General features: G+C 71.0%; 36 protein-coding genes (1 of these 36 running past the window's edge). 24 read left to right on the top strand and 12 right to left on the bottom strand.

Annotation, left to right across the window (positions count from 1 at the left end):
* The 4 genes from ACH4YL_RS30780 to ACH4YL_RS30795 all read right to left on the bottom strand — a co-directional run.
* Nucleotides 1-4,461 (bottom strand): beta-ketoacyl synthase N-terminal-like domain-containing protein (locus ACH4YL_RS30780; protein WP_398510739.1); only part of this gene is annotated, 4,461 nt, incomplete at its 3' end.
* A 352-nt stretch (nt 4,462-4,813) separates the two neighbouring features.
* Nucleotides 4,814-5,080, bottom strand: coding sequence for an acyl carrier protein (locus ACH4YL_RS30785; RefSeq protein ID WP_398510740.1), 267 nt, complete (start codon nt 5,078-5,080; stop codon nt 4,814-4,816).
* 322 nt (nt 5,081-5,402) lie between these two features.
* Nucleotides 5,403-7,427 carry a BTAD domain-containing putative transcriptional regulator gene (locus ACH4YL_RS30790; RefSeq protein ID WP_398510741.1) on the bottom strand — a complete coding sequence of 675 codons (2,025 nt, stop codon included), beginning with the start codon at nt 7,425-7,427 and terminating at the stop codon, nt 5,403-5,405.
* A gap of 274 nt (nt 7,428-7,701) precedes the next feature.
* Complete coding sequence (locus ACH4YL_RS30795) at nt 7,702-9,252, bottom strand: MFS transporter (protein ID WP_398510742.1); 1,551 nt, start codon at nt 9,250-9,252, stop codon at nt 7,702-7,704.
* A gap of 196 nt (nt 9,253-9,448) precedes the next feature.
* Here ACH4YL_RS30795 and ACH4YL_RS30800 point away from each other — a divergent pair, with 196 nt between their 5' ends.
* The 3 genes from ACH4YL_RS30800 to ACH4YL_RS30810 all read left to right on the top strand — a co-directional run bounded on the left by ACH4YL_RS30800 (nt 9,449) and on the right by ACH4YL_RS30810 (nt 11,818).
* Entirely contained in the window at nt 9,449-10,147 is a 699-nt protein-coding gene (locus tag ACH4YL_RS30800; protein WP_398510743.1) for a TetR/AcrR family transcriptional regulator, read from the top strand.
* 109 nt (nt 10,148-10,256) lie between these two features.
* A complete protein-coding gene (locus ACH4YL_RS30805; protein ID WP_398510744.1) occupies nt 10,257-10,664 on the top strand; it encodes a YciI family protein in 408 nt (135 codons plus the stop codon).
* A gap of 8 nt (nt 10,665-10,672) precedes the next feature.
* Entirely contained in the window at nt 10,673-11,818 is a 1,146-nt protein-coding gene (locus tag ACH4YL_RS30810; RefSeq protein ID WP_398510795.1) for an RNA polymerase sigma factor, read from the top strand.
* A 95-nt stretch (nt 11,819-11,913) separates the two neighbouring features.
* Here ACH4YL_RS30810 and ACH4YL_RS30815 read toward each other — a convergent pair whose 3' ends face one another.
* On the bottom strand, nt 11,914-17,031 hold the full coding sequence (locus tag ACH4YL_RS30815) for a type I polyketide synthase (protein ID WP_398510796.1): 5,118 nt from the start codon (nt 17,029-17,031) through the stop codon (nt 11,914-11,916).
* A gap of 161 nt (nt 17,032-17,192) precedes the next feature.
* A complete protein-coding gene (locus ACH4YL_RS30820; RefSeq protein ID WP_398510745.1) occupies nt 17,193-18,503 on the bottom strand; it encodes a phenylacetate--CoA ligase family protein in 1,311 nt (436 codons plus the stop codon).
* 274 nt (nt 18,504-18,777) lie between these two features.
* Here ACH4YL_RS30820 and ACH4YL_RS30825 point away from each other — a divergent pair, with 274 nt between their 5' ends.
* The 14 genes from ACH4YL_RS30825 to ACH4YL_RS30890 all read left to right on the top strand — a co-directional run bounded on the left by ACH4YL_RS30825 (nt 18,778) and on the right by ACH4YL_RS30890 (nt 40,321).
* Nucleotides 18,778-19,851, top strand: coding sequence for a ketoacyl-ACP synthase III family protein (locus tag ACH4YL_RS30825; RefSeq protein ID WP_398510746.1), 1,074 nt, complete (start codon nt 18,778-18,780; stop codon nt 19,849-19,851).
* Nucleotides 19,851-21,470, top strand: coding sequence for a (2,3-dihydroxybenzoyl)adenylate synthase (locus tag ACH4YL_RS30830; RefSeq protein ID WP_398510747.1), 1,620 nt, complete (start codon nt 19,851-19,853; stop codon nt 21,468-21,470). Before ACH4YL_RS30825 ends, ACH4YL_RS30830 begins: the two co-directional genes overlap by 1 nt.
* A gap of 1 nt (nt 21,471) precedes the next feature.
* Nucleotides 21,472-21,756 carry a phosphopantetheine-binding protein gene (locus ACH4YL_RS30835; RefSeq protein WP_398510748.1) on the top strand — a complete coding sequence of 95 codons (285 nt, stop codon included), beginning with the start codon at nt 21,472-21,474 and terminating at the stop codon, nt 21,754-21,756.
* Nucleotides 21,756-23,240: an amidohydrolase family protein gene (locus tag ACH4YL_RS30840; protein WP_398510749.1), complete on the top strand. Its 1,485-nt coding sequence runs from the start codon at nt 21,756-21,758 to the stop codon at nt 23,238-23,240. Before ACH4YL_RS30835 ends, ACH4YL_RS30840 begins: the two co-directional genes overlap by 1 nt.
* Nucleotides 23,237-24,022 carry a 2,3-dihydro-2,3-dihydroxybenzoate dehydrogenase gene (locus tag ACH4YL_RS30845; protein ID WP_398510750.1) on the top strand — a complete coding sequence of 262 codons (786 nt, stop codon included), beginning with the start codon at nt 23,237-23,239 and terminating at the stop codon, nt 24,020-24,022. Before ACH4YL_RS30840 ends, ACH4YL_RS30845 begins: the two co-directional genes overlap by 4 nt.
* A gap of 80 nt (nt 24,023-24,102) precedes the next feature.
* Nucleotides 24,103-24,771, top strand: coding sequence for an isochorismatase family protein (locus ACH4YL_RS30850; protein WP_398510751.1), 669 nt, complete (start codon nt 24,103-24,105; stop codon nt 24,769-24,771).
* The gene (locus ACH4YL_RS30855; RefSeq protein ID WP_398510752.1) at nt 24,768-26,648 is read left to right on the top strand and encodes an anthranilate synthase family protein; all 1,881 of its coding nucleotides are present in this window, start codon (nt 24,768-24,770) and stop codon (nt 26,646-26,648) included. The genes ACH4YL_RS30850 and ACH4YL_RS30855 overlap by 4 nt, the downstream gene beginning before the upstream one ends.
* A 5-nt stretch (nt 26,649-26,653) precedes the next feature.
* A complete protein-coding gene (locus ACH4YL_RS30860; protein WP_398510797.1) occupies nt 26,654-28,021 on the top strand; it encodes a 3-deoxy-7-phosphoheptulonate synthase class II in 1,368 nt (455 codons plus the stop codon).
* Between the two features lie 5 nt (nt 28,022-28,026).
* Complete coding sequence (locus ACH4YL_RS30865) at nt 28,027-28,776, top strand: 4'-phosphopantetheinyl transferase family protein (RefSeq protein WP_398510753.1); 750 nt, start codon at nt 28,027-28,029, stop codon at nt 28,774-28,776.
* 20 nt (nt 28,777-28,796) lie between these two features.
* Complete coding sequence (locus tag ACH4YL_RS30870) at nt 28,797-30,104, top strand: acyltransferase domain-containing protein (RefSeq protein WP_398510754.1); 1,308 nt, start codon at nt 28,797-28,799, stop codon at nt 30,102-30,104.
* The gene (locus ACH4YL_RS30875) at nt 30,101-33,889 is read left to right on the top strand and encodes an SDR family oxidoreductase (RefSeq protein ID WP_398510755.1); all 3,789 of its coding nucleotides are present in this window, start codon (nt 30,101-30,103) and stop codon (nt 33,887-33,889) included. Before ACH4YL_RS30870 ends, ACH4YL_RS30875 begins: the two co-directional genes overlap by 4 nt.
* Complete coding sequence (locus ACH4YL_RS30880) at nt 33,886-36,537, top strand: KR domain-containing protein (protein WP_398510756.1); 2,652 nt, start codon at nt 33,886-33,888, stop codon at nt 36,535-36,537. The genes ACH4YL_RS30875 and ACH4YL_RS30880 overlap by 4 nt, the downstream gene beginning before the upstream one ends.
* Complete coding sequence (locus ACH4YL_RS30885; RefSeq protein WP_398510757.1) at nt 36,534-37,919, top strand: cytochrome P450; 1,386 nt, start codon at nt 36,534-36,536, stop codon at nt 37,917-37,919. The genes ACH4YL_RS30880 and ACH4YL_RS30885 overlap by 4 nt, the downstream gene beginning before the upstream one ends.
* On the top strand, nt 37,916-40,321 hold the full coding sequence (locus ACH4YL_RS30890) for an SDR family NAD(P)-dependent oxidoreductase (protein ID WP_398510758.1): 2,406 nt from the start codon (nt 37,916-37,918) through the stop codon (nt 40,319-40,321). The genes ACH4YL_RS30885 and ACH4YL_RS30890 overlap by 4 nt, the downstream gene beginning before the upstream one ends.
* 55 nt (nt 40,322-40,376) lie before the next feature.
* Here the strand turns inward: ACH4YL_RS30890 and ACH4YL_RS30895 are convergent, their stop codons facing one another.
* The gene (locus ACH4YL_RS30895; protein WP_398510759.1) at nt 40,377-40,979 is read right to left on the bottom strand and encodes a TetR/AcrR family transcriptional regulator; all 603 of its coding nucleotides are present in this window, start codon (nt 40,977-40,979) and stop codon (nt 40,377-40,379) included.
* A 261-nt stretch (nt 40,980-41,240) separates the two neighbouring features.
* Here ACH4YL_RS30895 and ACH4YL_RS30900 point away from each other — a divergent pair, with 261 nt between their 5' ends.
* The 4 genes from ACH4YL_RS30900 to ACH4YL_RS30915 all read left to right on the top strand — a co-directional run bounded on the left by ACH4YL_RS30900 (nt 41,241) and on the right by ACH4YL_RS30915 (nt 50,541).
* Nucleotides 41,241-43,436 carry an MMPL family transporter gene (locus ACH4YL_RS30900; protein WP_398510760.1) on the top strand — a complete coding sequence of 732 codons (2,196 nt, stop codon included), beginning with the start codon at nt 41,241-41,243 and terminating at the stop codon, nt 43,434-43,436.
* A gap of 197 nt (nt 43,437-43,633) precedes the next feature.
* Nucleotides 43,634-45,427, top strand: coding sequence for an ABC transporter ATP-binding protein (locus tag ACH4YL_RS30905; RefSeq protein ID WP_398510761.1), 1,794 nt, complete (start codon nt 43,634-43,636; stop codon nt 45,425-45,427).
* Nucleotides 45,427-47,163 (top strand): ABC transporter ATP-binding protein, encoded by a 1,737-nt coding sequence (locus ACH4YL_RS30910; RefSeq protein WP_398510762.1) that lies wholly within the window; start codon nt 45,427-45,429, stop codon nt 47,161-47,163. The genes ACH4YL_RS30905 and ACH4YL_RS30910 overlap by 1 nt, the downstream gene beginning before the upstream one ends.
* Before the next feature lie 501 nt (nt 47,164-47,664).
* The gene (locus ACH4YL_RS30915) at nt 47,665-50,541 is read left to right on the top strand and encodes a LuxR C-terminal-related transcriptional regulator (protein WP_398510763.1); all 2,877 of its coding nucleotides are present in this window, start codon (nt 47,665-47,667) and stop codon (nt 50,539-50,541) included.
* Nucleotides 50,542-50,620: 79 nt separating this feature from the next.
* Here the strand turns inward: ACH4YL_RS30915 and ACH4YL_RS30920 are convergent, their stop codons facing one another.
* The 4 genes from ACH4YL_RS30920 to ACH4YL_RS30935 all read right to left on the bottom strand — a co-directional run bounded on the left by ACH4YL_RS30920 (nt 50,621) and on the right by ACH4YL_RS30935 (nt 54,669).
* A complete protein-coding gene (locus ACH4YL_RS30920) occupies nt 50,621-51,802 on the bottom strand; it encodes a thioester reductase domain-containing protein (RefSeq protein WP_398510764.1) in 1,182 nt (393 codons plus the stop codon).
* A gap of 52 nt (nt 51,803-51,854) precedes the next feature.
* Nucleotides 51,855-53,099 carry an aspartate aminotransferase family protein gene (locus ACH4YL_RS30925; protein ID WP_398510765.1) on the bottom strand — a complete coding sequence of 415 codons (1,245 nt, stop codon included), beginning with the start codon at nt 53,097-53,099 and terminating at the stop codon, nt 51,855-51,857.
* Between the two features lie 24 nt (nt 53,100-53,123).
* A complete protein-coding gene (locus tag ACH4YL_RS30930; RefSeq protein WP_398510766.1) occupies nt 53,124-53,543 on the bottom strand; it encodes a type II toxin-antitoxin system RatA family toxin in 420 nt (139 codons plus the stop codon).
* 169 nt (nt 53,544-53,712) lie between these two features.
* The gene (locus ACH4YL_RS30935; RefSeq protein WP_398510767.1) at nt 53,713-54,669 is read right to left on the bottom strand and encodes a BTAD domain-containing putative transcriptional regulator; all 957 of its coding nucleotides are present in this window, start codon (nt 54,667-54,669) and stop codon (nt 53,713-53,715) included.
* A 279-nt stretch (nt 54,670-54,948) separates the two neighbouring features.
* On the opposite strand from ACH4YL_RS30935, the gene solA reads away from it, so the two are divergent.
* From solA to ACH4YL_RS30950, 3 genes are read left to right on the top strand one after another with little or no spacing between them, the layout of a single operon-like run.
* Nucleotides 54,949-56,091, top strand: a complete 1,143-nt coding sequence (gene solA / locus ACH4YL_RS30940) for an N-methyl-L-tryptophan oxidase (protein WP_398510768.1) — start codon at nt 54,949-54,951, stop codon at nt 56,089-56,091.
* A gap of 54 nt (nt 56,092-56,145) precedes the next feature.
* A complete protein-coding gene (locus tag ACH4YL_RS30945; protein WP_398510769.1) occupies nt 56,146-56,475 on the top strand; it encodes an antibiotic biosynthesis monooxygenase family protein in 330 nt (109 codons plus the stop codon).
* Nucleotides 56,476-56,530: 55 nt separating this feature from the next.
* Nucleotides 56,531-57,016: a GNAT family N-acetyltransferase gene (locus tag ACH4YL_RS30950; protein WP_398510770.1), complete on the top strand. Its 486-nt coding sequence runs from the start codon at nt 56,531-56,533 to the stop codon at nt 57,014-57,016.
* 21 nt (nt 57,017-57,037) lie between these two features.
* Here the strand turns inward: ACH4YL_RS30950 and ACH4YL_RS30955 are convergent, their stop codons facing one another.
* Nucleotides 57,038-57,671, bottom strand: the final stretch of a protein-coding gene (locus ACH4YL_RS30955; RefSeq protein WP_398510771.1) for an MFS transporter. Its footprint extends 1,430 nt past the window's final position; 634 of the gene's 2,064 nt are visible here — the last part of the coding sequence; its start codon lies beyond the right edge, outside the window; its stop codon occupies nt 57,038-57,040.

The raw sequence follows: 57,671 nt of genomic DNA on the forward strand, positions 1-57,671 counted from the left end.
GAGCTCGGCAAGCTGCTCCGGACCGGCCGAACCGACCTCACCGAACCGCTCCTGAAGCACACCCATGATCTCGACACGCTTGATCGAGTCGATACCCAGATCAGCCTCGATGTCCATGTCCAGCTCAAGCATGTCCGCCGGGTAACCGGTCTTCTCACCGACCACTTCGAGCAGCGCGGACTCGACGCTCGCGGCGTCCAGGCCGGTGGCGGCAGCGGCCGCGGGAGCCGGAGCCGTGGCCGTCGCGTTCGCCGTCATGAAGTCGACGATGTGACGCAGGGTGCGCAGCTCGGCAAGCTGCTCCGGACCGGCCGAACCGACCTCACCGAACCGCTCCTGAAGCACACCCATGATCTCGACACGCTTGATCGAGTCGATACCCAGGTCGGCCTCGATGTCCATGTCCAGCTCAAGCATGTCCGCGGGATAGCCGGTCTTCTCACCGACCACCTCGAGGAGGGCGGCTTCAACACCGGCCGCGTCCAGGCCGGTTGAAGCCGGAGCAGCCTGGGAGGCTGCCGGGGCTGTGCTGTTGGCCGTCATGAAGTCGACGATGTGACGCAGCGTGCGCAGCTCCGCGAGCTGCTCCGGACCGGCCGAGACACCGCCGTCGAAGCGCTCCTGGAGTACGCCCATGATCTCGACGCGCTTGATGGAGTCGATGCCCAGGTCGGCCTCGATGTCCATGTCCAGCTCGAGCATGTCCGCCGGGTAGCCGGTCTTCTCACCGACGACGTCCAGCAGCGCGGACTCGACGGTCGCCGCGTCCAGGCCGGCGGGGGCGGCAGGAGCCGGAGCCGGGGCGGGCTTGGGGGCGGGCGCGGGAGCCAGGGCCTGCGGTGCGGCGGGCGCGGCGATCTGCGCGGGCGCAGCGGCCGGGGCCGCCGCGATGGCAGCCGGGACCTGGGCCGGAGCCACCGGCTGCGGGGCCGTGGCGAGCGCCTGCGGCGCGACCGCAGGGGCGGCGGCCGGGCGGGCCTGCACGGGAGCGGGCGCGGTGCCCAGTTCCAGTCCGGCCAGGTCCCGCAGGATCTCGTTCGCCCTCAGGTGGCTGCGGCCGATGTCCAGGCCGTGCTCCTTGACGGCGTTGACCCCGGCCAGCACCTGACCGAGCTGGTTCTGGTCCGCGGCGCGCTCCAACAGACCGGTGAGCCGCTCGGCGCTCTGCAGCTGGCCGTTGAGGTAGTCGTCGTGCAGGGCGAGATGGTCGGCCACAAGATCGGCCAGGCGATCACTTTCCACGTGGTCTGTCTCCATGACGGTGGGAGCGGGGGCGGTTGCGACGACCTCCGCGGGTGCGGTTGCGGTGGCGAGAGCGGTCCCGGCACGACCGGGGCTCCGCCCCGGACCCCGGTCTGCTGGGGCTGCCGCCCCGCCGGCCGGAGTTGTCGTGCCCGACGCGGACGGGGATCCCGCAGGCAGCGCAGCGGCAGCGGGCGACGCGCCGTGCGCGGAACCCGCGGGCTGCCCAGCCGCCACGGTGGCGTGCGAAGCCGCGGCAGGCGCGGCGGACGCCGCATACGCGGGTGCGCCCGTGGCGGAAGCCGCAAGCGCGGGCACAGGCGAACCCGGCACAGGCGCACCCGGCACCGCGCGTCCTCCCGCCGTCGGAACGGCGATCCGGTACCCGTTCTCGATCGCGTCCCGGTACGCCGCCTTCCGTTCCGGCGACACGTAGTTGATGCCGTTCAGCAGGATCGACATGCCCTTGGTCGGCTCGTTCTTCGCCGGGGCCGCCACATAGCGGTCCGCCGTCGCCAGCGGCAGGCCCAGCACCGCGAGCTGCGCGAGTGCCTGCTTGAGCGCGACGTCCGCGTCCTTGCCGGGGCCGGCGTCGAGGTTGACCACCGTGTGGTCGCGGTCGCCGAGGATGCGGCGTACCAGCTGGGTCAGGACGCTCTTGGGGCCGAACTCCACGAAGACCCGGAACCCGGCCGCGTACATCTCCTCCACGCGGGCCGCGAAGTCGACGGGGTTGATCAGCTGCTCGGCCAGCACCTTGCGGTTGGCGGCGATGTCGTCGCCGTAGACCGCGTCCTTGGTGTTGGCGTAGACGGTGCCGTTCGGGCGGCGTACCTCGAAGCGCTCCACGTCGCCGCGGAACGCGTCGACCGCGTGGCCGACGAACGGCGTGTGGAACGCGGCCGACACCGGCAGGCGGCTGGCGCGCAGGCCCCCGGCCTTCGCCGCGGCAACCAGGCGCTCGACCTCGTCCGTGCCACCGCCGACGACGATCTGGTCGGCCGCGTTGCGGTTGCAGACCACCAGTCCGGGCCGGTCGGCGAGCAGTTCGGCGACCCGCTCCTCCGGGGCGGAGACCGCGGCCATCGCACCGGCGTCGAAGCCGGCCTCCGGCGGCGGGGCCATCGCCTTGCCGCGGGCGCGGGCCAGCGCGAAGAAGGCGTCGTCGTCGAGCGCGCCCGCGGCCCACAGCGCGGTCAGCTCGCCGAAGCTGTGGCCGAGGAATCCCTCGGCGGCGAAGCCGAGTTCGGTCAGATAGCGGAACTGGCCGGCCGACAGCGCGCCGATCGCGGGCTGTGCGTACGCGGTCGCCTGGAGCGCGGTCTCCTGCGCGGAGCGCGCGGTGGCGCCGAACAGCGGCGGCGGGAAGGCGATACGGGACAGCGGCTCGGCGCCGTCGAAGTGGACGTTGGCCCGGTCGAAGGCGGCGCGCAGCGGCGGCAGGGCCATGACGGCGCTCTGGCCGGGGTTGACGTACTGGCTGCCCTGGCCGGCGAAGAGCGCGGCGACCTTGCCGGCCTGCGCGGCGCTGCGGCGGAAGTGGACGCCCTTCGGGTGGGACCAGGAGTCCGCGTCGGGCCTGGCGCGCAGTTCGCCGAGCGCGAGTTCGCGCAGGGTGGCCAGTTCGGCCTCGGTGCGGGCGACCAGCGCGACGCGGGCGTGGCCCTCGGGGGCCGGGCCGCCGGTCGCGGGCGCGCCGCCGGCGAGTGCGGAGGTGAGCGCGGCGGTGTCGGGCGCGTGCCACAGGTGGACCGCGGCGACCGGGTAGGAGACCTGGAGGTCGTCGCCGTCGCCGTGCTCCTCGAGCACCATGTGGAAGTTGGTGCCGCCGAAGCCGAAGGAGGAGATGGCGGCGCGGCGCTTGGGACGCTCGGGGTCGCGGATCCAGGGCCTGGCTTCGGTGTTGACGTAGAACGGGCCGGCGTCGAAGTCGATGGCCGGGTTGGGCTCGTCCACATTGATGGTGGGCGGCAGCACCTTGTGGTGCAGCGCGAGCGCCAGCTTGATCATGCCGGCCGCGCCCGCGGCCGCCTTGGTGTGGCCGATCTGCGACTTCACACTGCCGACGGCGGCGTACTGACGGCCTTCGTTGCCGTCGGAGACCACGGCGGAGAGCGCGCTCAGCTCGGTGGCGTCGCCGACGGCGGTGCCGGTGCCGTGCGCCTCGAAGAGCTCGACGCTCGCGGGCGAGCAGTCGGCGTCCTCGTACGCGCGGCGCAGCGCGACCATCTGCCCTTCCTTGCGCGGGGCGTAGATGGACTTGAAGCGGCCGTCGCTGGAGGTGCCCATGCCGCGCAGGACCGCGTAGATCTGGTTGCCGTCGCGCTCGGCGTCGGCGAGGCGGCGCAGCGCGAGCATGCCGATGCCCTCGCCGATCAGCGTGCCGTCGGCGTCCTTGTCGAACGGCCGGATGCGGCCGGACTTGGACAGCGCCGGCGTCTTGCTGAAGCAGAGGTACATGAAGATGGTGTTCTCGGCGTCGCAGCCGCCCACCAGCATCGTGTCGGAGCGGCCTTCGAGCAGCTCGCTGGCGGCGGTGCGGACCGCGCCGAGGGAGCTGGCGCAGGCGGCGTCGATCGTCATGTTGATGCCGCCGAGGTCGAGCCGGTTGGCGACCCGTCCGGCGACCACGTTGCCGAGCATGCCGGGGAAGGAGTTCTCCTCCCAGGGCGCGTACGCGAGGCGGAACTTGGCGACGATCTCCTCGGCGTCCCGGTCGGTCAGACCGCAGCTGCGGACGACCTCCTTGAGCACTCCGCTCTGGAGGCGCGCGGTGAGCGGCTGGGTGAGCTGGTTGGCGCCGGTGATGCCGAGGACGACGCCGGTGCGGGAGGCGTCGTACCACGACTGACCAGCCTGGTCGGCGCCGGCGTCCTTGAGCAGATCGCGCGCGACGACCAGGCTCAGGAGCTGGAGTACGTCCGTGACTTCGAGGGTGTTCGGCGGGAGGCCGAACTCCAGCGGGTTGAACGGCACGTCGGGTATGAAGCCGCCGCGCTTGGAGTACGTCTTGTCGGGCACCGACGGGTCGGGGTCGAAGTGCTCGTCGACGTCCCAGTGGTCGGAAGGCACATCGTCGATGCAGTCGGCGGCCGAGACGACGTTCGCCCAGAAGTCCCGCAGATTGCTGGACTTGGGGTAGAGCGCGGAGAGGCCGACGATGGCGATGGGGTCCCGGGCGAGCCGACGGTCGAGGTCGGATTCCTGCGAAGAGTTCACGGCAAGTCTCTCTGGATCTGGGCGAACAGGGCTTCGGTCTCGGCGCTCCGGGCTCGTCGGCCCGGCGGGCCGGGCCGGTCGGCGCGCGCCGCCCTGGGGCGGCGGACCAGATCGGCGAACTCCGCTGCGTCGGTTGGCGTCGAGCAGTGGGTCGCCAGGTGCGGTGTGCGCGGCTGGTGCGGTGTGCGCGGCTGGTGCGGTGTGCGCGGCAAGGCCTCAGGGCGGATGCCGCCGGGCCTGGTGTCAGCCCTCGGGCCAGGTCCTGGGATCAGGTCCTGGGGGCCGGGGCCGCCCGGGGCCTTGCCGGGCACCGGCGGCTGCGGCCGGCCCGCTGCGCCTGCGGCGCGAGGGGCTACGCCGCGGCGGTGCGCTTCTCGCACTCTTCGGCGATGTGTGCCGCGAGAGCCTCGATGGTCGGGTGGTACCACAGCGCCGTCGTACCGAGCTCGAAGCCGAGCCAGCTCTCCATCTCACCGGCGATGATCAGCGCCGCGGTGCTGTCGAGGTCGAGCTCGTCGAAGTACTGGTCCGGCGGGACCTCCGACGGCGCAACGCCCAGGCGCTGCGCGATCTCCTCGATCAACCATTTCTGGGCTTCATCGGCCGTAACGTTCGCCATTCCCCATCCTTTCAAGCGGCTTATTGCACGCCTTCGGGGATACAGGCACTTCCCCGTAAGGCCGCCTCGTGCGGTGGAGGCGTCAGAATGCATCAGCATTGGCCGGAGCCGGCCATTAATCGGGACTTGCCCGCGAGCGCTTTGACCATAGGTCTGCGCTCCAGATCGGGCAACCGAACTTCACTGCCGGAAAGGCCCATTAACGCGTGCGTAATGCCCCGGTCAGCCTGTCCGGCCCTGAATTCCCTTGCTGAGCTGCAACGATTGGGCGGAAGAGAACGGGAAGTGGCGTCCTGTCAGGCTGGCGTAAGGCTGTCAGCGTTCATGTCAGCTGCTGCCAACGGGGGTCTCCCGCATTGCGGGACGCGCTCTTTACGGGCGTCTGCTCGGCATGACGCGGGCCGAGTTCACCGGCTTCGTCGCGGGCGAGTTCCGCGACAAGTGAGTGGATCGAGACATGCGGGCTCGCGGCAAGCCGCGCGACGGCCATGCGCAGTTGCAGCGGATACTGCCCGCACACCGCGGCCAGTTCCTGCGTGGCCTCGGGCTCGGCGGCCGTACGCTCCGCGCCGAGATGGGTCTCGATCAGCGCGTACGCCTCCGAGGCGGAAAGCACGTCGATGGCGAGCGGCATCGCGCCCTCGCGGGTCACCAGGTCCATCAGCGGCGTCCGGCTGGTCACCACGACCAGATTGCCCGGTGTGCCCGGCAGCAGTCCGCGGACCTGTGCCGTGTCCGCGGCGTCGTCGAGCACCAGCAGGAAGTGCCGGCCGGCCAGCAGACTGCGGAACAGCGCGGATGCCTCCTCCTGCGTGTCCGGTATCCATTCGTCCGGCACGCCGAGCGAGCGCAGGAAGCGGGTGAGTACGGTCTGCGGGTGCACCGGCCGGGCGCCGCTGCCCTGCAGGTCGGCGTAGAGCTGGCCGTCCGGGAACTCCTCGTGCCGGTGATGGGCCCAGCGCACGGCCAACGCGGTCTTGCCGATCTCGTGCGGCCCGTGGATGGCCGCGATGCCGACGGAGGGGTGGCCCTTGCGCTGGTGGGCCAACAGGCCGTCGAGCGCGGCGAGTTGATCGTTGCGGCCGATGAAAGGAGTGATGACGGGCGGAAGCTGGGCGGGCGGCGCAAGGCTATGAGGACGGGCCGGGGCAGGCGCAGGCGAAGGCACGCCGTCTGCGGAGGTGCGGTACGAAGGGTCGGCGGCCTGACCGTACGACGGTGATCCGCTCGGCTTCGATCCGTACGGCTGCGATCCCGCCGGCGTCGATCCGTACTGCGATCCGGCCGGCGTCGATCCGTACGACGTGCGCGTGCGCGAACTGGGCTGTTCGGCGGGGTGCGGATCGGGTCGCCCGTCGGCGGTGTCGTTCGTCAGGATCGCCTGGCGGGCCTGCCAGATCTCCTCGCTCGGCTCCACGCCGAGCTCCTTCTTCAACCGCATCCGCAGATCGGTGAAGAGCCGCAGCGCTGCGGCCCGGCGGCCGGAGCCGGCGAGGGCGAGCATGATCCGCGCCTGGAGGGCCTCGTGCAGCGGTTCTTCGTAGGAGGCAATTCTGAGGTGCTCGACGGCGAAGGCGGAGCGGTTCAACCGCAGGGCCAGATCGGCGAATTCGATGGCGACGTCGATATGCCGCTGCGACACGCGGACGACGGCCGGGTGGTGGTGCAGCTGCGGCAGGTCCTGGAGCAGCCGGCCCTGCCAGCCACGCAGCGCCTGACCGAACAGCTCCAGCGCGGCGGCCGGGTCGGACTCCGCGGTCTGCGTGGCACGTGCCCCGCGCTCCTCGAACTGGCGCAGATCCAGGTCGACACCGCTGCTGTTGAACACATAGCCGCCGCGCACGGTGCTGATCCGGCGGCCGCCGCCGTGCCGGCCGTGTCCCGGCTCGACAATCCGGCGAAGCCGGGCGACGTAGGTGTGAACCAATTGCGGATAGGCGGAGGGTGCTTCACCGCTCCACAGCACATCCGCTATCTCTTCATGGCTCACCGTCTGGTCGGGCTGCACGGCAAGCAGGCCGAGCAGTGCGCGCTGTTTCAGCGGCATGGTGACGGGAAGACCGGCGGACAAAACCGTCAACGGCCCCAACAGGCGTATTTCATGGGGAATTCCGGACTGTTCCGATGGCGTGACGACATCAGGTTCGCGGCCCGTACCTGCGGCGGTCTCGTACCCGACAGCTTCGGCCATGCGGGCGAGCGTGTCATGCCGCGGATTCTTCACCTGGCCGCGCTCGATATGCCGGACGGTTCTGACGCTTATGTCGGCCCTTCGAGCCACTTCGTCCTGCGTTAACCCCGCCTTGATGCGAGCGGCTCGCAGACCGGCTCCCTTGGCAATCCTCACCAGTCCCCCACCCTTCAAGCGCAAATGGCCAACGCCAGCCCAAAAAACACCGGCATACGTCCCACTCGAGTCTCACTCTATTGCGATCTGTGCGCGGAAGCGATCATTCCCATTGAGCAATTGCGAATCCCCGACGAACGCTTCGGCCACAAGTGGACACCAAGTGACCAGGAACTGTTGCCGCCACGGGATTTCCGTCAAACCGTCAACCAAAACATGGACCGAATTCCGGGGTCCGCCGAACTGACGATCGACGGATCCCAGGAGGCGCTTCTCAGCCGGCCCGGACCGACGTTTCCGCGGTCGCCGACGGCTTTCCGTCGTACTCCGGAGCCTCGACGTCCGGGTGTTCGGGTGACCGGCGCACCAGCAGCAGGACGAGCACCCCGGCCGCCAGCGCGGCGATGCCGCTGGCCAGGAAGACCTGGTCGAGGCCCGCCGCGTAGGCGTTCTCCACCGCGGTGGTCGCGGCGGCCCGGGACTGCTCGGGCAGCGCTGCGACCACACCCGACGCCTGGCCGCCGGTGACCAGTTCGGCCGCCGTGTCGGAGTCGGCGAACAGCTTGCTGTCGTCCAGCTTGCCCGCGATGACGCCGGACAGGATGGCGCCGACGACCGGGATGCCGACCGCGAAGCCCAGCTGGCGGAAGGTGTTCGCCGCGCCGCCCGCCATACCGGCCCGGCTCGCCGGTGCCGCGGCCAGCGCGGCGGACGCGAGCGTCGGCGACGCGATGCCGACGCCGATACCGGTGACGATCATTCCGGGCAGCAGCGCCGTCCAGCCGGAGTCGCCGGTGACGAGCATCTCCATCACCGTGCCCAGGCCGATCAGCAGCAGACCGATGCCGATCGGCCACTGCGGCGCGACGGAGGACAGGAACCGTCCCGCCAACCCGGCGGCCACGAAGGACATTCCGCTGAGCGGCATCAGGATCAGGCCCGCCTTGACGGGGCTGTAGTCGAGTACGGACTGCGCCCACACGGAGACGAAGACCAGGTTGGCGAAGGCCGCGGCGCTGAAGATCACCGCGCCGGCCATCAGACCGCCGAACGAAGGTGTGCGCAGCAGCGCCAGATCCAGCATCGGATCCCGCTTGTTGCGCTCGACGAGGACGAACGCCACGAGCGCGAGGGCGGATCCGCCGAACAGCATGAGCGTGAGGTTCGATCCCCAGCCGTCCTCGCCCGCGTGGATCAGAGCGAAGATCAGCAGAGTCGACACCAGCGTGAAGCCGATCGTGCCCGGCAGATCGACCCGGCGGTCGGTCCGGGTGGCCGAGCCGGCCAGGTACTTCGCGCCGACGAACAGCGCGACGGCGGCGACCGGCAGGTTGACCAGGAAGATCCAGCGCCAGTTCAGGTGCTCGGTGAGCAGTCCGCCGAGGATCGGACCGGCCGCGGCGGCCGCTCCGTTGACCGCACCCCACAGGCCGAACGCGAGCCCGCGGTCCTTGCCCTGGTAATTGCCCGCCAGCAGAGCGGTGTTGGTGGCGAACATCGCCGCCGCGCCGAGTCCCTGCACACCGCGGGCCGCGATCAGCAGGCCGCTGGAGTCGGCGAGACCGCAGGCCAGCGAGGCGACCGCGAACACGGCCAGGCCGACGAGATAGACCCGCCGCGCGCCGATCAGGTCCGACAGCGAGCCGATGGCCATCAGCAGCGCGGCGAGCACCAGCACATAGATGTCGACCACCCACTGCAGGGCGGAGAACGACGCGTCGAGGGAATCGGTCATCTGGGGAAGCGCGACGCTGACGATCGTCACATCGATCAACAGCATGAAGGTGCCCAGGCAGACCGCCAGCAGTGGCATCCATTTCCGCATGACGCGAAGCCTCTCAGGGTGCGAAGGGAACGGAAGGCAGCCCTGACCAGCACCGCGCGCCGTGGCATCGACGGTGAGCAGGTCGGTACGGGCATCTCTTAGACAGTGACTAATAGGTTAGGCTGACTCTATGCCCTGCGGGTTGCCGGGCGTCAAGTTGCCTTGGTCACACCCCCTCAGCGTTAGGTTTTCCGTCATGTCTGAGTCAGCTCCGCGCCGTCGGTCCCGGGCCTCGGCGGGTCTGCCGCCGATCACGGCGGACAAGATCATTGACGCCGCGGTCGAACTGACCGCGCAGCACGGGCTCGACGGCTGGTCGATCCGGCAGATCTCCACGAAGCTGGATGTGTGGCCGGGCGTGGTGGCCCACCACGTCGGCGACCGCGAGGCAGTGGTCATGGCGGTCACGGACCGCGTCATCGCCCGCATCCCGGTCCCGGACGTCTCGGTCCCCTGGCGCGACTGGTTCAGCGCCCTGATGCTCGAAGGCCGCACGGTCCTGCGCCAGTACCCGGGAGTGGCCCGCCGCCTGGTGGTGGTCGGCCCGAACGTCCCGTCGGCGCTGCCGACCATCGACAAGGGCATCAAGGTGCTCCTGGGCGCCGGCTTCGGCGAACACGCCACGGAGATCTACCGCTACCTGCTCAACAGCGCGTTCATGCTGGTCGCGGTGGAGGACGACCGCGACAGCTACTTCCCGAACGCCCGCGCGGACATGGGCCGCGCGATGGCCCGGTTCGCGGCGGACACTTCACGTCCCGGCCTGGCGGCAGCCGGCGCCCAGGCGGTGGCCCGGAGCGAGGACCCGGAACGGCTGGCGGCGGAGGACCTGGCGTTCTTCAGGCTGACGATGGAACGGTCCCTGGACGGGGCGCAGGCGCTGCTGTCGGCGTGAAGCTCACGTACAAAAAAACTTGGACGACGATGTCGAGAACCCGTGGCCGGCTCCGTCCCCGAGGTGAACGCGACCACAATGGGTCGCACCAGCACCGAGGAGAACCACCATGGCCAAGTACCTGCTGCTCAAGCACTACCGCGGAGCTCCGGCTGCGGTCAACGACGTGCCCATGGACCAGTGGACGCCTGAGGAGATCTCGGCGCACCTGCAGTACATGAACGACTTCGCGGCCCGGCTCGAGAAGACCGGCGAGTTCGTCGACGGTCAGGCCCTCGCCCCCGAGGGGACGTTCGTCCGGTACGACGGCGAAGGCCGCCCGCCGGTCACCGACGGCCCGTTCGCCGAGACCAAGGACCTCATCGCCGGCTGGATGGTGATCGACGTCGACAGCTACGAGCGCGCCGTCGAGCTGGCCGGCGAGCTGTCGGCCGCCCCTGGTGCGGGCGGCAAGCCGATCCACGAGTGGCTGGAGCTGCGCCCGTTCTACGGCGTGTCGCCCACCATCACGGAGTGACCTCTGACGTGAACGAGGTCCTGCTCCGGAGCCTCACGCCGAGCGTGCTCGCCATCCTCGTCCGCCGCGGAGCCGACTTCGCGGCGGCCGAGGACGCCGTGCAGGAAGCGCTGGTCGAGGCGGTCCGCGTCTGGCCGTCCGACCAGCCACGGGACGCAAAGGGCTGGCTCGTCACCGTGGCCTGGCGCAAGTTCCTCGACGCGACCCGCGCGGACACCGCCCGCCGCCGGCGTGAGGACCTCGTCGACGAGGAGCCGGCGCCCGGCCCCGCGCCCGCGGTGGACGACACGCTCCACCTCTACTTCCTGTGCGCGCACCCGGCGCTGACACCGTCGTCCGCGGTCGCGCTCACGCTGCGCGCCATCGGCGGGCTCACCACCCGCCAGATCGCCCAGGCCTACCTGGTGCCGGAGGCGACCATGGCGCAGCGCATCAGCCGGGCGAAACGCACCGTCTCCGGCGTGCGCTTCGACCGGCCCGGCGACGTCGCCACCGTGCTGCGCGTCCTCTACCTGGTCTTCAACGAGGGCTACTCCGGCGACGTCGACCTCGCCGCCGAGGCCATCCGGCTCACCCGGCAACTCGCGGCCGCGATCGATCACCCCGAGGTGGCGGGGCTGCTCGCCCTCATGCTGCTCCACCACGCCCGGCGCGCAGCCCGGACCGCGGCCGACGGCAGCCTGGTGCCACTTGCCGAGCAGGACCGCGGCCGGTGGGACACCAAGTCGATCGCCGAAGGCGTCGAGATCCTCCAGGCGGCCCTCGCCCGCGACCGGCTGGGCGAGTTCCAGGCCCAGGCCGCCATCGCGGCACTCCACGCCGACGCGCCCACCGCCGAGGAGACCGACTGGGTGCAGATCGTCGAGTGGTACGACGAGCTCGCGCGCCTGACCGACAGCCCGGTCGTCCGGCTCAACCGCGCGGTGGCCGTCGGCGAGGCCGACGGACCGCGCGCCGGCCTGGCGGCGCTCTCGGCGCTGGACGACTCCCTGCCCCGCCACACCGCGGTGGCGGCATACCTCCACGAGCGCGACGGCGACCTGGCGACGGCGGCACGGCTGTACGCCGAGGCGGCCCAAAAGGCACCCAACCTCGCCGAGCGCGACCATCTGACGCGCCAGGCCGCCCGGCTCAACGCCGGCCGGCGTCGCTGATCGCCTCCCGCCTGTCAGTCGCCCGCGCCTCAAGCCCCCCGGACCATGTCCAGGGGGCTTGAGGGCTGGGGGCCGAGGGGGGCGGCCCTCAGTTTTCAGGCGGAGGCCCGGGCGGACGACTCCGCGTTGTCGGTGAGGACGCTCGCCAAGTAGCCCGCGATCTCGCTCACCGTCGGGTAGTTCCACAGCAGCGTCGCCGGGAGCGCCACGCCCAGGTCGCGTTCCAGCGCCACCCGGACCGCCGCCGCCAGGAGGGAATCGACGCCGGCCTCCGTGAGCGGGCGGTGGACGCCGACCGCGGAGGGCTGCATGCCGAGGACCGTGGCGACCCGCTGGCGTACGTCGTCGAGCAGGTACGCGGCCAGCTCGTCGCCGGTGAGGCCCACCCAGTCCGGGACTTCGGCCGGCTGGGAGGCGTCGTCACGGGCCAGTTCCGCCAGGAGAGCGGGGCGGGGGCCGGTGTGGCCTCGGAGGAGGCTGAGGACGGAGACCAGGGCGGCCGAGCCGCCCGCCGCGGTCTGGTCGAAGGCGCGCAGGGCCTGGTCCGGAGCGATGTCCGCGGTGCCGCGGGCGGCGAGTTCGACGTCGGTCGCCTCCGCCGCCGTCGCCATGCCCATGCCGCGCCAGCTCGTCCAGGCGATGCTCACCGACTCCTCGTGGCCCGCCGCGCGCCGGTGGGCGGCGAGGGCGTCGAGGAACGCGTTGGCGGCCGCGTACGCGCCCTGGCCCGGCAGACCGAGCAGCGGGCCCGCCGAGGAGAAGAGGACGAAGAAGTCCGTCGACCCGGGCGGGAACAGCTCGTGCAGGACCAGAGCGCCGTCCGCCTTCGGTCGCATGACATCGCGCAGATGGCCCGCGTCAAGACGCTGCATCAGCGCGCTGTGCACGGTGCCCGCCGCGTGCACCACGCCGCGGACCGGCGGGAGTTGGAGCGCTGCGAGCGCCGTCCGGGTCGCCTCGAGGTCGGTGATGTCGACGGCGACCGTACTGACGGTGACTCCGGCCGCCTCCAGACGGCGCAGGGCCTCGATCCGCCGGTCGTCCTCGGACCACTGAGCCCGCGGCGGTACGGCGGTACGGCCGAGCAGCACGATCCGGCGGGCACCGCGCTGGGCGAGGTGTTCGGCGAGTTCCAGACCGAGTACGCCGAGACCGCCGGTGATCAGATACGTACCGTCGGGGCGGCAGGTGAACGGCTCGGCGTCCTCCGCAAGCACGGCCGTGACCAGCCGCGGCACCTGCACCTCGCCGCCCGCGACCGACAACACCGGCTCGGCGGGACGCAGATGCAGCAGGTTCAGCAGCAGCGTGGCGGCCGGCTCCTCGATCGGTCCGGCAGGCAGGTCCACGACGCCGCCCCAGAACTCGGGGTGTTCGCTCGCCGCGACCCGGCCCATGCCCCACAGCGGCGAGCCGCCGAGGTCCTCGATCGCCGTCGCGTCCCGTACGCCGCTGGTGAGGCACCAGAGCAGGGGCTTGCGGCCGGACAGTGCCGAGATCTCACGGACGACACGGGCGAACTCCACAGCGACATCGGCGGCGTCGGCGGCGGACGCGGTCGGGGCGTACAGCACATGGTCCGCCTCGGCCAGTGCGTTCCTGTCCACGCTCACCGTCGCGCCGTGCGCCGCGCACGCCGGAACGAGCGAGCGCGCCAGATCGGTCGGGCCGAGCACCAGCACGGTGCGTTCGGGCAGCGTGGTGTGCGCGGCGGTGTCCACCGGGAACGGCTGCCAGGCGAGCTCGAACCGGCCGCCGGCCGCCTGCTCGTCGCCGGACAGATCGCCGTCTAGTTCGCCGTACGTCAGTCCGCGCAGGCTGCACACGGAATCAGCGCCGCGGATGTCGACATGGACCGTCGTCGGACGCTCGGGGTCGAGGCGTACCTCGATCGTCGCGCTGCGCGGCGGCGGGCCGGAGCGGGTCACCTGGTCGATGTGCGCGGGCATGCGCAGCACCGCCGGCCCGGGGAAGATCACCGACGCCATGGACAGCGCGGCGTCCAGGATCGCCGCCCAGCTGCGGTCGAGGTCGGCGCTCGCGGTGGCGGTCAACGTCCCCTCGCCGCGGCGCAGTTCCTCGATCCGCCACGGATAGCCCATGTCCGCGACACCGAGCTCGGCGAGCCTTTCGACGACGTAGCCGGGGTCCAGCCGCTCCGGCGCGTCGCCGACGGAGACCGGCTCGTACTCCTCACCGCCGCCGACCGTCGCCAGGGTGTGGGTCGCCCACGCCGAGTCGGGCGCGCCCAGCCTGCGGGAGACGAGCCGCAGGCCCGTGTCGTCGCGGACGATCTGCAGCTGGCGGGTCTCCTGCTGGGGCACCACGACCGGCTGGCGCAGGCGCAGATCCGTGAGTACGTCCGTACGGCCCGCGGTGAGGAAGGTGTTCACCAGCACGGCCGCCGGGACGATCTCCGTGCCGAGCACCGGGTGGCGCTGCGGGTAGGGACGGGTGCGCAGGTCGAGCGTCGTCTGCCAGATGCGCAGCCGCGAGCCGTGCACCGAGGTCTCGGTGCCGAGCAGCGTGTCGACCGGCGACTCGGTGAGCCCGCGGGCGTCGACCCAGTGCCGGTCGTGCTGCCAGGCGGTCGTCGGCAGCCCGGCGCGGCGTCCGGCGGGCTGCAGGACCGACCAGTCGACCGGTACGCCGTGGCAGTGGAGCCGGGCCAACGAGGCGAGCAGGGTGGCCCGTTCGGGCTTGTTGCGGCGCAGGGTCGGAGCGACCAGCGCGCCCGGGGTGGCGGAGACGGTCTCGGTGATCGAGTGGCTGACCACCGGGTGCGCGGAGACCTCGAGGAACAGCCGGTGGCCGTCCTCGACGGCCGCCTGGACCGCGTCGTGGAACCGCACCGGGTTGCGCAGGTTCGCGGCCCAGTAGCTCGCGTCCTGGCGGCGGTCGGACCTCGGGTCGTCGAGTGCGGTGAGGTACAGCGGCACCTGCGGGCGGGCGGGGTCGAGGTCGGCGACCGCGACCGCGAGGTCGGCGCTGATCTCGTCCATGTGCGCGCTGTGGAACGCGACGTCGGAGTCGACCCGGCGTACGGTCCAGCCCAGTTCGGCCCACTCCTCGGCGGCTTCGTCGACGGCGGTGATGTCACCGGCGACGACGGTGGAGTTCTGGGCGGCCTTGATGGCGGCGGCCAGTTCGCCGTCGCGGGGACGGGTGCCGATCTGCTCGTGCACCTCGTCGAACGGCCGGTCCACCATGATCATGGCGCCCATGCCGGCGACCTTGCGCAGCAGCGCGGAGCGGCGGCAGATGAGCCGTGCGCCGTCCTCCTCGGACAGCACACCGGCGACGACCGCGGCGGCGATCTCGCCGACGGAGTGGCCGATGACCGCGCCGGGCGTCACGCCATGGCGTCGCCACACCGCGGCGAGACCGATCTGCATGGCGAAGAGCATGGACTGGATGATGTCCACGGAGCCGAGTTCGCCGCTGCTGAGCACTTCGCGTGGGGTGACGCCGAGCTCCTCGGCGTAGATCGGCCCGAGCCGGTCGATGGCGTCGGCGAAGACGGGCTCGTCGACGAGAAGGCCCTGGCCCATGCCGGACCACTGCGCGCCGTGTCCGGAGAACACCCAGACGGGAGCCTTGGCGGGGCCGGATGCCTCGCCGGTGACGACGGCCGGGTGGGCCTCGCCGTCGGCCAGCGCGGTGAGCCCGGCGGTGAGTTCGTCCGCGTCGGCCGCGGCGACGACGGCGCGGGACGCGAGATGGGTCCTGCGGTGCGCGAGGGTGTGCCCGACGTCGGGCAGCGCGTACGCGGGCAGAGCCCCGACGAGCCGCGCGGCCTGCGCGGCGAGCCCGGGCTCGGTGGCGGAGGAGACGGGGAAGAGGAGCGGGGTGACCCCGGCCGCCGTGTTCCGCTCCGCCTCCGTAGGGGCGGGAACCGGGGCCTGTTCGAGCACCACGTGCGAGATCGTTCCGCCGTAGCCGTAGCTCGCCACTCCCGCCAGGCGCGGGCGGTCCGTCCGAGGCCACGGTGTCGGCTCGGTCACCAGGGCGAGGCCGGACTCCGACCACGGGATGTCCTTGCGCGGACCCGACACCGTCAACGTCGGCGGGATCACGCCGTGTTCCATCGCCAGTGCCGTCTTGATCAGGCCCGCGATGCCCGCCGCCGCCTCGCAGTGGCCGATGTTGGTCTTCACCGAGCCGATCAGGCACGGACCCCGGCCGGCCGAGCGCGCGCCGACCGTCTCGGCGAGTGCCGCCGCCTCGATCGGGTCGCCGACCTTTGTGCCGGTGCCGTGCGCCTCGACGTAGTCGACCTCGCCCGGGGCGATGCCGGCCGCCGCGTACGCCTTGCGCAGCAGGTGCGCCTGGGCGGACGAGCTCGGGGCCATGATGCCGTCGGTGCGGCCGTCCTGGTGGACGGCGCTGCCGCGGACGAGCGCGATGATGCGGTCGCCGTCGCGCTCCGCGTCGGCGAGGCGCTTGAGGACGACGATGCCGCAGCCCTCCCCGCGGCCATAGCCGTTGGCCGCCTCGTCGAACGCCTTCGAGCGGCCGTCCGGCGAGATCGCGCCCGCGATGTCGAGCACGGTCGTCAGTCCCGGGCCGGCCATCAGCATGATGCCGCCCGCCAGCGCGGCCGGGACCTCGCCGCGCTGCAGGCTGGCGCACGCCTGGTGCAGGGCCACCAGCGACGACGAGCACGCGGTGTCGACCGCGACGCTCGGTCCGCGCAGATCGAGCGTGTACGAGATCCGGTTGGGCACTCCGCACAGCGAGGAGCCGATGCCGGTCCAGGCCTCGACTCCGGGGAGGTCTTCGAGGAGCCGGCGGCCGTAGTCGTCGGTGCCGACGCCGACGAAGACGCCGGTGTCGCTGCCCGCGAGCGTGGACGCGGGGATGCCTGCGTGCTCCAGCGCCTCCCAGGCCACTTCGAGCGCCATCCGCTGCTGCGGGTCGAGCTGCCGCGCCTCGGTGGCGGAGATGCCGAAGAAGGAGGCGTCGAATCCGCCGATGTCGTCGAGGAACGAGCCGTTCGAGATCACCCGCGACAGCACCGCCGCGTTCTCCCGGGACTGCGCGCGCTGCGGCGCCCACCGGTCCTCGGGTATCGGTCCTGCCGTCTGGACCTCGCCCATCAGCAGCTCAAACAGCGCCTGCGGCGAGTCGACGCCGCCGGGGAAGCGGCAGCCGATGCCGACGATCGCGATCGGGTCCTCGGGGCTCGGCGGGAGGGGGGACAACGCACTCACCATGGGGTCACCGCTTACGGGTCGGGCGTCGTCCGCTCCGGACGACGTCGGGACAAGAAGAAGTTGGCTGCCGGCAGGCCGCGCGGCATCGGCAGGGGCCGGACCGTCAGGCTGCGGGGACTCGGCAGGCTGCGGACCGTCGGAGGGCGACTGGACGCGGCTCATGCGTACATGACCGCCTTGTCCCAGTCCTCGCCCTCGCCGAACAGATAGCGGGCCTTGAGGATGTCGCGCTGCGCGGTGAGCGCCTGCTGCGGCACCAGCGTGCCCAGCGGCAGTCCGGTGATCCGGTGCGGTACGCCCAGCTCACGGTCGATCGCCTCGGCCAGCTCCTTGACGGCCTGCTCGCGGGTCTCGTCCGGCGCCTCGAACTCCACGCGCAGCACGTCCGGTTGGGCCATGGCCCGCCAGAACATCACCTCGTAGCCGCCGGGCAGGCCGAACACCAGCTCCTCCAGGCGCGCCTGGTTGACCGTCGCCGAGCCCACCGTGTAGTCGGTGCCGGACCGGCCGAGAACGCGGACTGTCGGCAGCGGCCAGCCGCACGCGCACGGAGCGTCGGACACCTCGACCTCGTCGGCGAGGTTGTAGCGCAGCAGCGGCATCGCCTCGCGGTAGAGCGGGGTCACCACCAGCTGGCCCCGGCCGGAGGCGGAGAGTTCACCGGTCTGAGGGTTCCAGACCTCGAAGATCGCGCGGTCGGCCCACAGGTGCAGTGCGCCGTCCGGGCACTGGCCCGCGATGGTGCCGGTCTCGGTGGAGCCGTACTCCTCGACGACCGGGATGCCGCCCCAGATCTCGCTGAGCCGGCGGCGGCGCACCTCGGTCAGCGGCTCGGCCGCGGTGAACATCGCGCGCAGGGCCGGGAAGTCCTGGTCCGGGCGGAGTCCGGCGGCCTTGGCCGCGGCGGCGAGCATCATGATCTCGGTCGGGTTGCACCAGGTCAGCGTCACGTCGAGGGTCTTCAGCACGCGGACCATACGAGGCAGCGGGGTGGCGAGCGAACGGGCGTCGCCGGGCACGATGGTGGCGCCGCGCAGCCGGCCCGCGGCCTGGGCGAGATGACCGGTGATCACCAGTCCGTACGGCGTGCGCACCAAGAAGGTGTCCGACGGGTTGATGCCGACCCACTTGCGGGCGTAGCGCTCGGCGAGGTCGGTCCAGTCGTCGTCGGTGTAGTACGACGCGGTCGGGTCGCCGGCCGTGCCGCTGGACTCGTGGTAGGTGGCCAGCTGTTCGCGGTCCACGGCGAGCATCCCGAACGGGTAGGCGTCGCGCAGGTCCTGCTTGGTGGTCAGCTCGATGCCGTCGAAGTCCTCCGCGCCGCGCGGCACGCTCCGGCCGTCGTAGCGGGCGGTGTAGAACGGCGAGCGCATCGCCTGCGCGATCACCCGTGGCAGCTCCGCACGCTGAAGCACCGCGAGTTCGGCGGGACTTGACCAGTCGCCCACTTCGGGACGCGACCTCGACATCGGATCTCCCTCGTCTGTGCCCGGGCCGCGGGCGGTCGGCACGCGGCGGCTACGCGATCAGCACAGCACCGCGACGCGCACGCATGCCCGAGTAGTCGCTACTCAAATCGGCCACCCTCGGCCGCGGTGGGTGAGGAGAGGTTTACCTGCGTAGGACTCTCATCGTTAGACACTGTCTAATACGCGACGGTTGAGTACCGCCTACTCATGAGGGGCGTCGGCCCAGGTGTTGTGCTTGCCGCGAAGGCACCCACCCCACGAAGGAGTCGGCGCGATGAGGACTGAGAACCTGTATCTCGCCGGGATCGGCAGCCATCTGCCGCCCCTGTTTCCGGCCGAGCGCGCGGTCGCGGAAGGTCTGTACGACGAGGCGAGCCGGCAGGAGTCCGGCATGCGTTCGGCGGCCGTCAGCGAGTCGACACCCGCACCCGACATGGCGATCGACGCGGCGCGGGCCGCGCTGTCCGGATCGGGCCACGGCCCGGACGACATCGGCATCCTGCTGCACAGCTACACCCACCACCAGGGTCCCGACGGCTGGTCGGCGGTCCACTACATCCTCAACAACACGGTCGACCGTCCGGTGCCCGCCGTGGAGATCAAGCAGGGCTGCCTCGGCATGCTCGCCTCCGTCGAGGTGGCCGCCAACCGGCTGACCGCCAACCCCACGCACGACGCCGCGCTGATCACCACCGGCGACAACTACTCAACTCCGGGCGTGGAGCGCTGGCGTTCCTCCGGCCTGTTCGTGCTCGCCGACGCCGGCTCCGCCGTGGTGCTGTCGCGCCGCTCCGGCTTCGCCGAGCTGCTCGCGGTCGGTTCGCTCTCCGACTCCTCGATGGAGATCCTGCACCGGGCCGGCGAGGAGCTCTTCCCGCCGGGTGTCACCCGGGGCCGCGGCCTGAACTTCGGCGAGCGGGCCCAGAAGGTCCGTGAGCAGTGGGCGGCCGGCCAGGCCCCGCCGATCAAGAACTTCGGCGACAAGGTCGCCGAGATCGCCGAACGCACGCTGAAGGAAGCGGACCTGTCGCTGGACCAGATCGCCAAGGTCTGCCACGTCGGCTTCGGCCGGCCCGCGCTGGAGGCGATGTTCCTGCTGCCGCTGGACGTCGACGAGGACAAGGCCCTCTGGGAGTACGCCAACACCATCGGGCACACCGGCGCCGCCGACCTTTTCCTGGGCCTGGAGCACGTCTGGCGCACGGGTCAGGTCAAGCCCGGCGACCACGTGCTGCTGATCGGCGCGAGCACCGGCATGGAGGCCGGCGCCGCCGTCGTACGCATCACCGAGTCCGCGGCCGAGTACGCGCCCCCGGCCGAAGCCACCGACGCCGAGCTGGAGTCCTGATGCTTGCCGGATGCACCCCATGGCCGTCCGACGTCGCTCAGCGCTACCGCGATCAGGGCATCTGGCGCGGTGAGACGCTCGGCACGATGCTGCGCGGCGCCGCGCAGCGTTACGGCTCCGCCACCGCGCTGGTGCACGGCGAGCGCCGGATCAGCTACGCCGAACTCGACCAGTGGTCCGACCGGCTCGCCGCCGGATTCGCCGCGCACGGTGTGCGCGAGAACGACCGGATCGTCGTCCAGCTGCCGAACGTCCCGGAGTTCGTGGCCATCGCGTTCGCGCTGATGCGGATCGGCGCGAAGCTGGTCTTCTCGCTGCCCGCGCACCGCGCCACCGAGATCAGCCATCTCGTCGAACTCAGCGGCGCCACCGGCTACGTACTGCCGGAGACCCACCGCGGGTTCGACCACCGCGAGATGGCGCTGGGAATCCAGGCGGAGGCCGCCGACCTGCGCACGCTGTTCGTGCTCGGCGCGAAGACCGAGGGCTTCGTCTCGGTCTCCGAGCTGGAGCTGGTCGACGCCGACCCGGAGCCACTGCCCGAGCCCGACCCCGCCGACGTGGCCTTCTTCCTGCTCTCGGGCGGGACGACGGCGCTGCCGAAGCTGATCCCGCGCACCCACGACGACTATGTCTACCAGTCGGAACGTGCCGCCCAGGTCTGCGAGTTGACCGACCGCGACACCTATCTCGCGGTGCTGCCGGTCGAGTTCAACTTCGCGTACGGCTGCCCGGGAGTCATCGGCACCTTCCAGACCGGCGGCACCGCCGTCCTCGCCGACACCCCGAACCCGCTGGACTGCTTTCCGCTGATCGAGGAGCACAAGGTCACCGTCACCTCGATGGTGCCGTCGATCATGCAGCTGTGGCTGGAGGCGGCCGAGTGGAGCGAGGACGATCTGAGCAGCCTGCGGCTGGTCCAGGTCGGCGGCGCGCGGATGACACGCGAGTTCACCGAGCGCATCGGGCCGACGCTGGGCTGCTCGCTGCAGCAGGTGTTCGGCATGGCCGAGGGCCTGCTCACCTTCAGCAGGCCGGACGACCCGGCCGAGTCGGTGCTGACCACGCAGGGCAAGGCCATCTCGGAGGCCGACGAGCTGCTCATCGTCGACGAGAACGGAACGGCCCTGCCGGCCGGCTCCATCGGCGAGCTGATCACCCGCGGCCCGTACACGCTGCGCGGCTACTACGGCGTGCCCGAGTACAACAAGCGCGCCTTCACCGAGGACGGTTTCTACCGGACCGGTGACCTCGCCCGGCTCACCGAGGACGGTGACCTGGTGATCGAGGGCCGCATCAAGGACATGATCATCCGCGGCGGCGACAAGATCTCCGCGGGCGAGGTCGAGGACCATCTGCTCGCGCTGCCGTCGATCGCGCAGGCCGCGGTGATCGGTGTGCCGGACGAGTTCCTGGGCGAGCGGATCTGCGCCTATCTCGTCCCGGACGGCGGGCAGTTGACGCTGGCCGACCTCAAGCAGGCCATTCACGCCCGTGGCGTCGCGGACTACAAGCTGCCCGACGTGGTGCGGTACGTGGCCGAGCTCCCGCTGACCCCGCTGGGCAAAGTCGACAAGAAGGCGCTGGCCGTCACAGCCGCGTCCGAGCAGGAAGGCTGACGTGGACACCACCCCGACCCCTACCGAGCAGGATCTTCGCGCAACCGTCGCGCCGCTGCTGGGCGTCGAGCCCGACGCGATCGCGCAGGACGCCAACCTGGTGGTCCTCGGCCTGAGTTCGCTGGAGATCATGCGGCTGGTCAGCCGCTGGCGCAAGCAGAAGATCGCCGTCGACTTCGACGCGCTGGTCGCCGCGCCCACGCTGGCCGGCTGGCTGGCGCACTTCACCGCCAAGGCCACGCCCGCGCCTGCCACGTCCGCGCCGTCCGAGCCCGGGGTGGCGTGATGACCGTCCAGTTGATCACCGGCGGCACCGTCTACACGGCGGACGCCGAGGAGAGCGTCCACGCGGGCGGCGCGGTGCTGATCGTCGACGGCACGATCGCCGCGGTCGGACCCGCGGCCGAGGTCGAGACGGCGGTCGCCGCACTCGAACCGGCGGACAGGGCCCGGCTGAAGCGGACCGACGCGGGCCGGATGATGGTGCTGCCCGGCTTCGTCAACGCGCACTGGCACGAGATGTTCGCCATGCGCTTCCCGATGCGCGGTGCGCTGCGGCCGGTCTCCGACCGGGCCGACGAGGTCGCGTTCATGGGCGGCGGCGGCGACATGCACCAGATATCCGCCACCTTCGACCGCTTCGACCCGCTGATCGACGGCATGACGCCGGACGAGGCGCAGGCGATCGCCGAGTACTCGATGTGGACCCAGCTGCGCGGCGGCGTGACCACCCTCGGCGACATGGGCTCGCTCAACCGGCCGCACTCGATGGTCGCCGCGGCGCAGCGCCTGGGCATCCGGTTCTCGGCGAGCACCTGGGCGGCCGACGCCGTCTGCCTCCCCGACCAGGACACCTTCGTACGCACCCGGGACGCCGACGGCGTGCTCGCGGCCTTCGAGGAACTGCTTCAGCTGGTCGGCAAGGACACCTCGGGCCGTATCCGCTGCCGTCCGAGCATCGCGTACGTCACCAACATGACCGACGAGCTGGCGCGCGGCATGGCCGAGCTGGTGGCCAGGCACGACCTCGGCTTCGCGACCCATGTCGGCGCGCTGCGCAACGAGGTCGAGCTGATGCGCAGGTACTACGGCGAGACGGGTGTGCGCCGGCTGGCCGAACTCGGGCTGGTGGACGAGCGGTTGATGGCCGGGCACTGTGCGTTCCTCGACGAGCAGGAGCAGCAGCTGCTGCTCGACGCGCGCGCACACATCAGCCACTCCCCCGGCAAGTACGGCCCGTCGGGCGAGTCGTCGCTGACCGAGACCGCAGTGGTGCCGGCGCTGCGCCGCGCCGGCCTCGACGTGTCGCTGTCGACCGACGGATCGTCGATGCCGAGCGCCGGGATCGCCGAGACGATGCGCGCCGCCTGGCAGATGTACAACGAGATGAGCGCCGACCAGACCGAGGTGCTGCCCAGCGACGCGCTGGCCATGGGCACCCGGATCGCGGCGAAGGGGCTGCGCTGGGACGACGCGGTCGGCAGCCTCGAGGTGGGCAAGCAGGCCGACCTGGTGCTGGTGAAGGCCGACGACTGGCGCTACCTGCTCAACCCGCGGCCGCTGGAGGCGTTCCTGTGGCTGTCCGGCTCGGCCGATGTGGACACCGTGATCGTCGGCGGCCGCACGCTGCTGTCCGGTGGCAAGGGCGTCGAGGTCGACGAGGCCGGACTGCAGGAGCGCTACCTGGAGGCGCTCGGCGCGTTCACGACGCGCACGCTGCGGGTGCCCGAAGAGGTCGTCGGCCGCGTTCTCGGGCAGGTGACCCGATGAGCGCGCTGCTCGGACGGCTGTCCGGTGTCGCCGTCGTGACGGGCGCGGCCGGCGGGATCGGCGCGGAGATCGCGCGCAGCCTGGTGGCCGCCGAGGCCCCGGTCGCGCTGCTGGACCGCGACATCCTGGCGCTGTGGGAACTGGCCGCCGAACTGGACTCGACCGGTGGGCGCGTGATCGCCGTCGCCACCGATGTGACGGACAGCGCGGACGTGGACACCGCGATGGCCAAGGTGGAGGCCGAACTCGGCCCCATCGAATACCTCGTCAACGCCGCCGGGGTGCTGCGCAGCGGCCAGGCCGCCGAGCTCACCGACGAGGAGTGGGACACCACGTTCGCGGTCAACGCCGGCGGCGTGTTCCACGCCAGCCGGGCGGTGGCCCGGCTGATGGTGCCGCGCCGGCGCGGATCGATCGTGACGGTCGCCTCCAACGCGGCGGCCACGCCAAGGATGTCGATGTCGGCGTACGCGGCGTCCAAGGCGGCTTCCGCGATGTTCACCAAGTGCCTCGGCCTGGAACTGGCCGGGTACGGCATCCGCTGCAACGTCGTCGCTCCGGGCTCCACCAGGACGCCGATGCTCACCGCGCTCCAGGGCGACGCCGCCGAGCGCGCCTCGATCGACGGAGTGCCCGACGCGTTCCGGGTCGGCATTCCGCTGCGGAAGATCGCCGAGCCGACGCACATCGCGGACGCCGTGCTGTTCCTGCTCTCCGAGCGGGCCTCCCACATCACCATGCACGACCTGACCGTTGACGGCGGCGCCGCGCTCGGCGTCTGACCGTTCCGTGGCGTTCGGCTGATCCATGAGTTCGACCGATCCATGACGTCCGACCGATCCATGAGAAGAGGAAACGACCAGTGGCGATTGCGCCTATCGACTCCTATCCGATGCCGCGGTCCGTCGAACTACCGGTCAACACCGCACGCTGGACCGTCGACCCCCGCCGGGCCGTGCTGCTCGTGCACGACATGCAGCACTACTTCCTCGCGCCGTTCGCCGACGGCAGCCAGCCGCTGACCGATCTGCTCGCCCATGTCACCGCACTGCGCGAGCAGTGCGCCGATCTCGGCGTCCCGGTCGTCTACTCGGCCCAGCCCGGCGGCATGTCGCCCGAAGAGCGCGGCCTGCTCCACGACTTCTGGGGTGCGGGCATGTCCGCCGACCCCGCGGACCGCGGCATCCCGGACGCCTTCGGCCCCGGTGAGCGGGACACCGTCCTCACCAAGTGGCGGGCCAGCGCCTTCCACCGCACCGGGCTCCTCGAGCTGCTGGCCGAACAGGGCCGTGACCAGCTGATCATCTGCGGGATCTACGCGCATGTCGGCATCCTGCTCACCGCCTGCGACGCCTTCGCGCACAACATCGAGCCCTTCGTGGTGGCGGACGCGATCGCGGACTTCACGCCCGAGTTCCACCGGATGGCGCTTCAGTACGCGGCGAGCCGGTGCGCCATGACCCTTCCGACCGCGACGATGCTCGACCAGCTCGCGGCGGCCGTCACCGTGTCCGCAGGAGGCTCGTCATGACCTCCCTCGACGAACTGGCCAGGGGCACCAGGCCGTTCGCGGTGCTGCACCGCCCGGAGAGCGGCCGGCGCCGTACGGTCGATCTGCTGCTGGGCGAGTTCACCGAGGTCGCCGGCACGGCCGAGCTGCCGATCCCCGACCTCGGCGAACCCGACACGCACGAGACGCTGGTGCTCCTCCCGTACCGGGTGATCGGCGAGCGCGGCTACGACCATCACGACGACGGCGAGCCGGTGCTGGCGATGCCCGTCCGCGAGCAGTCGCTGCTGCCCGTGGACGAGGTGCTCGACCTGGTGCTGCGGTGGCCCATCGAGATGGGCGACGGCACCTTCGACCTGGACGACGAGGAGTACGGCGACCTGGTGCGCCGGGTGCTCGCCGAGGAGATCGGTCACGGCGCGGGCGCCAACTTCGTGCTCAAGCGCAGCTTCGTCACCGAGATCGCCAACTGGTCGGTGCGCACCGCGCTGGCGTTCTGGGGCCGGCTGCTGCGCGCCGAACCCGGCGCGTACTGGACCTTCCTCATCCACACCGGCGAGCGCACCTTCATCGGCGCCAGCCCCGAGCGCCATGTCAGCCTCGACGCCGGCATCGCGGTGATGAACCCGATCAGCGGCACCTACCGCTATCCGCAGGGCGGCCCGACCGCGGACGGCGTGCTGGACTTCCTCGCCGACAGCAAGGAGACCAACGAGCTGTACATGGTGCTCGACGAGGAACTGAAGATGATGAGCCGGGTCTGCGACGACGTGCGCGTGGTCGGCCCGCAGCTCAAGGAGATGGCCCACCTCGCGCACACCGAGTACCGCATCGTCGGCCGCAGCACCCGTGACGTACGGGAGATCCTGCACGAGACGCTGCTCGCGCCCACCGTCACCGGCAGTCCGGTGCAGAGCGCCTGCCAGGTCATCGCCAAGTTCGAACCGGCCGGGCGGGGTTACTACTCCGGTGTCGCCGCGCTGATCGGCCGCGACGCCGTGAACCGGCGGCGGATGGACTCCGCGATCATGATCAGGACGGCGGACGTCGACCTGTCGGGCCGGATGCGGATCGGCGTCGGCGCGACGCTGGTGCGCGACTCCGAGCCGGCGAAGGAGGCCGCGGAGACCGCAGCCAAGGCGGCCGGGCTGCTCGACGCGCTCAACCGCGTCGCCGAACACGCACGTCCCGCGGGCCTCGACGGACATCCCGCGATCCGGGCCGCGCTCACCTCGCGCAACGCGCCGCTGTCGGACTTCTGGCTCGCGCCGCCGGCGGCGACCGCCCCGACCCGCGGCAAGCTGCTGATCATCGACGCCGAGGACACCTTCACGGCGATGGGCGCGCTCCAGCTGCGGGCGCTCGGCTTCGACGTGACCGTCAGCCGGTTCGACGAGCCGCACCGGGTGACCGGATACGACCTCGTGGTGCTGGGCCCGGGGCCCGGCGATCCGCGCGACGAGACCCACCCCAAGATCACGTACCTGCGCGCGGTGACCCGCAGCCTGCTCAATCTGCGGGTGCCGTTCGTGTCGGTGTGCCTGAGCCACCAGATCCTCAGCGGACTGCTCGGACTGCCGCTGCGCAAGCTGGACTTCCCGAACCAGGGCGTGCGGCGCACCGTCGATCTCTTCGGCTCGCCGGAGCCGGTCTACTTCTACAACGCGTTCACCGCGCACCACGACAGCGAGCTGCTCGACACCCCGCTGTGTCACCGGTACGTGGAGGTCGCGCGCGACCTTGCCACCGGCGAGGTGCACGGCCTGCGCGGCCCCGGCTTCACCTCCGTGCAGTTCCATCCGGAGTCGGTGATGACCCGGCACGGCTCGGCAATCCTGGACGACTTGGTCACCCGTGCGCTGGCACCGGTGCCTCACAGAGTGGAGCTCTCGGCGTGACCCCCATGGTCGATGTCCCTTCCGCGCACGCCGTGCAGAGCTGGCGGGCGCTGCCCGCGCAGCAGCAGCCGCAGTGGCCGGACCCCGCCGCGCTCCACCAGGCGGTCGTCACCCTCACCAAGGCCCTTCCGCTGGTGTTCCCGCGGGAGTGCGACCTGCTCAAGAGCCGGCTCGCCGCGGTCGCGCGGGGCGAGGCGTTCCTGGTCCAGGGCGGCGACTGCGCCGAGTCACTCGACGCGGTGAGCGCCACCTCGATCAGCCGCACCGCCGGCACGATCCAGCAGCTGGCCACGGTGTTCGGCTATGCGATGTCGCTGCCGGTCGTCACGATCGGGCGGATGGCCGGGCAGTACGCCAAGCCGCGCTCCAAGCCGACCGAGACCCGTGACGGCGTCGAACTGCCGGTCTACCGGGGCGACGCGGTGAACGGGTTCGCCTTCGACGCCGCCTCGCGCACGCCGGATCCTCAGCGGCTGGTACGGATCTACAACGCGTCCACCGCCACGCTCAATCTCATCAGAGCCTTCGGCACCGGCGAACTCGCCGCCCCCGACGCCGCGTTGGAGCGCATCAAGCACTTCGCGGCCGGCGCTCCCGGCCGGCACGCGTACGAAGCGCTCGCCACCGGCATCGAGCAGGCGGGCGGCTTCACCGGAACCGACGGCTGGCACACTCCCGGCGAGCTGTTCATGTCGCACGAAGGGCTGCTCCTGGACTACGAATCGGCGCTGACCAGGGTCGACTCCCGCACCGCCAGGCCGTACGCCACCTCTGGCCATCTGCTGTGGATCGGCGAGCGCACGCGTCAGCCGGACGGCGCGCATGTCGAGTACTTCGCGAGCATCAGCAACCCGATCGCCGTCAAGATCGGGCCGAGCATCGCCGAGGACGAACTGCTGCGCCTCATCGACCGGCTGGACCCGGAGCGCGAGCCCGGCAGGCTCACGCTGGTCGCCAGGATGGGCGCCGCGCAGATCCGCAACGTGCTGCCCGGTCTGGTGAAGCGGGTCACCGCCGAAGGACTTCCGGTGGCGTGGGTGTCCGATCCGATGCACGGCAACACGATCACCGCGCCGTGCGGGCACAAGACCCGAAGGTTCGAGGACATCCTCGACGAACTGACCGGGTTCTTCGAGGTGATCGGCGGCGCCGGCGCGCACCCCGGCGGCGTCCATCTGGAACTGACCGGCGACGACGTGGCCGAATGCGTCGGCGCCGGGCTCACCTTCGACGATCTGCCCGCGCGCTACCGGTCGGTCTGCGATCCGCGGCTCAACCGCGAACAGTCGCTGAACCTCGCCTTCCAGCTCGCGGACGACATCCTCAAGAGGCACCGGCTGGTGGGCACAGGCCTGGCGTCCGGTGGCCGGTGACCGGGATGACCGTGGCAGGGGTGGCAGGCGCCGAGCTGACGCATCTGTGGCTGCTGCCCGAGGACGCCGTCGACGGCTTCGCCGAGAAGCTGGGCGGCACGCGGCTGCTGACCGAGGACGAAGAGGTCCGGATGGGGCGGCTGCTGACCCGGGCGGCGCGGCGGCGGTTCCTGGCCCGCCGGCTGCTGTGCCGGTACGCGCTCAGCGACCGGACGGGCCGCCCGCTCGACCGGTGGAGGTTCTCGACGGGCAGGTACGGACGCCCGGAACCGCTGCCGAACTTCGATGACGGCGACGGTCTGCGATTCAGCCTTTCGCACACCGAAGGGCTGATCGTCTGCGCCGTCACGCACGGCCGGGTCTGCGGAGTCGACGTGGAGCGGCTGCCCGCCTCCGCCGAATCCGCCGACTACGTCAGCCGGTTCTTCGCGGACGCCGAGCGCGCGGAACTCGCCGCGCTCGGCCCCGCCACACGGATCGACAGGACCAGTGAGCTCTGGGTGCTCAAAGAGGCGTACCTGAAGGCTCTCGGCACCGGTCTGCACCGGAGCCTCGCCGCGTTCTCCTTCGCCCGCCACGCGGCGGGCGGGGCGGAACGCATCACCGTCCACGACCCCGAGCAGCCGGACGCCGGCGGTTCCTGGCAGTTCGAGCTGCTGCGTCCAGGACCGCGTCATGTCCTGGCCGTGGCGGTCGACGGCGCTCGGCCCGGTGCGTTGCAACGGACCGATTTATCAGCCACTTCAGGCATTTAAGCGACCCGATGGGAATACCGATGAACCGAGAACTGCATCTGAGCGTCGCCCTCTTCCCGGGGCAGGGCGCCTACCGGCCGGGCACGCTCTCCGCGCTCTGGGAGAGCGGCGACGACACCGTACGCAGCACGTTCGACGAGGTCGACGCGATCGCCAAGGAGAAGCTCGGCCGCGATGTGTCCTCGACGGTGTTCCGGCCGACGCCGCCGAGCCCGGCGACCCTGCTGGAGACCGCGCCGGACACGCTGCAACTGGCCGTCTTCACCACCGCTGTCGCCACCCACCGCCTCCTCGCCGAACGCGGTGCGCGGGCGTCCGTGCACCTCGGCCACAGCCTCGGCGAACTGGCCGCGCTGACCTGCGCCGGAGCGTACGACCTCGCGGACGCGGCGGCCGTGCTCTGCGAGCGCATCTCCGTGCTGCGCGCGTACGACCGGAGCGGCGGGGCGATGCTCGCGCTGGGCTGCGGCCGGGACCGCGCCGAGCGGGTGGTGGCGCTGATCGACCACCCGGAGCTGGTGCTCGCCGTCGACAACAGCGCCCACCAGGCCGTCGTCTCGGGCCCGGCGGACGCGGTCGCCACGGCCGCGGCGATCGCCGGGCAGCTCGGGATCTCCGCGACCCAGCTGCGCTCGCCGCACCCCTTCCACAACCCGCTGCTGGCCGAGGCCCGTCGCCAACTGGCGGTCCGCATCGCGCCGTTCCGCAGCAGGCCGCTGACCGTGCCCGTGTACTCGCCGATCCTCGGCCGCTTCTACCGCGACGGCGACGACCTCGCGGAGCTGCTGGCGCTGCACCTGGTGACACCGGTCGAGTTCGGCGCGGCGGTCTCGGCGCTGCATGCGGCGGGTGCGCGGGTGTTCGTGGAGGCGGGGGCCGGGCGGGTGCTGACGGCGCTGGTGTCGGAGGCGTACCCAGGAGTGCATGCGGTGGCGCCGCTGGCGGGACGGGACGACGAGGCGGGCCTGGCGAAGGCGGCGGATGCGCTGCGGGACCCGCTGGCGCGGGCGGTGTCGGTTGCTGTCGAGACGCCGGTTGCGACGGCGGCTGCGGGTGCCCCTGTCGCTGTCGCTGTTGTGGACCGTGCCGAACTGACCGCCCAGGTCCGGGCGTTGTACGCCGAGGCGATGGAGTACCCCGAGGAGGTCTTCACCGACGACGTGCTGCTGGAGGCCGACCTCGGCGTCGACTCGGTCAAGCAGACCGAACTCCTGAGCAGGCTCGGCGACCGCTTCGGCCTCGGCACTCCGCCGGCCGGCCTGCGGGTGGCGGACTACGACACGTTCGGCAAGGTCGTCGACTTCGTGGCCGCGGGAGCCACCCAGTGAGCCCCGAATTCGCCGGCCGGATCGCGCTGGTGACCGGCGGCGCCGGAAGTGTGGGCCGGGTGATCGTCGAGCGCCTCGCCGAGCGCGGCGCGACGGTGCTGCTCAACTGCTTCCACTCGTACGACTCCGCGAAGGACCAGGCGCGCGCGCTGGTCGAGCGGGGACTGGATGTACGGGTCGTACGGGCGTCGGTGGCACGCCCGGCGCAGGTGGAGCGGATGTTCGCGGAGATCGGCGAGGAGCACGGCCGGCTCGACATCCTGGTGAACAACGCGGCGGCGGGTTCGTTCGTCCCCTTCGACGAGATCACCGAGGACCTCCTCGACCGGACGTACGCCACCAACGTCAAGGGCCCGCTGTGGTGCGCCCGCTACGCCCGTCCACTGCTCGCCGCGTCGCGGGGGCGCGGTGCGGGTGCCGGTGCGGGTGCCGGTGGTTCGATCGTCAATGTCTCGTCGCTGGGCGCGGTCACCACTCCCGCGAACTACCTCCCGGTCGGCGTCTCCAAGGCGGCACTGGAGGCCCTGACCCGCTACCTGGCGGCCGAACTGGCCGAGGACCAGGTCCGCGTGAACGCGGCGTCGTGCGGCCTGATCGACAACCCGGTCGGCCAGATGTTCCCCGACTTCGCAGGAGTCAGCGCAAACACGGTCTCGGCCACCCCCTTGTCCCGCCTGGGCCGCCCGGAGGACCTGGCGGAGGTCGTGCTGTTCCTGGCGTCACCGCGCTCGGCCTGGATCACGGGCCAGACGATCCTGGCGGACGGAGGATTGACGCTGCTGCGCTCGGCGATGTCACCCCCGCAGAGCGCCGCGCCCGCGGACACGCTGCCGGAGGCTGCGGCCTCCGGGGCCACCGCGTCCGCGGGTGCGTCAAGCGGTCCGCCTGCCGCCGCAGACGCGGCCACCGCCTCCACCGGTGCGGCAGTCGGGGCTTCCGCCCCGGCGGCCGAGCGCCCCGGCACGGCGTCCGCCGTCGCAGGCGCGGCCACCTTGTCCGCCCGTACGGCGGAGGGCACCGGCCAGGCGGCCGTGGCCCGCAATGGCACGGGAGCCGCGGCTGCCGCCCCGGCGGCAAGTGCCGACCGGCCGGATACTCCCCGCCGAAACCAGGCCAGCGAAACCGTGCGCGACAAGGCAGTTGAGACTTCCGCGCCGACGGCAGAACGCCACGGCACGGCGTCCGCCGGTGCGGCGGAGAGCGTCAGCCAAGCAGCCGAAGCCTGCAGCAGCACGAGTGCCGCGGCTGCCGCCCAGGCCGCAGGTGCCGACCGGCCGGATACTGCCGGCCCCTACCGGACCGGCGAAACCGTGCGCGACAAGGCAGTTGAGGCATCCGCCCCGGCCGCAGAACGCCACGGCACCGTGCCCGCCGTCGCAGGCGCGGCCGAGTCGGACGGTCATTCGATGGCCTGGGCCGCCGCAGTCGCTGACGCCGCGGCCACGGACGTGCCCGTCGCCTCCAAGGAGGAGGCCACCGGCCGGACCAGGACTGGGACCGGGATCGCCGCGCGAACCGCCGGGCAACACCGCGTGGCGGACGCCGCCGAGGCGGCCATGCCACGGGACCGTGACGAAGCCGGCTCCGGCCGGGGCTCCGCGCGAACCGCCGGGCAACACGACGGCGGCGAAGCCGCCAACGCCGACGACCCCATCGCCGTCGTCGGCATGGGCATGGCCGTCCCCGGCGCCTCCTCCCCCGAAGACTTCTGGCGGCTCCTTCTCGACGGTGCCGAGCTCTTCGTCGACGCCCCCGCCGACCGCTGGGACATCGCCCGGTTCCACTCCGCCGACCGCGGCGCGCCCGACAAGACCTATCAGCGCCGTTCCGGGTTCATCACCGACTTCCGGCCGCACGAGCGGCTGCGTGCCGAGCAGCCGGACGGAACCGGGCTCGACCACACCGCGCTCTGGCTGCGGCACAGCCTCTACCAGGCCCTCGACGGTGTGCGGCAGCAACCGCAGGACCGGTTCTCTTTCTGTGTCGGGTACACACCCGACGGGAGCCAGCACCTCGAAGAGGCCTTCGTGCTGGGCTCCGCGCTCGACACCCTCGCCGAGGACGGTGACGACGCCGTCGACGGGCCGATCGGCGACGCGCTGCGAAGCCGGTTCCGCCGTGGTGACGACCCGACCGGGTCGTATCTCCCGCACCGCATCGGACAGGACGCCATGGACGGCATCCTGCCGTCCGCCACCCGGCTGCACATGGTGGACACCGCCTGTTCCTCCTCCCTCTACGCCATGGATCTCGGCGTGCGCGATCTGCTCTCCGGGCGCAGCGACATCGCCGTCTGCGGCGGCTCGTTCGCGCTCGCGCCGAGCGGGTCGATCCTGTTCGCCAAGCTCAACGGCCTTTCCGTGGGCGGAGCCGTACGCGCGCTGGACGCCGGTGCGGACGGCGCGCTGTTCTCCGACGGCGCCGGGCTCGTCGTGCTCAAGCGGCTCTCCCGCGCCCGTGCCGACGGAGACCAGGTCCTCGGCCTCGTCTCCGCCATCGGGCTCTCCGCCGACGGCCGCGGCAAGGCCATCTACGCTCCCGCCCGCGCCGGTCAGGAGCTCGCCATCGAGCGGGCCTTCGACCGCAGTGGGCTCGGCCCGGACGACGTGGACTGGATCGTCGCCCACGCCACCGGCACGCCGGCCGGCGACGAGGCGGAGTTCACCAGCCTCGCGCAGCGCTACTCCGGCGACCGCGAGACCCTGGTGACCTCCAACAAGTCGCTCGTCGGGCACTGTGGTTGGGCCGCAGGCGTGGTCTCCGTGATCCATACGCTGCTGGCTCTGCGCCATGACACGATCCCGGCGCAGTACCGCTTCGAGCGACTGCCGGACGCTCTGGTCGGCGAGTCGGAGGGGCTGACCGTGCCGCAGGGCCCGGTGGCCTGGCCCGCCAGTGCGGAGCGGCCGCGCCGCGCCGCGGTCTCCGGCTTCGGGTTCGGCGGCACCAACGCGCACATGATCATCTCCGAGGACCACCGCGCGACCCGGTCCGGCCACCCGGCCGCACTTCCCGCGCCGGTCGACGAGGACCTGGTCGTGGTCGGCTGGTCGTCCCATCTGCCGGGCAGCCCGGAGACAGCGGAGGTCGCGGCGTGGGCGGCGGGAACGGGCGAGGATCCCGATCCGTCGTTCGGAGCGACCTACCCCGTACCGCCGTTCCAGCAGCTGCGGATGCCGCCGCCGACCGCGCGGGCCACGGACCGTACGCAGCTGATGATGGTGCGCTGCATGCAGCAACTGGACGAGCCGGTACGAGAGTTGTGCCTCGGACACCACAAGACCACGGGAGTCGTGGTCGGCCACACGGGCGCGACGCGCAACGCGCTGCTGTACAAGACGCGTGCGTATCTCGACGAGATCGGCCACGCGGTGGCGGGCGCCGACGAACCGGCCACGACGGCGAAGTTCCTGCAACGCCTGGAGGAACGGGCCACCGGCCTGATCGCCGCGCCGACCGAGGACTCGTTCCCGGGCGAGATGCCCAATGTGATCGCGGCCCGCCTGTCCAACTACTTCGACCTGCGCGGACTGAACATCACGGTCGACGCGGGCGAGGCGTCGCTGCTGGAGGCGTTCGACGTCGCCGGTTCGTATCTCGACTTCCGGGAGATCGACGTGGCGCTGGTGGCCGGGGTCAACGGCACGGCGCTGCCGGGCTGGAACGACACGGCGGGCCGGCAGGCCGCCGAAGGCGCGTTCCTGTTCGTCGTCACGCGCCGGTCGCTTGCGGAGGAGGCCGGCCTGCCTGTGCTGGCCGTCATGGAAAGGAGCGTCGCGGCATGACCGCCAGGACTTTGCTGGGCGCGGAGGGCGCGCGTGAACTGATCGCGTTCCTCACGCAAGGATCTCCCGCGCCGACGACGGACATCACCCGTCGCGTTCAGCCGGACGGTCCCGTTCACCGCGTCCGCTTCCGCGCACCCGCGGCTCGTACGCCGGCCGAGGCCCCGCCTCGCCCATCCGGTGAGCCGCATCTGCTGGACCGGCATGTGCTGCGGCTCGCGGCCGCTCCCCGGAGCGCACGTGCCAACGGGCCCGTACCGCCTCTCTTCCCCACCGGGACCGTAATCCTGACCAACCGTCAGGCACCGGTGGGGCGGGCCGCCCTGCCGACCGACAGCACCCTAGAAACCACCGTGCTCCGCACAGCGCCCCGCCATGTGCGCGTCGTCGTCGATCTGTCCGGCGAGGACCCGCACGCGGGGCCGTCCGACGGGCTGCTCAGCCTGCACGACGCTCTCTTCCGGACCGCGAAGGCGTGTGCCGAACTCACCGACCGGCCCGAGTCGTTCGTCGTCCTCGTGCTCGGCGGGATCGGCGCGGACCGCACGCCGCACCCGTGCACGGGACTGTTCACCGGGTTCGTGAAGAGCCTGGCCCTGGAGTGGCCGAAGTCCAACGTGCTCGCCGTCGTGCACGACGCGACCGATCTCGCCTCGGCCGAGGACGACGCGGCGGCCGAGGTGGTGACCGAACAGCTGCTGCCCGTCGTCTCGTTCGCACGCGGCACCCGGCTGCTCTGGCAGGCCGCCCCGGATCCGGGACACAGCCGGACAGCCCAGGCCCTGCCCTCCGCGGAGTACACCGTCGTCGCCGCCGGCGGCGGTCGTGGAATCGGGGCCGAACTGCTCACCGCGCTCGCACGGCGCGACCGGCCGCGGACGCATGTCATCGGGTCCACCCGGCTGGACAGGGCCGAAGACGCCGAGCTGAGCCGCAAGGACTTCATCCGTACGCGGACGACGGCGACCGGGCCCGACCGGCTCACCGTGCGCGAGGCCAACGCCGCCTTCGACCGGCTCGCCGCGGCCCGTGAGGTCGCGGCGAACATCAAGACCCTCGAAGGGATCTGCGGGCCGGGCCGCGTCTCGTACCACGTGTGCGATCTGCGCGACCGCGGCGCCGTGGACGCGGTCGTCCGGCAGATCACCGACGGCGGCCGGAGCGTGGACCTGCTGCTCAACATCGCCGGCACCAACCGCGCCGCCTCCGTCGACCAGAAGAGCCTCGACGACTTCCGTACGGTCCGGGATCTCAAGGTGCGCACATACGCCAATCTGAAGGCGGCCTTCGGCGAAAGCGGCGCGCAGCCCCGGCGCTGGTGCAACTTCGGGTCGTTCGTCGGCTTCACCGGGCAGAACGGCGAGACCGACTACGGCTCGGCGAACGACTACTTCAACACCGCCGCCCTGCACAGCGCGTCCCGCGGCGTACGGGAGTTCACCATCGGCTGGACGCTGTGGCGGGACGTCGGTCTCGGTGCCACGCCGATCATGCGGACCTTCCTCGCGAAGAGCGCGCAGTTCACCGCCATGCCCACCGCCGAGGGCGTCGACCACTTCCTCCACGAGCTCGACCAGACCGAACAGACCCCGGTCACCGTCCTGTTCGGCGAGCCGGAACGCGCCGCCATCCAGGCCGCCGTACCCGGATACCTCGACTTCTGCCGTGCCGCGCCCGAAGAGACGGCGACCGCCGCTCTTCCGGACTTCTTCGTCGATGACATCACCGACAGGGCACCCGACCGCCTCACCGTCGTCCGTACCTTCAACCAGGACCGCGACGCCTATCTCCACGACCATGTCGTCAACGGCTACCCCACCCTGCCCGGCACCTTCGTGCCCGAACTCGCCGCGCAGGCCGCCATGCACCTCGTGCCGGGCCGTGTGCCGGTCGTCTTCGAGGACATCCGGCTCGACTCGTTCCTGCGGGTCTACAAGCCCGGCCGTGACGAGACCAAGCGCATCAAGGCCCGCCTGGTCAGCCACGGCCCGCAGGAGTCCGTCGTCGACATCGAGGTGACCGGCGACGTCCTCGCCCCGAACGGGCGGCTGCTCGTCAAGGACCGCCGGCACTTCTCCGCGCGTGTACGGCTGCGCGACGAGCCCGTGGCCTCGCCGCGCTGGGACCACTGGGACGACCAGGGCGCCGGGCGCATGGCCGACCCGTACCATCTGCCCAATCCCGCCGTGCTGCTCAGCGGCGTCTTCGTGTCCACCGCCGACACCCGCACCCACCCCAACGGCCGCCGTGCCCGCTACGCGCCCGACCGGCCCGGCATCGAGCGCTGGTTCTCCTCGCTCGTCGTGCCGTCCGTCCTGCTGGACGGTCTTGCCCGCGTCTCGGTTCTCGACCGCACCGACGGCGACTGGACCCCGCTGGCCGTGCCGCGCACCATCCGCCGGATCGATCTGTACGGCGGCCACACCGACGCCACACTCGCCGCCGCGGGCACTGGGGTCGAGCTCTACTCACTCCCCTCCCGCCTCGATCTCGAGAGCGAGGAGGACAACCGGGCCGTGGCGGTCACCGCGGACGGCGATGTCGTGCTCCAGATCAAGGACATGACCGGCGTCGTGCTCGGCCATGTCAACCAGACCACCGGCGAGTACCGCGAGCGCGGGCGCCCTGCCGAGGAGGCAACAGCGTGACCGAGAACAACGAACAGCAGGGCGGCGTCTGCCCGGTGACCGGGGCGCGGGCCAAACAGGTCGAGGGACCGGCGAAGTTCCCGCTGTCGTCGCCGGTGATCTCGACAGTCGCGTACGCATCCGATCCGCCGGGCTACTCGCTCCGTGCCCAGCAGAACCACGGCACCGTGGTGAAGCTGCCGATCCTGCCGCACAACCCGACCGTCCAGCTCTCCGCTCCCGACGCCATCCGGCGCGTGCTGCAGAGCAACGCCGACAACTACTCGCGGGGCGCGTACTACGAGGCGTTCGAGCTGTTCATGGGGCGCGGACTGCTCACGCTGGACGACGGCGACTGGCGCGGCCACCGCAAGGTCGTCAATCCCGCCTTCACTCCGAACGCGATCGCCGCCCGCTCCGCCGAGACCGACGCGGCCGTGGCCGATCTGGTGAGCCGTTTCGCGGAACACGCCCGCGCGGGCCGCGAGTTCGACCTGTTCACCGAGTCGATGAAGCTGACCTGCCGGGTGATGGGTCTTGCCCTGGTCGGCAAGGATCTGTCGAAGGACGGCGGCGAGTTCGCCGAGGCGGTCTCCGTCGCGCTGGAGGCGATCTTCAAGAACGTGGGCTCGCTCGACAAGGCGATCCCGTCCTTCATACCGACCCCGTACCGCAGGAAGGTGGCCAGGGCGCGGCGCACGCTCGAACGCGTCGTCGCCGAGGCCGCGCAGAACGTCGATCTCGGCATCGGCGGCGAAGTGGCCACGCTGATCCGCGAGTCGGACCTGCCGGAGGACGCGCTCTGGGCGGACCTGGTGACGCTCTTCCTCGCCGGGGTCGAGACCACGGCGCTGTCTCTGTCGTGGACGCTGTACGAGGTCGCGCGCGACCAGGAGGCGCGCGAGCGGCTGGAGGAGGAGACGGACCGGGTACTGGACGGGCGCATGCCCACCGGGCAGGACCTCGCCGAGCTCACCTACGCCGGAATGGTCGTGGACGAGGGGCTGCGGATGCATCCGCCGGTCTGGCAGTTCACGCGGGAGGCGATCGAGGACGACGTACTGGCGGACCATCACATTCCGGCCGGTACTCCGCTGCTGGTCTCCGTGTACGGCGCGCACTACAACCCGGAGCAGTGGGATCACCCGGAACGGTTCGACCCGGAGAGGTTCCGGCCGGGCCATACGCCGACCCAGGACCGCTCGGCCTATCTGCCGTTCGGCGGCGGCCGCCGGCAGTGCATCGGCAAGAAGATGGGGCTCACTGTTCTGCAGCAGACGGTCGCCGCGGTCTCGGGCCGGTTCCGGCTCTCGCTCGCGCGCGAGCAGGCCCGCAACGGCGCGTTCATCACGCTGTTCCCGAAGGGCGGCATCAAGGTGACGGCCGAGGAGCGACGCCGATGACGACCACCGCCGGGGCCGGGGCGGCCTGGCCCGCCGTGCGGCCGCATCTGTCGTCCTTCGATCCGGACGCCTTCGTACGGCCGGTCGACCGGTTCATCTGGGAGCCGGTCCATGTTCCGCACACCGGCCCGGCGCCGGTCCGGCCGCTCGCCGGACGCCGGCTGCTGCTCGTCGGCGAATCGGCCGACCTGGTCGGGGCGGTGGCCGCCGAGCTCGGCGAACGCGGCGCGCTGGTCGTACGGTCCGACCCCGGCACACCTCTGGCCGGCGACGGCTGGGACGGCATCGTCGACCTGAACGTGATGGGCGAGACGTACGAACTCGGCAACACCGGCTGGCAGTCGGCGCTCGCCCGCACCACCGAGGCGATCCGCTGCGCCTATCAGCGCTGGGCCGCCGAGCCCCGGTTCGGCCGCCACATCTATCTCGCGGTCACCCGCCTCGGCGGGCTCGGGGGCCACGGCGAAGGCCCGGTGCCGCAGCCGCTCGGCGGCATCTGGGCCGGCCTCGCCAAGTGTCTGCCGCGCGAACTGCCGGCCGCCGGCATCGTGGTCGTGGATCTCGACCGCGCGGAGCCGGCGGCGATCGCCGATGCGGTGGAGCGTGAGTACGTACAGCCCGAGCACTTCGAGGTCGGATACCGGGAGGGCCGGCGCCATGTGCTGGTCGGGCGGCCCGCGCCGCTCCTCACCGGCGGCCACCGCCCGCCGGGCCGCGACGACACCGTGCTGATCACCGGCGGTGCGCGCGGTGTCGGCTTCGCGGCGGCCCGCGCGTTCGCCGAGTCGTTCGGCTGCCGGGTCGTCGTCACCGGCCGCGGTGAGCGTCCGGAGGCGGACGAGGTCAGCGCCCTGGACGACGAGGAGTTCGCCGTCTGGCGCCGCGGCCGGCTCGGCGAGGCCCGGACGCCCAAGGACCTGGCCGCCGCCCGTCGCGAGATCCGGCGGGCGGACGAGAACCGCACCGTCCACCGGAATCTCGCCGGGGCCGCGGCGAGCGGTCTGCGCATCGACTATCTGCGCTGCGACTGCACCGACGCCGAGCAGGTCGAGCGGGCCTTCGCCGCGCTCGGCGAAGGCCCGCAGTTCGTGATCCACAACGCCGGTATCGACGATCCGGCCCGATTCGACCGCAAGTCCGCTGACGAGGTGGTGCGTACCGTCGACGTCAAGGTCACCGGCTTCGCGAACCTCGTCGCCGCGATCCTCGCCCGCCCCGAACGCCGCGACCGGCTACGGCTGTTGAGCAATGTCGGCTCGCTGGCGGGCCGGATGGGCGGCATGGTCGGCCAGATCGACTACGCGGCGGGCAACGAGGCCCTCGCCCGGCTCGGCTTCTGGGCGCGCGACAACCTCGGACTGCCGGTGCAGACTCTGTGCTGGCCGACCTGGGAGCGCCTCGGCGTCATCGCGAACTACTCGGCCGCCGTCCGCTACGTCTCCACGCTCGACCCGGCGGAGGGCGCTCGCCGCTGGGCCGAGGAACTGGCCTCCGGCCACACCGACGAGGCGGTGTTCCTCGGCCGGATCGGCGCGGTCCTGGCTCCGGGCCAGCTCCGCGGCTTCGGCATGCTCACCGGCCATCCGGACCTGCCGCGCCTGCATGCGCTCGACCACCATCTCGGCGATGTCGAGGAGTACGAGATCTTCCGCTCGCTGCGCACCACCACGCGGCTGACCGCGCGGCAGCATCCGTGCCTGTCGGACGTGCGCGTGGACGGAGCGCCCGCCGTCCCGGTCAGCGTCGTGCTGGAACACGCGGTGGCCGCCGGCGACTGGGTGGTGCCGGAGGGCTGGCCGCTGCTCCATCTGCGCGAACTGCGCGATCTTCAGGTCAGGTTGGACGGACTGCGCTTCACCGACGGCCATCTCCTGCTGCACCGCGAGGCGCACGGCGGCTACACGGACGGCGAGTGGTGCGTCGACGTCGCGGTCCGCGACCCGGAGGGCTCGGACATCGCCACGGTCACGCTGGTCTACGGAGCGGAACCGGCCGAGCCGGTGGCGGTGGTGGACGAGGAGAGCGGCAACTGGCCGTCGGGGCGTACGGGTTGGCTGAGCTGGTCCGGTGTGGTCTTCCCGGAGGGCCGGTACGACACGGCCGGCCGCGATCGGGACGGCGGGCTGCGGCTCGGCCTCGCGCCCGTGCTGCCCGCCGATCTGTGGACCGTGCCGTTCCCGCCGGACCCGACGGTGGCCCCGGCGGCGGTCGAGGCGATCGTCCGCGCCACGGACCGGCACACCGCCCGGGACGCACCGGGCACGCTGACGATCGGCCGTCTGGTGCTGTGCCCGGGCGCGCAGCGCGTCGACGCGTTGCATACGACGGCGGATCTGCGTCGCTGGACGGGCCTGCGGGAAGGGGCGGGCGTCCTGCTCGCCGAGGGTGTGGCCCTCGCCTGAGACAGCGGTGGCCCGGGCCGTTCGGCCCGGGCCACTCATCGCATCAGCAAACAAGCTACGCCGACGGGTCCCGACGCCAGCCGTCCACGACCGCCTTCAGTGTCGCCTCGTAGCAGTCCGCCAGATTCAGCCCCGGCGGTTCGTTCCCCGACAGCTCCAAGGACACCAGACCGTGCGCCGCACCCCAGCAGGAAACCGCCACGACCTCGGGCGACGCCGTCTTGAACTGGCCGGCCGCCTGGCCGCGGAGCACCGCGTCCACCAGCGGCTGGATCGTCGCGCCGACCTCGCTCCTGCGCTCCGGCGTCGGCTCGTACTCCACCGTCCGGTCGGCGAACATGATCGAATACAGATGCGGATTCGCAAGCGCGTACTCGCGGTAGGCCACACCCAGCCGGATCACATCGGCTGCGGGATCGTCCGTCGGGTCGACCGTGGCCAGACGTGCGACAAAGAGCCTCGCGGCCTCCCGGTACAGGCTGTCGAGCAGCCCGGCCTTGTTCCCGAACAGCGAATAGACCGCCGTGGTCGAGGTCTTCACATCGGCGGCGAGCCGACGCAGGCTCAGCGCCGCCGTGCCGCGGTCGAAGACCGTGGCGGCCGCGCGGTTGATGAGCTTGAGACGGAGTGCTTCGTCATGTGTCTTGAGCCGGGCCATTCGTCAAATGTACCGCAACAGTGTTTTGCAAGCTGGCCGACAGCGGGCCGCATCAGCGCCTGTCAGCACCGTCCCGGCCGGGCTTCACACCTCTCCTGATTTTTCGTTCAGCATTTCCGCAGGTCAACAGCGTTCTCGACAGCCCGTAAGCCGCCCCAGGGCGCTTGATTCCACGCTGCGAGGGATTGATAACGCTGTTACTGTTGCCGTAGCGTCAGAGCTCCAGGCATCCGACGCTCGCGAACGATCTAGGGAGATGCGATGTTCGAAGGGTTGGGGCGTTTCATTCACCGAGGGCGTAAGCCCCTGCTGATCTTCACGTTGCTGTTCGCCGTGTTCTCCGGGGTCTACGGGGTCGGCGTCTTCGGTGACATGAAGCCCGGCGGCTTCGAGAACCCGGATTCCGAGAGCCGCAAGGCGGCCCAGCTGGCGGAGAAGGCCTTCCCGCAGCGGGCGCCCGACGCGGTGGTGGTCTACCGGAGCAAGGACAAGACAGTTGACGACCCGTCATTCCAGAAGTCGATCGTCGGCAAGGTGGAGTCCCTGCCGCGCGATGTGGTCACAGGGTCCGCCCACTTCTGGATGACCAAGATGCCGGAGCAGGTCAGCCGGGACCGGCACGCGACCTATGTCGCGCTGAACCTGCACGGCGGCGACGACAACGCCAAGGAACAGTCCTACAAGAAGATCAAGGACAAGCTGGATGTGGCGGGGCTCGAGACCCTGCGCGGCGGTCCTGTACCGACGGGCTTCCAGGCGGGCGAGGAGATCGGCAAGGACCTCGGGATGGCCGAGGGCTTCTCCTTCCCGGTGCTCTTCATCTTCCTGATCGTCGTCTTCGGCGGACTGGCCGCGGCCAGCCTGCCGCTGCTCGTCGGCGGTCTGTCCATCCTGGGATCGATGGCGGTGCTGCGCGTGATCGCGCAGTTCACCGATGTCTCGGTGTTCGCGATGAGCCTCGTGACGGTCCTCGGTCTCGCGGTGGCCATCGACTACGGCCTGCTGATCGTGAGCCGTTACCGCGAGGAGCTGGAGCGCGGAAAGACCGGTGAGGAGGCGCTGTCGCGCACCGTCGCCACGGCCGGCCGCACCGTCGTGGTCTCCGGCATCACGGTCGCCGTCGCCCTGTTCGGCATGACCTTCTTCCCGTTCGCGTTCCTGAAGTCCATGGCGTACGGCGGCGTCGCCGCGGTCGTGCTGTCGGTGTTCTTCTCGATCATCGCGCTGCCCGCCGCGCTCGCCGTGATGGGTCCGAAGGTGAACGCGCTCTCACTGCGCCGCCGCAAGCGCGAAGCGCCGGCCCAGGCGCCGGCCGAGGCCGAGGGCCACGGGGCCTGGTACAGGCTGGCGCACGGCCTGATGAAGCGTCCGTTGATCGTCACGGTGCTCACGCTCGGTGTGCTTCTCGCCCTGGCCGCGCCGTTCGCGCGGATCGAGTTCGGCGCCAACGACGCGCGGCAGCTGCCGAACAGCGCCGAGGGCCGCCAGGTGCACAACATCCTGGAGAAGGACTTCGACGGCGACGGCGTGAAGTCGATCGACTCGCTGCTCACGCTGGCGGGCGAGGCCAAGTCCAAGGAGCAGGGCGCCGCGTTGCAGGCGTACGCCGACCGGCTCGGCAAGGTGCCCGGTGCGAAGGGCGCGCAGATCTCCGGCGTCGAGGGCACGTTCGCGCGGGTCTCGGTCAAGTTCGACGGCGTGGCCGTGTCCACCGAGGCGCGGGACCTGGTGAACGATCTGCGCGAAGTCCCGCTGCCGCCGGGCGCGAAGGCGTCCTTCGGCGGTGAGACCGCGGTGTTCGACGACACGCTCGACGCGCTCGCCGACACGCTGCCGTGGATGCTGCTGTACATCGCGGTCGCGACATACCTCCTGCTCTTCCTGGCCTTCGGCTCGGTGCTGCTGCCGCTGAAGGCGATCGCGATGAACCTGCTGTCGCTCTCGGCCACCTTCGGCATCCTGGTCTGGATCTTCCAGGACGGGCATCTCGAGAATGTGATCGGCTTCGACTCCACCGGGAACATCGAACCCAATATGCCGATCATGCTGTTCGCGCTGATCTTCGGACTCTCCATGGACTACGAGGTGTTCCTCGTGTCCCGGATCCGGGAGCAGTACGACCTGCTCGGCGACCCCACCGCCGCGGTGGCAACTGGTCTGCAGAACATCGGGCGGCTGATCGTCAGCGCCGCGCTGCTGATGTGCGTGCCGCTCGCGGCGATGGCGACCAGCGGCGTGCTGACCATGACGCTGTTCGGCGTCGGCATGGTGATCGCGATCCTGCTCGATGTGTTCGTGGTGCGGATTCTGCTGGTGCCGGCCGTCATGAAGCTGATGGGACGGGCGGGTTGGTGGGCTCCCGGCCCGCTGGCGCGGCTGTACTCCAAGTACGGCATCAAGGAGACGGACGGCATTCCGGACGACACCAGCCGGGAGCGCGTCCCGGTCGCAGGCTGACCGACATCCCTCCCCGGGTCGCCGGGAGACAACCGGCGTACCTCAAGGGCCCGGGCTGAAGTGCCGTGGTCGGCGGCGGCACTTCAGCCCGCTGTCGCCGCCGCCGGCGGCGGACAGCGCTTGACGCACGGAGCCCGACGTCAGGTACAGTCAACCCATCTATTAGACACCGTCTAACTGAGGTCATGGAGGCCCAGATGGCCGCGGAACAGACCGCACTTGGCGCGATTCTCCGCCCGATCAGGACAAGGCTGAGGCTGGCCGTCGCCGCCCAGGCCGTCTCAGCGGTCGCCGGCGTCGTGCCCTTCATCGCCATCGCCGAACTCGGCCGGGTGCTGCTCGACAATGAGCCGGACCGTTCGAGCGACGCATGGACCATCACCGCGATCGGCGCCGGCGCCCTGCTGATCCGGCTGATCTTTTTGCTGGCAGCCGGCGCGCTCTCGCACTTCGCGGACAACGAACTGCAGAGCCACATCCGGCGCGGCATCGTGGACAGGCTCGGCCGGGTGCCGCTGGGCTGGTTCTCCGCCCGCAACTCCGGCACGGTGAAGAAGGCCGTGCAGGACGACGTGGACGCGATGCACCACCTGATCGCGCACTCCATGCTCGACATGACCGCCGCCACCGTCGTGCCGGCCGTCTCGGTCGCCTACCTCTTCTGGGTGGACTGGGCGATGACGCTGGTGACGCTCGCGCCGCTGGTCATCGGCCTCAGCCTGTACAGCATCACGATGGCCGGCATGGCGAGCCATCTGCCCGAGTACGACAAGGCGATGGGACGGCTCAACAGCAGCGCGGTCGAGTTCGTGCAGGGCATCGCCGTGGTGAAGACCTTCGGCCAGTCCCGCCGGGCGCACCAGAAGTTCGGCGACGCCGCCGACGACTTCTCGTCCTTCTTCCTCAACTGGGTGCGCTCCACGCACAGTTCCAAGAGCGCGGCCGAGATCGTGCTCTCGCCCGTCGCCGTGCTGGTCGCGGTGCTGGTCGGCGGGGCGCTGTTCGTGACGAACGGCTCGATCGCCGCCGTGGACCTGCTGCCGTTCGCGCTGCTCGGCATCGGTCTCACCGCGCCGATCCTGTCGCTGTTCTACTCGAGCTACGAGCTGCGGATCGCCAAGGCCGCCGCCGAGCGCGTGAACGAGGTGCTGGAGGCCGACGAACTGCCCGTGCCCGCCGCACCGCGCACCCCGGCCGGCCACGACGTCAGCTACCAGGGCGTGCGGTTCTCCTACGACGGCAAGCAGGAAGCCGTCGCCGGCGTCGATCTGGAGCTGACGCCCGGCACGGTCACCGCGCTGGTCGGACCTTCCGGTTCCGGCAAGAGCACCCTCGCCACACTGCTGCCGCGGTTCGGCGATGTGACCGCCGGATCGATCAGCATCGGCGGCGTCGACATCAGGGAACTGGCACTGGAAGACCTGTACAGCCGGGTCGCGTTCGTCTTCCAGGACGTACGGCTCACACAGGACACCGTCGAGAACAACATCCGGATGGCACGGCCCGACGCCGACCGCTCCGAGGTGGTGGCGGCGGCCCGCGCGGCCAGCGTGCATGAGGTGATCGAGGCGCTGCCGCGCGGCTACGACTCGGTGATCGGCGAGGACGCCCGGTTCTCCGGCGGCCAGGCGCAGCGCGTCTCGATCGCCCGGGCGCTGCTCGCGGACACACCGATCATCGTGCTCGACGAGGCCGCGGCCTTCGCCGACCCGCAGTCCGAGGCCACGGTGCAGGACGCGCTCTCGGAGCTGACCCGCGGCAAGATCGTGCTGCTGATCGCCCACCGGCTGTCGACCGTGGTCGACGCGCACCAGATCGCGGTGCTCGAGGACGGACGGATCGTCGAGCGCGGCACCCACGCCGAACTGGTCGCCCGCGGCGGCAAGTTCGCCCGGATGTGGCACGCCCACGAGCGCACCGCCCAGTGGCAGCCCCACCAGTCAACATCGGTCTCGACCGCGAGCACCGCTCCGGTGGGAGGGAACATCTGATGATCCGGCAACTGCTCAATGTCGTGGGCCCCGAGCACGGCCGGCCCGTACGCAGGATGCTCGCCGCGCTGGTGGTGGGCGCGGTCCTGCAAGGCGTCGCGTTCGCCCTGCTCGTACCGATCCTGGAAGCGCTCTTCGGCTCCGACCCGGACGAGGTCTGGCCCTGGATCTGGGTCCTGCTCGGCGTCTCGGCGCTGTACTGCGCGGCGTACCAATACAGCATGCGCATCGGATTCCAGGCGGGCGCGACGCTCTCCAGGACGGTGCACCACCGGATCGGCGACCAGGTGGCCTCGCTGCCGCTCGGCTGGTTCGCGCCCGAGCGGGTCGGCCAGCTTGGCCAGCTCGCCACCAAGAGCGTGATGGACATCATGGGTGTGCCGGCGCATCTGCTGCGGCCGCTGGTGACCAGCTTTGTCACGCCCGCCACCGTGGTGGCGCTGATGTACGTCTTCGACTGGCGGCTCGCGCTGGCGGCCACGCTCACCATCCCGGTGATCGTCGTGGTCTACCGGTGGAGCATCGGACTGAGCCGCAAGGCCGACGAGGCACGGACCGAGGCACACGCCGTGACCGGCGGCAAGGTCGTCGAGTTCGCGCAACTCCAGCCGGTCCTGCGGGTCTTCGGCCGGGGCACGAGCGCCGGATCGCGCGGCCTGGACGAGGCGCTGAACACGCAGTACGAGGCGTCCCGCCGGGTGCTCGTCACCGGCGTGCCCGGCCTGATCAGCTTCTCCCTGGTGATCCAGGCGGCGTTCACGGTCATCCTGGTGACCGGCACGTATCTGGTCCTCGACGGCGGGCTCGGCGTGGCCAAGCTGCTGGCGATCCTGGTCCTCGCCGCCCGGTTCATCGAGCCGATCGCGGAGACCGCGGTGCTCGGCTCGACGCTGCGCACCGCGCGGGCGGCGCTCGACCGGGTCTCCGAGCTGCTGGCCGAGCCCGTGCTGCCGCAGCCGGAGGACCCGCGGGTGCCGCTGGGCAACGCGGTCGAGTTCGAAAACGTCTCCTTCAGCTACGACGGCACGCCGGTGCTGTCCGGAGTCTCGCTGATCATGGAGGAGGGCACGATGACCGCGCTGGTCGGTCCCTCCGGCTCCGGCAAGACGACGGTCAGCAAGCTGATCCCGCGGTTCTGGGACGTGGACTCGGGCGTGGTGCGGGTCGGCGGTGTGGACGTGCGGGACATCGATCCCGAGGAGCTGATGTCCCGTATCTCGGTGGTGTTCCAGGATGTGTACCTCTTCGAGGGCACCATCCTGGAGAACATCCGGGTCGGCCGTCCCTCCGCGACCGACGCCGAGGTCCGGGATGTCGCGCGGCTGGCCAGGGTCGAGGAGATCGTGCAGCGGCTGCCCGACGGCTGGGACACCAAGGTCGGCGAGGGCGGCGCGCTGCTCTCGGGCGGCGAGCGGCAGCGGGTGTCCATCGCCCGCGCGATCCTGAAGGACGCGCCGATCGTGCTGCTCGACGAGGCGACCGCATCGCTCGACCCGGAGAACGAGCAGGCGGTGCAGGACGCGCTGAGCGTGCTGACCGCGGGCCGGACGCTGCTGGTCATCGCGCACCGGCTGCAGACCGTGGCCGCTGCCGACCAGATCCTGCTGCTCGCCGAGGGACGGATCGTGGAGCGCGGCCGGCACGACCAACTCGTCGACGCGGAAGGCCGGTACGCGGCGTTCTGGACGGAGCGCAGCCGGGCCCAGCGGTGGCGTCTCACGCGGCAGCACGCATGACGCACCGCCCTTTCGAATAAGCCGTCGAATATGACGTGGGACACATCGCCCCCGGCCTTCCGGCCAGGGGCGATCGGCGCCCGGAACAGAAGTATCCGAAACGTCATGGAAACATTAGGGAATGCATGGCTTGAAGCACATGCGCCGACCAGGCGGCCGACAGGAAGTCAGAATTGCCGGTGCACTTGCCGCTCCCCCCGGTAACACCCCGCATGAATGGCTGAGCCATCAGGGCTTTCGAGTGTTCGCACGTCCGACAGAACCAATCCAGCCCCGCTTCCAACATGCCGGTCTATACTTGCAACCGTCCTGTTGGCCCATCAGGTCCGAGTGACTTGAAAGCGTCGTAGCTCTTTTCGTCCGACCGGGAGCAAAGCGGATACTGAGGCAAGTTTCCTGCCGGTCGCAGGCTGTTCAATTGGCCGACACGTTAAGACACCTGAGGGTCCCGGGACATTCATGAAAGGTGCTGACATTCTTCCTGCGGGGGCTTGAGAACAGATGTCAACAGATGTTGTTTCGCACTGGCCGATAACCGCCCGAGATGCCGAGCTGAAAGCTGTAGAAATCGCCCTCGGCCGAGGCAGTGGCGCGATCCTTGTCGGTGGTCCCGGAGTCGGCAAGAGCCTTCTGCTGTCCACCGCGCTGGAGCGGGCCGCCGACGAAGGCCGAACGGTGCTCTCCGTCGGCGGCGCGAGCTGGAACAGCGGCACGCGGGCACGGGGCTTCGGTTCACTCGCGGAATGTCTGGAAACAGTCGAACCCTCAACCCTGGACGGTCCCGCGTCGGACCGCCCGGTCGTCGGCATCGACGACGCCCACCTGGTGGACGCCGCGTCGGGTCACCGACTGCACATGCTGGTCGCCGCGGGACGCCTGAGCGTCCTGGCCACCAGCCGCAAGGACGCGCAGGCACCCGCCGGCATCGACAAGTTGTGGGTCGACCGGCTGATCGACCATGTCGAGGTCGCGCCGTTCGACAGCACCGCGCTGGGCCATGTGCTGCGCGCCCGGCTCGGCGGTCACACCGACACATCGACGCTCGAACGGCTTTGGGCGGCCACCCATGGAAACGCTCTCATGCTGCGCGAGCTCATCGAGCACGCCCTCGAGGACGAGTCGCTGCGCGCCGTGAACGGGACCTGGATCTGGCAGGGCCTGACCGAGCGTCCCGGCAAACGGCTCTCCGACGTCATACGCCTGGGGCTGCGCGATCTGGGCCCCGATGAACACGAGCTGGTCAACATGCTCGCCGTGGCCGAGCCGTTGGAGATCGGCATCGCCGCCGCGTCGGGCCTCGCCCACGCGGCGGAGTCGCTCGATCTGCGCGGCATCGTGACCGTCGAACGCACCGGAGCACGCGTCGAACTCCGGCTCGCCGTGCCGCTGAGCCGGGTCGTGGTCGCCTCCCGGATGTCCGACCTCACCGCCCAGCGGCTGCGCCGCGAGGTCGCCGACGCCCTGGAGCGCACCGGGGCAAGGCGGGCCGAGGACGTCCTGCGGATCGTCTGGCTGCGGATCGAGGCAGGGCTCGTACCGGACCGCGGCCAGCTGCTCGCGGCGGCGCGTACGGCCTTGCAGCGGCGGGACTTCGTGCTCGCCGAGCGGCTGTGCCTGCTGGCCCTGCGGGACGCTCCCGCGGGCGACGAGACCTCCCCGTACGGCCCGGTGCCGGACTCCGCGGAGTACGGATCCGACCTCTGCCGTGTGGTGAGCCGCGCGGCCAAGAGCTCCGACGACCCCGCCGACTGCATCCGGGCCGCACTGCTGCTCGGCCAGGTACTCGTCGGCAGGGGCTGCCACGAGGAGGCCGAGGCCGTGCTGGCCACGGCACTCGACGCCGGTGTGGAGGTGCCGCACAGCGAGTACATCGCCGCCGTGCACACCCGGGTGATCAACCTGGCCTGGCGGCTGCGGCGGGTGCCGGAGGCCGGTGCCGTACTGGCGCACGCCATCAAGGCCATCGGCTCCGAGCACGCGGGCGTGCTGCACGGCAGCCGCGCCACCATCGCCGTGATGTCCGACCAGCTCCAGGACGCCGTCACCATCGGCGACTCGGTGCTGCGGGCCGGCACCGCCGGCCTGCCCGTCACGCAGGCACTGGTGCCCGTGGTGGCCTTCGCGCGCACCGAACTCGGCGACCCGATCGGCGCGTTGGAGCTGCTGAACCGCTACCGGGACGTCTCGTTCGACTGGGACACCGACGCGCTGGTCCTCGTCGACGCGGTCGCCGCCCGCTGCTCGTACCTCTCCGGCAACCTCAAGGAGGCCGCCGAGACCCTCGACGCGCCGCGCCGCTACGACTCCACCGACCGCTGGCCCGTGCTGCTGCAGAGCATCATCGCCCGGTCCAGGCTGCTGCGGATGCTGGGCCGGCCCGAGCGCGCCGTGGTCCTGCTGCGGCAGGCGATCGCCGTCGAGTCGGGTCACGAGTGGCCCGCCACCCGGGCCTGGCCGCTCGCCCAACTGGCGGGCGCACTGGCCGAGTCGGGCCAGCACTCGGAGGCGCTGCGCACGCTCGTCGAGGCCCGCTCGGTGCAGAACGAGGCGGTGTCGCACCCGATCGCGGAGGACGAGATCGCCCACGACCGCGCACTGGTCCTCGCCCACACCGGCGACCGGTCCGGCGCCGTCGCGCACGCCGTCGAGCTGGCCGACCGCGCGGCCGCGGCGGGCCGTACGGTCACCGCGGTGATGGCGCTGCACCTGGCCGCCCGGATCAAGGAGGGCGCCGCGTTCCGGTTCCGCAAGGAGGCGCAGCAGCTCGCGGCCAGGAGCACCGGAGGCGTGGTGCGGGTGATGGCCGATCACATCCAGGCGCTCGCCGAGGCCGACGGCAACGCCCTCGCCAAGGTCTGCAAGCAGTTCCGCGACATGGGCGCGCTGCCGCTGGCCGCCGAGGCCGCCGCGCAGGCCGCGCGCGCCTACCGGGCGTCGGGCCAGCGCAGGAAGGGCCGTGAGGCATGGGCGGCTTGTCAGGACTTTCTACGCGCGTCCGGCGGGGCGCTGCCGCCGTGGATGGTGAGCGAGAGCCGGCGGGAGAGCGACATCGCGCCGCTGACACCCCGGGAGCGGGAGGTGGCCGCGCTGGCGGCGACGGGGATGTCGAACCGCGACATCGCGAACCGGCTGGTGGTGTCCGTACGCACGGTGGAGAACCATCTGCACCGGATCTACCACAAGTTGGGGATCACGGCGCGGAACGATCTCAAGCGCGGACTGGAGCAGGCGGCCGCGCAGTCAGAAGGGGCCGGCCGGATCGCGCCGGTGCAGCTGATCCGGTCGGCGGACTCGGACTTCGCCGCCGAGGACGAGCCGGACAGTGAACGGCTGCCGCACGAGGTCGGGTTCCGCTTCGTCGACCGGCCCGCGTCCTGACGGCGGCGGCGGTACGGCCCCGGCACGACTGTGTCCCGCGAGGAAACTCATCGCGGGACACAGTCGGTTCACAGCGAGATCAGAGCATCGGGTCCGGCAGGACTCCGTGGCGCACGAAATAGCTGACGTAGCCGGCGAAGACCTTCTCGTCGATGGCCGGGCAGCCGACTCCGGTGCCGTTCAGGAACGCGCGGGTGGCGTCGTCGGCGAATACCGCGACCTCACCGCTCTCCTGGTCCATGAGAATGCGCAGCAGCGGGAACATGGAGTTGTTGACGTCGGCCGAAACGGCCTTCATCCACTTGAGGATGGAGACTTCCTTCAGCTCGTATCCGACGGAGCGGACCAGCCGGAGGATCTCCTCGGAATCCAGCGTCCCGGGACTCACCTCATGGAATGCGCGCCCGATCGACTCCGGGTTCATCGAGGAGGCAACAATGGCGGCGCTGACATAGTCGACCGGCACCATGTTCATCTCGAGCCGGAACTTCCGCGGATACAGGCCCGCTTGTACGGAACCGGTGATGAACCGCCAGACGAAGTCGTTCTTCTGGCAGGCGCCGCTCACCGTGTCGCCCCACACCTGGCCGGGCCGGTGGATCGTCAGCGGCACACCTCTGCGGCCCGCCTCCGCCACCAGCTGCTCGGAGACCCACTTGCTCTTCGTGTAGCCGAGCGGCAGCTCCTCAGGAGGGCCGGTGGGGTCGGTCTCGGCCTGCGGCCCCAGCGCCGCCTTGGGCTGGAAGACACCGGTGGACGACACATGGTGCAGCGGCGCCTTCGCCGCGCAGGCCAGCCGGAGGATCTCGTGGGTCGCGTCGATGGTGGACTTCCGCAGCCACCGGTACAGCGTCAGGAAGTTGACCTTGGCCGCCGAGTGGTAGACGGCGTCGATCCGCCCGGCCAGCCCGTCGTACGCCTCCTGCGCGATACCGAGCCTCGGCTTGGTCACATCTCCGGTGACCACCCTGACCCGGTCCAGGTCGACGTCGTCGATGATCTCGTACGTGCCCAGGGTGGCCTTCAGCCGCTCGAGACCGGCGTCGGCGTCGGCGGCCCGCACCAGGCAGTGCACGACCAGGCCGCGCGCCAGCAGTTCCTTCAGCAGAAATGCCCCGAGAAACCCGGTCGCTCCGGTGAGGAACACTTCGGATACCGTGCTCGGATCCTTCGCCTTCGCCGTGAAACCGGTGATGTCATCGGCCAGTTTGATGTCTTCGGCGAAATCGTCGGTGACTTCAGAATGCGTGAGCGAAGTCATCAGTTATCTTCGTTCCTTCCCCGGGACAAATCCGGCGGGTTCGGTGCCGCGGCTATGCGCCGGCGGCGGCCTCGGCTATCGCGCCGGTCAGCAGCGACAGGGCCTCTTTGACGTCCTCGTCGGACGCGACGAGCGGCGGGAGCAGCCGTACGGTCGTGGGACGGCTGATGCACGGAGAGACGACCAGACCGCGCTGCGCGAGCCCGGCGAGCACATCGCCCGCCAGCTCCGGCGAGCTGAAGTCGATGCCCCACAGCAGGCCGCGGCCGCGCGTGGCGACCACGGCGTCGCCGTACTGCGCCTTGATCTCCGCCAGACCCTCGGCCATCAGCTTGGAGATGCGCACACCGTCGTCGGCGTGCCGCTCGATGGTGTCCAGCGCCACCGGGATCACCGCGGTGCCCAGCGGGTGGCCGCTGAACGTGGCGGTGTGCTTCATCGGGTCCGACAACAGCGGCTCGAAGAGCCGGTCGTTGCCGACCGCGGCCGACACCGGCACGACGCCGCCGCCGAGCGGCTTGCCGAGCAGCACCGCGTCCACCGCGAGCCCGGCCTCCAGCGCGACCGAGCGGGCGCCGCAGCGCCGCAGGCCGACCTGGATCTCGTCGGAGATGACAAACGCGCCGTGCTCGTGCGCGTCGCGGGTCCACTGCGCGAGGACGCCCTCGTCCAGCACCTGCACACCGCTCTCGGCCTGCACCGGCTCGAAGATGACCGCCGCGACGTCCTGTTCGCGGATGACCTTGGCGACAGCCTCGGGGTCGTCGGGTGCGACATGGACGACGCCCTGGAGCAGCGGCTCCAGACCGGTCTTGAAGCGTTCGTTGTGGGTCAGCGCGAGCGCGCCGAGGGTCTTTCCGTGGAAGGCGCCCTCGACCGCGACGACGGTCATCCGGCCGGTGGCCATCCGCGCCAGCTTCACGGACACCTCGACGGCGTCAGCGCCGCCGCAGCCGAAGTAGACCCGGTTGAGCGAACCTCCGAGGTACTCCGTGAGACGCTCCGCGGCCTGCGCCGGGACCGGGCTCTGCACCGACCTGGTCGAGGTCGGCATGATGTCGAGCTGGCTCTTGACGGCGTCGGTGATCGCCTTGTTCCGGTGGCCGAGCAGGGCCACCGCGAAGGAGCCGAAATCGAGGACGGACCGGCCGTCGGAGAGGGTCACCCGGCAGCCCTCGGCGGAGGACTCGACGGCGCCCTGTCCGGTGAACTTGCCGGCCACCGAAAGCGCGAGAGAGAAATGGCGCTTCACGCGCCGGAATGTTTCCTTGGCATCGGGCGTGCGAAGGTCACTCATCTGCTTCTCCTTCTGGAAAGCCTGTTAGAGGGCCTGCTCGACGATGCCCTGCTGGTAGCCCTCGAGCGCCTTGGCCACCGCGGGATGAATCATTTCGGCGACCATGGGAAGGCCGATGTCGAATTCCACCTTCAGCTCAAGACCGACGCCGTCGCCGGATTCGACGACCTGCCAATAGCCTTCGTACTGCGCGAGATCGCCGTCGGTCTGACGGAATTCAACGCGTCGGCGCTCGGGATCGATGACGTCCTCCTGATCCCATTCCATCTCCGAACCCTTGAGTTCGACCACCCAGCTGCTGGTACGGCGACCGTCCGCCTCGTCGCCGATCGTCACCTCGTTGACACCCTCCATATAGGAAGGGAACGCCTCGATGTCCAGCAGCACCTTCCACAACTGGTCGGCTGTCCCGGAACTCGTGTGGGTCGTATGCAGCACGGCCACGGAATTCTCCTCTCAGAAATTTGAATTTCCGCTCATAGGCGATTCGCATCGTAGATTGAACCGCCACCCACTGGGACATCCAGAAGGCACATCTGACACGTAATTGACAGGCTGACAACGTGAGTTCGGACGGAGTCGAGACGGATCAGACGTATCGGGCGCGGGCCGGTCAGGCGGAATCCCGGCGCTGTCCGGAAGCGCCTTCCTCGACCAGCGCGACCAGCCGTTCCACTTCCGAGCGCAGCGTGTTCTGTTCGGACGTCAGCTGGTCCACCCGGCGGCGCAGCCTCAGGAGTTCGAGATCGCCCGCACCGGACGTGTCGCCGAACTCCTCGGCCACCGTGTGCTGGGCCACGCCCTGCGTGTGCCACCGCTGGCCGTCGTGGATCTGGCGTACGTGTGCGGAGCGCACCGGCGCCGAACCGGGACCGGGCTCGCCGGCCCGGCGGCGTCGCGAGGTGTCGCGCACCGCCCGCGCCTCGCCCTGCCGGCCGCAGCGCTGGAGCGAGAGCACCAGCTGGTCGCGGAAGCGCTCTCTGAGCGGGTGCGCGGCGACCAGTTCCTCGAGCTGGCCGACCACTTGGCGGTGCTGGCCCAGCCGGAGCGAGGCGTCGCACAGGTCCTCCAGGGCCAGCAGCCGCTCCTCCTCGAGCCGCGCCGCGACTCCGGAGCACAGCGGACCGTGGGAACCACCGTCCAGCGCCGGACCGCGCCACAGCTTCAGCGCCTTGCGCAGCAGCAGGGTCGCGGCCTGCGGATCGGACTCCAGCTGCCGCTGCGCCCGCGCCACTTGCAGCCGGAACTGGACGCTGTCGAGCTCGTCGGGCCGCGCCTGCAGCAGATATCCGGAACCGCGGGCCACCAGCCGTGGCGTGTTGGCCCGGGACGGCTCCACCTCGATCAACTGCTGCCGCAGCCGCGACACATGCGCCTGCAGCGCGTTGATGGCCTTGTCCGGCGCGTTGCGTCCCCACAACTCGTTGATCAGCGCTTCGGTCGGCACTGGAGACCCCATACGGACCAGCAGCACACCGAGCAGCACCCGCTGCTTGGGACTGGTCAGCTGGACGCTCCGCTGCCTGACTTCGTCGTAGATCTCAGGGGGGCCCAGTACCCGGAATTGCATCCATACCTCCACCGGTCGTCGCGGCCTGCACCGCGCGGCTCTCTGAAGGGACCACGGGCCGGGACCCCGCTTCATGAGTACTTCGGTACTCAAACCCGTTCCGGGGCACCACTTCGCGCCAGCCTCAGCCGGGCCCGCGGCGGCCGTCCCGAGCGGCGACGGCGCAGGCCGGTGAGTGGGCCCGCAAGGTGAGTGGCGGCTACTCAGGCGGGCGCGCGCGGCCCCGTGGTCCAGTGGTTCCCGGCACCGTGAACGGACAGGCAGGCAGGAGTGAGTGGCATGACTCGGTGGGATGCTGAGGCCGCGGTCGTGGGGCTCGGGGCGTGGGGCGCCTCGGCGCTGTGGCAGCTGGCCGCCCGGGGCGTCGACGTCATGGGGTTCGAGCGCTTCACACCGGGCCATTCGCTCGGCTCCTCGCACGGCGGCTCGCAGATGTTCCGCCTCACCTGCCTGGAACACCCGCAGCTGGTGCCGCTCGCCCAGCGGTCCCGGGAGCTGTGGTCGGAACTCGAAGACGCCGCGCAGGAGCAGCTGTTCGTCGCATCGGGCGGGCTGCTGATCGGCCCGGAGAACGGCCATGTCGCCGGCGGCACGCTCCGCGCGGCCCGCGCGCACGGCATCGACGTCCGCACCTACACGGCCGCCGCGCTGCGCTTCCAGTACCCGCGTCACACCGGTGTGGCGGACCATCACACCGGCGTCTGGGAGCCGTCGGCCGGGATCTTACGGCCGGAGGCCACGGTCCGGGCCGCGGTCTCGCTCGCTCGCCGCGCGGGCGCACGCGTCTTCGCCGACACCCGGATCACCGGGGTCGAACCGGTGACGGGCGGCGTCCTGCTGCACACCGCGCAGAAGACCGTCCGCGTACGGCAGGTCCTGGTGACGGCCGGATCCTGGCTCTCGGAGCTGGTGCCCGGCCTCCCGCTGGAGACCGTACGGATGCCGATGACGTGGTTCCGTCCGCTGGAGCCGGACGGCAGTTTCACACTGGAGGAATTCCCGGTCTTCATGCGGGAGTTGGACGACGGCCGGGTGCTGCGCGGCAGCGGCATGGAAGGCGGTCACGACATCAAGCTGAGCTTTGAGGACCGGAGCGTGTCGGCCAAGCCCATCGATCCGGACGACAGCGACCGGTCGGTGACGCCCGACGACTGGTCGGACCTGGCGCGGATGCTGCCCGCCAAGATCCCCGGCCTCGAGTCGCTGCCGGCGAAGGTCACGGTGTGCATGCGCACGCGGACGCCGGACGGCCAGTTCGTCATCGGCCGTCCGGGCGGCGACCCGCGCCTGATCGTCGCGGGCGGCGACAACGGGCACGGTTTCCAGCACGCGACGGGCATCGGCGAGGCGCTGGCGGACCTGGCCCAAGGCAGCCGTACGCAGGTCCCGCTGGAGTTCCTCTCGCCGGACCGCTTCGGCTGAGAGCGCTCCGGGACCACGCGGGGCGACGGCCGAGCCATGAGGCAGGATGAGTTCATGAGCATCGTGAAGATCAACGTCCTCACCGTCCCCGCCGAGCAGCGCGAGGTGCTGGAGAAGCGCTTCGCCTCCCGTGCGGGCGCGGTGGAGAACTCCGACGGCTTCGAGTGGTTCGAGCTCCTGCGCCCCGTCGAAGGCACCGACCAGTACCTCGTCTACACGCGCTGGCGCGACGAGGCCGCCTTCCAGTCCTGGATGGAGGGCACCATGAAGGCGTCGCACGGCGCGGGACAGGGCGGCGAGGGCGGCGAGCGGCCGAAGCCCGCGGCTTCCGGTTCCACGCTGTGGTCGTTCGAGGTGGTCCAGCAGGCCGCGCCCAAGGAGTAGAGCGGCCCGGAAAACCGTTGGCCCGGCCGTTCCGGCCTCAGGTAGACAGAGCTTCATGAACGCCTGGGCCATCGCCCCCGAACCCGTCGAATCGCCCGTCGCCACCGCTCTGCGCCGTGACTACTACGGCGATGTCGCAGGCAGCTACTGGAAGCGGCCCGCGACCTCCGAGGAGATCGACGAAGGGCTGGACGGCGACAACTCGCCGCTGCTCGTGCCGCCCACCGGCCAGTTCGTCGTCGGCCGGTACGGCGGCGAGGCCGCGGCCTGCGGCGGGTTCCTGATGCTGGACGCCGAGCGCGCCGAGCTGACCCGCGTCTACATCCGGCCCGCGTTCCGCGGCAGGAAGGGCGCGGCGCTGCTCCTTCAGTTCCTGGAGTCCGAGGCCCGCGCGCTCGGAGCGATCCGCATGGTGCTCAACACCCGGCTCGACCTTGTCGAGGCCCGCCGGCTGTACGTGCGGCACGGCTACCGCGAGATCCCGCTCTATTGCCACGACACGCACGTCGACATCTGCTACGCCAAGGAGCTCGCAGCCTGAGTCTTCCGTGCCGCCGCGTCCTCAGTGCCGACGCCCGTGCCGCGCATGGTCGCTCGGCGGCGGCGGGCCGTACGGCCGCTCCGCGTCCGAGCCGCACAGCTCCGCGTTCAGCTCCTGCACCAGCTGCACCAGATCCGTCGGCCGGTCCGGCCCCCACCAGTCGCCGAGCAGCTCGGCCAGCGACTCCTCGCGCGCCGCGGCGAGCCGTACCGCCGTCTGCAGACCCGGCTCGGTGAGCTGGAGTTGCAGCCCCTCGCGATAGGTCAGCCCGCGCTCCTCCAACTGACGGGCCGCCTCGGTGATGGTGCGCAGCGGTACGGGGGTGGTGTCGGCGAGCAGCGCCGGTTCGACGACGCCGTGCCGGCGGATGCGCAGCAGCAGCCAACTGGCCGCCGGCAGCAGGTCGTACCCGGCCTTCTCGGTGATCCGCTCGTAGATCTTGCGTCTGCCCTCGCGTGAGCCGAGCACCGAGAGCGCCCGCGCCACCTCCTCGTGGGAGGAGCGCTCGACCGGGTTGGAGGCAAGCGTCTGGGTGGTGTCGGGCGCGGTGACCGAGCCGCGCAGCGGGTCCTCCTTGAGGAACCAGGCGAAGACGAAGGCGACGAGGACCACGGGCACCGCGTACAGGAAGACGTCCGTGATCGACGAGGAGAAC

Origin of the sequence: Streptomyces sp. NPDC020681, from assembly GCF_044334895.1 — a bacterium.
Lineage (GTDB): Bacteria > Actinomycetota > Actinomycetes > Streptomycetales > Streptomycetaceae > Streptomyces.

What these genes read in the sequence shown, in the direction of transcription:
- ACH4YL_RS30910 (WP_398510762.1), top strand. Translation starts at nt 45,427, where the DNA reads ATGATCCGGCAACTGCTCAATGTCGTGGGCCCCGAGCACGGCCGGCCC.
- ACH4YL_RS30925 (WP_398510765.1), bottom strand. Translation starts at nt 53,099, where the DNA reads ATGAGTGACCTTCGCACGCCCGATGCCAAGGAAACATTCCGGCGCGTG.
- ACH4YL_RS30860 (WP_398510797.1), top strand. Translation starts at nt 26,654, where the DNA reads ATGGTCGATGTCCCTTCCGCGCACGCCGTGCAGAGCTGGCGGGCGCTG.
- ACH4YL_RS30795 (WP_398510742.1), bottom strand. Translation starts at nt 9,252, where the DNA reads ATGCGGAAATGGATGCCACTGCTGGCGGTCTGCCTGGGCACCTTCATG.
- ACH4YL_RS30945 (WP_398510769.1), top strand. Translation starts at nt 56,146, where the DNA reads ATGAGCATCGTGAAGATCAACGTCCTCACCGTCCCCGCCGAGCAGCGC.
- ACH4YL_RS30825 (WP_398510746.1), top strand. Translation starts at nt 18,778, where the DNA reads ATGAGGACTGAGAACCTGTATCTCGCCGGGATCGGCAGCCATCTGCCG.
- ACH4YL_RS30915 (WP_398510763.1), top strand. Translation starts at nt 47,665, where the DNA reads ATGTCAACAGATGTTGTTTCGCACTGGCCGATAACCGCCCGAGATGCC.
- ACH4YL_RS30855 (WP_398510752.1), top strand. Translation starts at nt 24,768, where the DNA reads ATGACCTCCCTCGACGAACTGGCCAGGGGCACCAGGCCGTTCGCGGTG.
- ACH4YL_RS30865 (WP_398510753.1), top strand. Translation starts at nt 28,027, where the DNA reads ATGACCGTGGCAGGGGTGGCAGGCGCCGAGCTGACGCATCTGTGGCTG.
- ACH4YL_RS30880 (WP_398510756.1), top strand. Translation starts at nt 33,886, where the DNA reads ATGACCGCCAGGACTTTGCTGGGCGCGGAGGGCGCGCGTGAACTGATC.
- ACH4YL_RS30800 (WP_398510743.1), top strand. Translation starts at nt 9,449, where the DNA reads ATGTCTGAGTCAGCTCCGCGCCGTCGGTCCCGGGCCTCGGCGGGTCTG.
- ACH4YL_RS30890 (WP_398510758.1), top strand. Translation starts at nt 37,916, where the DNA reads ATGACGACCACCGCCGGGGCCGGGGCGGCCTGGCCCGCCGTGCGGCCG.
- ACH4YL_RS30840 (WP_398510749.1), top strand. Translation starts at nt 21,756, where the DNA reads ATGACCGTCCAGTTGATCACCGGCGGCACCGTCTACACGGCGGACGCC.
- ACH4YL_RS30920 (WP_398510764.1), bottom strand. Translation starts at nt 51,802, where the DNA reads ATGACTTCGCTCACGCATTCTGAAGTCACCGACGATTTCGCCGAAGAC.
- ACH4YL_RS30870 (WP_398510754.1), top strand. Translation starts at nt 28,797, where the DNA reads ATGAACCGAGAACTGCATCTGAGCGTCGCCCTCTTCCCGGGGCAGGGC.
- ACH4YL_RS30950 (WP_398510770.1), top strand. Translation starts at nt 56,531, where the DNA reads ATGAACGCCTGGGCCATCGCCCCCGAACCCGTCGAATCGCCCGTCGCC.
- ACH4YL_RS30895 (WP_398510759.1), bottom strand. Translation starts at nt 40,979, where the DNA reads ATGGCCCGGCTCAAGACACATGACGAAGCACTCCGTCTCAAGCTCATC.
- ACH4YL_RS30785 (WP_398510740.1), bottom strand. Translation starts at nt 5,080, where the DNA reads ATGGCGAACGTTACGGCCGATGAAGCCCAGAAATGGTTGATCGAGGAG.
- ACH4YL_RS30905 (WP_398510761.1), top strand. Translation starts at nt 43,634, where the DNA reads ATGGCCGCGGAACAGACCGCACTTGGCGCGATTCTCCGCCCGATCAGG.
- ACH4YL_RS30805 (WP_398510744.1), top strand. Translation starts at nt 10,257, where the DNA reads ATGGCCAAGTACCTGCTGCTCAAGCACTACCGCGGAGCTCCGGCTGCG.
- ACH4YL_RS30830 (WP_398510747.1), top strand. Translation starts at nt 19,851, where the DNA reads ATGCTTGCCGGATGCACCCCATGGCCGTCCGACGTCGCTCAGCGCTAC.
- ACH4YL_RS30935 (WP_398510767.1), bottom strand. Translation starts at nt 54,669, where the DNA reads ATGCAATTCCGGGTACTGGGCCCCCCTGAGATCTACGACGAAGTCAGG.
- solA (WP_398510768.1), top strand. Translation starts at nt 54,949, where the DNA reads ATGACTCGGTGGGATGCTGAGGCCGCGGTCGTGGGGCTCGGGGCGTGG.
- ACH4YL_RS30820 (WP_398510745.1), bottom strand. Translation starts at nt 18,503, where the DNA reads ATGTCGAGGTCGCGTCCCGAAGTGGGCGACTGGTCAAGTCCCGCCGAA.
- ACH4YL_RS30845 (WP_398510750.1), top strand. Translation starts at nt 23,237, where the DNA reads ATGAGCGCGCTGCTCGGACGGCTGTCCGGTGTCGCCGTCGTGACGGGC.
- ACH4YL_RS30900 (WP_398510760.1), top strand. Translation starts at nt 41,241, where the DNA reads ATGTTCGAAGGGTTGGGGCGTTTCATTCACCGAGGGCGTAAGCCCCTG.